Annotated in this window: 42 protein-coding genes, 1 tRNA gene and 4 pseudogenes (1 of these 47 cut by a window edge); 17 read left to right on the top strand and 30 right to left on the bottom strand. The window is 73.5% G+C overall.

Translation table 11 applies throughout. From position 1 onward, the window contains the following. The 3 genes and pseudogenes from K7472_RS22685 to K7472_RS22695 form a co-directional block, all read right to left on the bottom strand. On the bottom strand, positions 1–467 hold the 5' portion of the coding sequence (locus tag K7472_RS22685) for an amidohydrolase family protein (RefSeq protein WP_308014043.1). 436 nt of this gene lie to the left of the window's left edge; only the first 467 of its 903 coding nucleotides appear in the window; its start codon is at positions 465–467; its stop codon lies off the left edge, out of view. A gap of 89 nt (positions 468–556) precedes the next feature. After that, positions 557–1,352, bottom strand: a pseudogene (locus K7472_RS22690) (SDR family NAD(P)-dependent oxidoreductase). A 101-nt stretch (positions 1,353–1,453) separates the two neighbouring features. Beyond that, on the bottom strand, positions 1,454–1,771 hold the full coding sequence (locus K7472_RS22695) for a hypothetical protein (protein WP_222980367.1): 318 nt from the start codon (positions 1,769–1,771) through the stop codon (positions 1,454–1,456). A 70-nt stretch (positions 1,772–1,841) separates the two neighbouring features. On the opposite strand from K7472_RS22695, the gene K7472_RS22700 reads away from it, so the two are divergent. After that, positions 1,842–2,699 (top strand): LysR family transcriptional regulator, encoded by an 858-nt coding sequence (locus K7472_RS22700; protein ID WP_222980368.1) that lies wholly within the window; start codon positions 1,842–1,844, stop codon positions 2,697–2,699. Positions 2,700–2,722: 23 nt separating this feature from the next. Here K7472_RS22700 and K7472_RS22705 read toward each other — a convergent pair whose 3' ends face one another. Further along, positions 2,723–3,793: a protein kinase family protein gene (locus tag K7472_RS22705; RefSeq protein WP_308014036.1), complete on the bottom strand. Its 1,071-nt coding sequence runs from the start codon at positions 3,791–3,793 to the stop codon at positions 2,723–2,725. 135 nt (positions 3,794–3,928) lie between these two features. Between K7472_RS22705 and K7472_RS22710 the strand changes: the two genes are divergently transcribed. Then, on the top strand, positions 3,929–4,411 hold the full coding sequence (locus tag K7472_RS22710) for a hypothetical protein (protein ID WP_222980370.1): 483 nt from the start codon (positions 3,929–3,931) through the stop codon (positions 4,409–4,411). Between the two features lie 57 nt (positions 4,412–4,468). Here the strand turns inward: K7472_RS22710 and K7472_RS22715 are convergent. After that, positions 4,469–4,553 (bottom strand) — tRNA-Leu (locus K7472_RS22715). Positions 4,554–4,679: 126 nt separating this feature from the next. On the opposite strand from K7472_RS22715, the gene K7472_RS22720 reads away from it, so the two are divergent. Both K7472_RS22720 and fdhD read left to right on the top strand, forming a co-directional pair. After that, a complete protein-coding gene (locus K7472_RS22720) occupies positions 4,680–6,011 on the top strand; it encodes a DUF2254 domain-containing protein (protein WP_222980414.1) in 1,332 nt (443 codons plus the stop codon). Between the two features lie 218 nt (positions 6,012–6,229). After that, entirely contained in the window at positions 6,230–7,069 is an 840-nt protein-coding gene (gene fdhD / locus K7472_RS22725; protein ID WP_222980371.1) for a formate dehydrogenase accessory sulfurtransferase FdhD, read from the top strand. A gap of 35 nt (positions 7,070–7,104) precedes the next feature. Here the strand turns inward: fdhD and tatA are convergent, their stop codons facing one another. Together tatA and K7472_RS22735 are read right to left on the bottom strand one after the other, a co-directional pair. Then, a complete protein-coding gene (gene tatA / locus K7472_RS22730) occupies positions 7,105–7,338 on the bottom strand; it encodes a Sec-independent protein translocase subunit TatA (RefSeq protein WP_222980372.1) in 234 nt (77 codons plus the stop codon). 10 nt (positions 7,339–7,348) lie between these two features. Further along, entirely contained in the window at positions 7,349–8,413 is a 1,065-nt protein-coding gene (locus K7472_RS22735) for a bile acid:sodium symporter family protein (RefSeq protein WP_222980373.1), read from the bottom strand. Between the two features lie 140 nt (positions 8,414–8,553). On the opposite strand from K7472_RS22735, the gene K7472_RS22740 reads away from it, so the two are divergent. Next, a complete protein-coding gene (locus K7472_RS22740) occupies positions 8,554–9,438 on the top strand; it encodes a LysR substrate-binding domain-containing protein (protein WP_222980374.1) in 885 nt (294 codons plus the stop codon). Positions 9,439–9,489: 51 nt separating this feature from the next. On the opposite strand, the gene K7472_RS22745 is transcribed toward K7472_RS22740, so the two are convergent. After that, the gene (locus K7472_RS22745; RefSeq protein ID WP_222980375.1) at positions 9,490–10,461 is read right to left on the bottom strand and encodes an Lrp/AsnC family transcriptional regulator; all 972 of its coding nucleotides are present in this window, start codon (positions 10,459–10,461) and stop codon (positions 9,490–9,492) included. A 118-nt stretch (positions 10,462–10,579) separates the two neighbouring features. Between K7472_RS22745 and K7472_RS22750 the strand changes: the two genes are divergently transcribed. The 3 genes and pseudogenes from K7472_RS22750 (at position 10,580) to K7472_RS22760 (ending at position 15,312) form a co-directional block, all read left to right on the top strand. Then, a complete protein-coding gene (locus K7472_RS22750) occupies positions 10,580–12,106 on the top strand; it encodes an MFS transporter (protein ID WP_222980376.1) in 1,527 nt (508 codons plus the stop codon). A gap of 453 nt (positions 12,107–12,559) precedes the next feature. Next, the gene (locus K7472_RS22755; RefSeq protein ID WP_222980377.1) at positions 12,560–14,383 is read left to right on the top strand and encodes an AMP-dependent synthetase/ligase; all 1,824 of its coding nucleotides are present in this window, start codon (positions 12,560–12,562) and stop codon (positions 14,381–14,383) included. A 95-nt stretch (positions 14,384–14,478) separates the two neighbouring features. Continuing rightward, positions 14,479–15,312: pseudogene (locus tag K7472_RS22760) on the top strand (aldo/keto reductase). Positions 15,313–15,493: 181 nt separating this feature from the next. Here K7472_RS22760 and K7472_RS22765 read toward each other — a convergent pair. Then, on the bottom strand, positions 15,494–15,937 hold the full coding sequence (locus K7472_RS22765; protein WP_222980378.1) for a hypothetical protein: 444 nt from the start codon (positions 15,935–15,937) through the stop codon (positions 15,494–15,496). A gap of 315 nt (positions 15,938–16,252) precedes the next feature. Between K7472_RS22765 and K7472_RS22770 the strand changes: the two genes are divergently transcribed. Beyond that, on the top strand, positions 16,253–17,098 hold the full coding sequence (locus tag K7472_RS22770) for a hypothetical protein (RefSeq protein ID WP_222980379.1): 846 nt from the start codon (positions 16,253–16,255) through the stop codon (positions 17,096–17,098). Between the two features lie 156 nt (positions 17,099–17,254). Next, on the top strand, positions 17,255–18,067 hold the full coding sequence (locus K7472_RS22775; RefSeq protein WP_222980380.1) for a methyltransferase domain-containing protein: 813 nt from the start codon (positions 17,255–17,257) through the stop codon (positions 18,065–18,067). Positions 18,068–18,110: 43 nt separating this feature from the next. Here the strand turns inward: K7472_RS22775 and K7472_RS22780 are convergent, their stop codons facing one another. Then, positions 18,111–19,505: an amino acid permease gene (locus K7472_RS22780; RefSeq protein WP_222980381.1), complete on the bottom strand. Its 1,395-nt coding sequence runs from the start codon at positions 19,503–19,505 to the stop codon at positions 18,111–18,113. A gap of 126 nt (positions 19,506–19,631) precedes the next feature. Next, positions 19,632–21,968 carry a phage holin family protein gene (locus tag K7472_RS22785; RefSeq protein ID WP_222980382.1) on the bottom strand — a complete coding sequence of 779 codons (2,337 nt, stop codon included), beginning with the start codon at positions 21,966–21,968 and terminating at the stop codon, positions 19,632–19,634. Positions 21,969–22,175: 207 nt separating this feature from the next. Here K7472_RS22785 and K7472_RS22790 point away from each other — a divergent pair, with 207 nt between their 5' ends. Then, the gene (locus K7472_RS22790) at positions 22,176–22,952 is read left to right on the top strand and encodes an MBL fold metallo-hydrolase (protein WP_222980383.1); all 777 of its coding nucleotides are present in this window, start codon (positions 22,176–22,178) and stop codon (positions 22,950–22,952) included. Then, positions 22,949–23,635, top strand: a complete 687-nt coding sequence (locus K7472_RS22795) for a DedA family protein (RefSeq protein WP_308014037.1) — start codon at positions 22,949–22,951, stop codon at positions 23,633–23,635. Before K7472_RS22790 ends, K7472_RS22795 begins: the two co-directional genes overlap by 4 nt. Before the next feature lie 111 nt (positions 23,636–23,746). Here K7472_RS22795 and K7472_RS22800 read toward each other — a convergent pair whose 3' ends face one another. From K7472_RS22800 to K7472_RS22830, 7 genes are all read right to left on the bottom strand, one after another. Beyond that, entirely contained in the window at positions 23,747–25,609 is a 1,863-nt protein-coding gene (locus tag K7472_RS22800) for a phospholipase C (protein WP_222980384.1), read from the bottom strand. A gap of 103 nt (positions 25,610–25,712) precedes the next feature. Beyond that, positions 25,713–26,942: an iron uptake transporter deferrochelatase/peroxidase subunit gene (gene efeB, locus K7472_RS22805; protein WP_222980385.1), complete on the bottom strand. Its 1,230-nt coding sequence runs from the start codon at positions 26,940–26,942 to the stop codon at positions 25,713–25,715. Then, entirely contained in the window at positions 26,939–28,147 is a 1,209-nt protein-coding gene (locus K7472_RS22810) for an EfeM/EfeO family lipoprotein (RefSeq protein WP_308014038.1), read from the bottom strand. The genes efeB and K7472_RS22810 overlap by 4 nt, the downstream gene beginning before the upstream one ends. Before the next feature lie 176 nt (positions 28,148–28,323). Next, positions 28,324–29,424 carry an MBL fold metallo-hydrolase gene (locus K7472_RS22815; protein WP_222980386.1) on the bottom strand — a complete coding sequence of 367 codons (1,101 nt, stop codon included), beginning with the start codon at positions 29,422–29,424 and terminating at the stop codon, positions 28,324–28,326. Between the two features lie 173 nt (positions 29,425–29,597). Next, positions 29,598–30,785 carry an aminotransferase class I/II-fold pyridoxal phosphate-dependent enzyme gene (locus K7472_RS22820; RefSeq protein ID WP_222980387.1) on the bottom strand — a complete coding sequence of 396 codons (1,188 nt, stop codon included), beginning with the start codon at positions 30,783–30,785 and terminating at the stop codon, positions 29,598–29,600. A gap of 285 nt (positions 30,786–31,070) precedes the next feature. Beyond that, the gene (locus K7472_RS22825; protein WP_109453589.1) at positions 31,071–31,319 is read right to left on the bottom strand and encodes a DUF6158 family protein; all 249 of its coding nucleotides are present in this window, start codon (positions 31,317–31,319) and stop codon (positions 31,071–31,073) included. A gap of 113 nt (positions 31,320–31,432) precedes the next feature. Continuing rightward, complete coding sequence (locus K7472_RS22830; protein WP_222980388.1) at positions 31,433–31,972, bottom strand: GNAT family N-acetyltransferase; 540 nt, start codon at positions 31,970–31,972, stop codon at positions 31,433–31,435. 113 nt (positions 31,973–32,085) lie between these two features. Between K7472_RS22830 and K7472_RS22835 the strand changes: the two genes are divergently transcribed. Then, positions 32,086–32,463, top strand: coding sequence for a DUF2795 domain-containing protein (locus K7472_RS22835; protein ID WP_222980389.1), 378 nt, complete (start codon positions 32,086–32,088; stop codon positions 32,461–32,463). A gap of 107 nt (positions 32,464–32,570) precedes the next feature. Here K7472_RS22835 and K7472_RS22840 read toward each other — a convergent pair whose 3' ends face one another. Next, a complete protein-coding gene (locus tag K7472_RS22840) occupies positions 32,571–32,990 on the bottom strand; it encodes an SseB family protein (protein ID WP_222980390.1) in 420 nt (139 codons plus the stop codon). A 219-nt stretch (positions 32,991–33,209) separates the two neighbouring features. On the opposite strand from K7472_RS22840, the gene K7472_RS22845 reads away from it, so the two are divergent. Beyond that, positions 33,210–34,229: a ketopantoate reductase family protein gene (locus K7472_RS22845; RefSeq protein WP_222980391.1), complete on the top strand. Its 1,020-nt coding sequence runs from the start codon at positions 33,210–33,212 to the stop codon at positions 34,227–34,229. Between the two features lie 25 nt (positions 34,230–34,254). Here K7472_RS22845 and K7472_RS22850 read toward each other — a convergent pair whose 3' ends face one another. The 10 genes and pseudogenes from K7472_RS22850 to K7472_RS22890 all read right to left on the bottom strand — a co-directional run bounded on the left by K7472_RS22850 (position 34,255) and on the right by K7472_RS22890 (position 48,614). Continuing rightward, complete coding sequence (locus tag K7472_RS22850; RefSeq protein WP_222980392.1) at positions 34,255–35,043, bottom strand: SGNH/GDSL hydrolase family protein; 789 nt, start codon at positions 35,041–35,043, stop codon at positions 34,255–34,257. Between the two features lie 254 nt (positions 35,044–35,297). After that, entirely contained in the window at positions 35,298–38,609 is a 3,312-nt protein-coding gene (locus K7472_RS22855) for a GH92 family glycosyl hydrolase (protein ID WP_308014039.1), read from the bottom strand. 355 nt (positions 38,610–38,964) lie between these two features. Continuing rightward, complete coding sequence (locus K7472_RS22860) at positions 38,965–40,968, bottom strand: DUF5107 domain-containing protein (RefSeq protein WP_222980394.1); 2,004 nt, start codon at positions 40,966–40,968, stop codon at positions 38,965–38,967. A 180-nt stretch (positions 40,969–41,148) separates the two neighbouring features. Next, a complete protein-coding gene (locus tag K7472_RS22865; RefSeq protein WP_222980395.1) occupies positions 41,149–42,633 on the bottom strand; it encodes a glycoside hydrolase family 47 protein in 1,485 nt (494 codons plus the stop codon). A 186-nt stretch (positions 42,634–42,819) separates the two neighbouring features. After that, positions 42,820–43,470 (bottom strand): 4'-phosphopantetheinyl transferase family protein, encoded by a 651-nt coding sequence (locus K7472_RS22870; RefSeq protein ID WP_308014040.1) that lies wholly within the window; start codon positions 43,468–43,470, stop codon positions 42,820–42,822. A gap of 236 nt (positions 43,471–43,706) precedes the next feature. Next, positions 43,707–43,988, bottom strand: coding sequence for a phosphopantetheine-binding protein (locus K7472_RS32910; RefSeq protein ID WP_308014044.1), 282 nt, complete (start codon positions 43,986–43,988; stop codon positions 43,707–43,709). Next, a pseudogene (locus K7472_RS22875) lies at positions 43,980–44,603 on the bottom strand (isochorismatase family protein); the annotation flags it as partial. The pseudogene K7472_RS22875 and the gene K7472_RS32910, both read right to left, overlap by 9 nt. A gap of 89 nt (positions 44,604–44,692) precedes the next feature. Then, positions 44,693–46,441 carry a (2,3-dihydroxybenzoyl)adenylate synthase gene (locus K7472_RS22880; RefSeq protein WP_222980397.1) on the bottom strand — a complete coding sequence of 583 codons (1,749 nt, stop codon included), beginning with the start codon at positions 46,439–46,441 and terminating at the stop codon, positions 44,693–44,695. Beyond that, a complete protein-coding gene (locus K7472_RS22885) occupies positions 46,438–47,586 on the bottom strand; it encodes an isochorismate synthase (RefSeq protein WP_222980418.1) in 1,149 nt (382 codons plus the stop codon). The genes K7472_RS22880 and K7472_RS22885 overlap by 4 nt, the downstream gene beginning before the upstream one ends. A 221-nt stretch (positions 47,587–47,807) precedes the next feature. Beyond that, positions 47,808–48,614, bottom strand: a complete 807-nt coding sequence (locus tag K7472_RS22890; protein WP_222980398.1) for a 2,3-dihydro-2,3-dihydroxybenzoate dehydrogenase — start codon at positions 48,612–48,614, stop codon at positions 47,808–47,810. Positions 48,615–48,783: 169 nt separating this feature from the next. On the opposite strand from K7472_RS22890, the gene K7472_RS22895 reads away from it, so the two are divergent. Continuing rightward, positions 48,784–49,326, top strand: coding sequence for a GNAT family N-acetyltransferase (locus K7472_RS22895; RefSeq protein ID WP_222980399.1), 543 nt, complete (start codon positions 48,784–48,786; stop codon positions 49,324–49,326). A gap of 112 nt (positions 49,327–49,438) precedes the next feature. Then, a complete protein-coding gene (locus K7472_RS22900; protein ID WP_308014041.1) occupies positions 49,439–50,440 on the top strand; it encodes a tellurite resistance/C4-dicarboxylate transporter family protein in 1,002 nt (333 codons plus the stop codon). 2 nt (positions 50,441–50,442) lie between these two features. Here the strand turns inward: K7472_RS22900 and K7472_RS22905 are convergent, their stop codons facing one another. Continuing rightward, a complete protein-coding gene (locus tag K7472_RS22905; protein ID WP_308014042.1) occupies positions 50,443–51,882 on the bottom strand; it encodes a glycosyltransferase 87 family protein in 1,440 nt (479 codons plus the stop codon). A 284-nt stretch (positions 51,883–52,166) separates the two neighbouring features. On the opposite strand from K7472_RS22905, the pseudogene K7472_RS22910 reads away from it, so the two are divergent. Further along, positions 52,167–52,846, top strand: a pseudogene (locus K7472_RS22910) (molybdopterin-dependent oxidoreductase); the annotation flags it as partial.

The following is a 52,846-nucleotide window of genomic DNA, read 5'->3' on the forward strand; positions in this document are numbered from 1 at the left end:
ATCGCCCCGGGCATCCCGTAGTCACGGTAGGCCGCGAGCATGCTCGGTGCCCGCGGGTGGAGGTAGACCGGTGCCCGGTGGGCCTCGGCCGCCTCCAGCAGCGGGGTGAACTCCGGTTCGTCCAGGTACCGTCCGCCGGTGTGCGAGTTGATCATGATGCCGTTGAGTCCGAGCGGGCCCATGGCCCGTTCGATCTCGGCGGCCGCGGCGGCCGGGTCCTGCGGTGCCACGGTGGCCAGCCCGCCGAACCGGTCCGGGTGCCGCCGCACGATCGCGGACAGCGCGTCGTTGAACTCCCGGGCCAGCGGCACCGCGTCGGCCGCCGGATACGGCTGGACGCCGGGCGGGTTGAGGCTGAGCACCGCCATGTCCTGCCCGAGCGCGTCCATCTCCCGCAGCCGGGCGTCGAGGCCGGTGAGCCGGGCACGCAGGCCGGAAGGGCTCTCCACCGTGCGCATCAGGGCCATCTCGGTCTCGTCGCCCGGCAGGACGTCCAGGCCGTGCGCGACGTTCAGGAACGCCTCGGTGGCGATGTGCTCCTCGACGGCGACGATCCTCACGCGCGCCTCCCGCCGTCGACGGACATCGCGATCCCGGTGACGTAGGACGCGGCGTCCGAGCAGAGCCAGACCGCCGCGGCGGCGGCCTCCTCCGGCGTGGCGAGTCGTCCGAGCGGGGTGACCGCCGACTGCCGCGCGACCATGTCGGTGCCTGCCGCCACCTCCTCGAATCCGGGGGTGAGGGTCGGGCCCGGGCAGACGGCGTTGACCCTGATGTCGTGCGGTGCGTAGTCGACCGCGGCGACCTTGGTGAGGCCGACGACGCCGTGCTTGGCGGCCACGTAGGCGGGGGCGGTCGGGATCGCGTACAGGCCGCCGTTGGAGGCCACGTTTGACGATCGCGCCGCCGCCGCGCAGCCGCAGCGCGGGCAGTTCGTACTTCATGCACAGGAAGGTGCCGGTGAGGTTGACGCGCACCACGCGTTCGAACTCGTCGGAGGTCATCAGGTCGAGCCTGCGGTGGTGCGAGGCCATCCCGGCGTTGTTCACGGCGAAGTCGAGACCGCCGTACGTCGCGACGACGCGCTCGACGGCCGCCCGGACGGAGTCCTCGTCGGCGATGTCGACGGTGACGGCCAGCGCCTGGCCGCCGTCCTTCCTGATCGTCTCGGCGGTCTCGGCCGCCGAGTCCGCGTCGATGTCGAGGACGGCCACGGCGGCGCCGCCCCGGGCGAACTCCAGGGCCGCCGCCCGGCCGATCCCGCTACCGGCGCCGGTGACGAGCCCGGCCTTCGGGAAGGCGGCGCGTATGTCCTGGGAGTCGTCACCCGTGTCCTGGGGCTCGTCGCTCATGTCCCGGGAGTCGTCGCTCATGTCCTGGGAGTCGTCGCTCATGTCCTGGGAGTCGTCACCCATGTCCTGGGATTTTTCGCTCGCGTTGCGAGGTCCGTCGTTCATGCCAGCGGCTCGTGGTTCGCCCAGCCGACCTTGTACGGGTGCCGCGCCTGCCAGCGGTCGATGACCTCGTGCATGCCGGGGGCGGTGAACGCCTTCGCCAGTGCCTCGGTGTCGGCCACGGCCACCCGCACGATCGCGGTGGCGATCAGCGCCGGGATGGCCTCCTCGCCGGGGACGGGGAGGTGGCGCCGGGTCGCCACGGACTGGACGAAGCCGCTGTCGAGCATGACGCGTTCGATATCCGCGAGGTATTGATCGAGCGCGGTAGAAGGCAGGGGCTGATCGAAGGAGACGATCATCGTGTGGTGGATCATGTGTCGATTCTCGACCGACGACGCCGCCGGTGTCCAAGACCTGTTCGGCAGGTGGCGATAACCTGGAGGCATGACTGATCTGGAGACGCGCGAGCTGGAGTACTTCATCACGCTCGCCGACGAGCTGCACTTCGGCCGGGCCGCGGCCCGGCTCTCGATCGCCCAGCCCGCGCTGTCGAAGGCCATCCGGCGCGTCGAGACGCGGCTCGGCGTGCCGCTGTTCGTCCGCTCCAGCCGGCACGTCGAACTCACCCCCGCCGGGGAGGCGTTGCGGGAGCACGGCAGGCACGCGCTCAACGCGGTCGGCGCCGCCGTACGGCACGCGCAACGCGCGGGGGACGCCCGGTCCCGCCTGCGGCTCGTCCTCAAGCCCGGTGGCGACGCGGGGCTGCTGTCCGGAATCCTGGCACGGTACGCCCAGCAGCCCGACGCCCGGCAGGTGGACATCCTCTTCAGCGGCCCCGCCGACCGCGCCGACTTCCTGCGCGACGGACGAGCCGACGTCGGCCTGCTCTACGCGCCCTTCGACGACCTGGGCGGCCTGGCCCACGAGACCCTGCACACCGAGGACCGCGTGGCGATCCTCCCGTCCGGACACCGGCTGGCCGGGCGCGCGTCCGTGCTCATGTCCGACCTGGAGGGCGAGACGCTGCCCCGCTGGAAGGGGATCCCCGGCGGCGGAGGCGACGGCGACGGACCCGAGGTCGCCGACGTGGTGCAGCTGCTCCAGATGATCACGGTGGGCCGGATGATCGGCGTACTCCCCCGCTCCCTGGTGGAGCCTCTACCGCCCGGCCTGCGCGGCGTCCCGGTGACCGACACCCCGCCCAGCCGCCTCGTACTGGCCTGGCCCGAACACGAACGGCGGCCGCTGGTTGCGTCGTTCGTGACGGCGGCACTGGGTCGGGATGAGGCACCGCATGATTGACGAGCTGTCAATTCATCGTCGAATCAAGGCAGTTGAGGAAGAGCCTCACGGATCGCCGCCAATGGGTACGCGGTCTCCCGGCTCTCGCGCTCCAGCCTTCCGATGAAGTCCGTCACGACTGCCGCGAGCGGCGCGTGGCGGGCGAGCACCGCCTGGACCTCCGGCGGCCCGGCGGGAAGGGGCGCGCCGGCGACACATTCGCGGATCAACGCCTCGCGTTCCGCCCGCTCGTGGCCATGCAAGCCCTTGATCAGCCAGTTGACCAGGTAGCTGAGTGCGTAGGCGCGATCGTAGGTCCGGTGCCTCGCCAGGAAGTCGGTCTCGGCCGGGCTCAGGTCGAACCGGGAGGACAGGGACAGGCCGTAGTCGGCGAAGTAGAGGCGGCGGCCGTCCGTCAGGATGTTCTCGAAGTGGGCGTCGAGGTGCAGCAGGCCGCGGTCGTTCATGAAGGAGGTACCGGCTTCGAGTTCCCTCTCGACCAGGACGCAGGCCCGGTCGACGGCCTCGTCGCCGAGGTGCACCTGTTCGGTGAGCCAGTCGTGCAGCGTCCGCGGGATGTACTCCAGGAACAGCACGAGGCTCGCCGGGGCCTGCGCGAGCGCCTCGATGCGGCGGCGCACTTCCGCCCCGCCGCCCCAGTAGGCGACGGCCCGTTCCACGTCGGCGAGTTCCTCCGCGAGGGGCGCTGGTGTGTCCGGCAGGACGCGCCAGTGGTACATCAACGGGAATCCCTGATGTTGCCCGGAGAGCACCCAGTTGGTGGTCATCGTGTGGACGGCGGCCTCCCGCCACGCCCCGCCGCCCGGCCCGCCGATGTTGTAGTGGCAGAAGACGGGCAGGCCGAACACGTTGGCCGTGGACCGGACGTGTTCCGGGCGGAGTTCCACCTCGGTGAGCGGAACCCGCTTGACGAAGACCGGCGTCCCCGCGACCTCCAGAAGCGCCGACCTGCCACCGATGCCGGAGCCGAGTGGTGTGGCGTTCTCCACGAGTTCGCGCAGCGCCCGGTCGCTGCGCAGGGCCAGGGCCGTGGCGACGTCCCCGTAAGCGGTCAGGCGCTCACCGGGCGGGGGCCCGGCGCTATCGGGCGTCACCGGCATCCGCGTCCCCACCCCGTTCCAGGAGAAAGCCCCACGGCACTGTACGTGAACGGTGCGGCCTCATGGCGTCGAGTCGCCCTCAAGGGACCCGGGGCAGGGTCGCGGCCTCGACGACCACGAGGAGGAACCATGACGAGTCGATGGCCGGCACTGGCGGGCGCGGTGGCGATGGCCGCACTGGCACTCGGCACGGGCGCGAGCAACGCCGTCGCGGCGACGGGCACGGGAGGGTACGAGGACCTCGCCGTCGTGTGCGCGCCGGGCGCGGTGAACGTGTGCGCGCACGTCCAGGAGCAGCCGGGCGACTCCACCACCGCGCCGCAGATCCGCGGTCAGGGCACGGCGGACACCGGGAACGGGGTCACCATCGTCCAGGTGACCCTGACGAAGAACATGAGTGGCGCGGGGGGCAGTTCCAGCACGGTCGTGGCAAGCACTACGCAGGCGGTCACCTCCGGCACCCAGCTGACGGCCACCACAGCGGCCGCGGACGAGCAGTGCAGCTACAAGATCACCAGCGTCTCGTACGCGACCGCCGTCCAGTACCGGGTCGGCACAGGCCCGGTGCAGACGGTCACCGCGACCGGAGGCGGCAACTGCTTCCCGTTCTGACCACGGCCGGACACAGAAAGCGCCTGGTCGGTATACCGACCAGGCGCTCTCGCACAGTGTCCGAGGGGGGACTTGAACCCCCACGCCCGATAAAGGGCACTAGCACCTCAAGCTAGCGCGTCTGCCATTCCGCCACCCGGACCAGGTGTCGTCGCGCGGCGTGGCCGCGGCGACTGGGTCAACGATACCAAGGATTCGGAGTGCGTTTCACCTGCGCTTCCGCCGGGGTGGGGCGGGGGTGGCGGCCTAAGCTTCGCGCATGGGTGTTATGGGTGGTGCGCCTGGTTCATCCCGTATCCGTCCCTCCGGTGCGACGAGGCGGCGGGCGCCCGCGCCCGTGCGGGAGTACCTGCGGGACACCTTCTGGTTCGCGCCCGCCGCCGGGCTCGTCGGGGCCGCGCTGCTGGCGTGGCTGTCGACAGCCGCCGACGCCTGGCTGGTCTCGGCGCTGCGGCACGAAGGCGACCTGGACGCCGTCAAGCGGCTGATCTCCGTCGCCGACGACTCACGATCGATCGTGACCACCGTCGGCGCGGCGATGCTGACCTTCATCGGCGTCGTCTTCTCCATCAGCCTCGTCGCCCTCCAGATGGCCGGGCAGCAGTTCTCACCCCGGGTCGTGCGGCTGTACGTGCGCAGCCGGATCACCAAGTGCACCTTCTCGGTGTTCCTGGCGACGTTCCTGTTCTGCCTGCTGGTGCAGAGCTCGTACGACAGCGACACCGACCCGGCGACGGTCGGCACGGTGCCGTTCCTGTCCAGCCTGTGCGCGGTGCTGCTGGTCATGGTGAGCCTCGTGCTGTTCGTCGCCTACGTGAATTCCACGCTGCGCCTGACCCGCGTCAGCCACATCATCGACCGCATCGCCCGCGAGTCCTTCCGGGCCGCCCGCGCACACGCCTTCGGGCGTCCCGGCGACGCGCCGCTCCCGGAGGCGGTCGGGGTGATCGCGTACCGGGGCCGCGCCGGTGTCGTGCGGGACGTCAACGCCGCTCGCCTGGTCCGCGTCGCCCGGCGGTACGGCACCGTCCTGCGCCTCGAGCCGCGCGCCGGGGACTTCGTGGTGCCGGGCACACCGCTGCTCACGGCGCACGGCGGCACGGTCCCGCCCGCGCGGTCGCTGCGCCGCGCCGTCTTCGTGGGCGTCGAGCGGACCTACCGCGAGGACCTCGGCTTCGGCCTGCGCCAGCTCGCCGACATCGCGCTGCGGGCCTCCTCCCCCGCGATCCAGGACCCGACGACCGCCGTGCAGGCCGTCGACCGCATCACGCACGTCCTGGCCACGCTCGCGGAGCGGCCGCTCGGCGCGGTGCACCACCGGGACCGCACCGGCGTCGTGCGGCTGGTGCGCAACGTGCCGGACTGGCCGGACCTGGTCGACCTCGGGCTCGCGGAGGTGCGGATCGCGGCCGTGGGCAACCCCCAGGTGACCCGGCGGCTGGTCGCGGCGCTGGACGACCTGACGCGGCTGGCGCCGGCCGGGCGCAAAACACCGCTGGAGCGGCACCGCGCGCTGCTGGCCCGGGCGGTGGAACGCGCGGTGCCGGAGCCCGCGGAACGCGACTTCGCGCTGCGGCCCGACCGGCAGGGCATCGGCTGAGCGGCCGTCGCCCACCAGGAGAGCCACCACCACGGGGGCCGCCCACCACGGGAGCCACCACCCGCCGCGAGAGCCGCCCGCCGCTAGGGCCGCCCGTCCCGGGACCGGTCGCCCCACTCCGCCCGCCCGGATCCGCCGCGCCCGAAGGGTGTCATGATCGGGCTGTGCGCCGAACGGGCGCACGTCGTCCACACTGCCGGGAAGCGGGACTGATCACCATGGGACGGGTCACCGAGCGCCGCCGCGTACTGCGCATCCGGGACGGTTCCGTCGGTCACCGGGCCGACACGCTGGTCGCCGAGGAACCGCTGGAGATCCGGCTCGGCGGCAAGCCCCTGGCCATCACCATGCGCACCCCCGGCGACGACTTCGCGCTGGCCGCCGGATTCCTGGTCAGCGAGGGCGTGCTCGGCGACGCGGGCGACCTGGCGAACGTCGTCTACTGCGCCGGGGCGACGTCCGACGGGGGCAACACCTACAACGTGGTGGACGTGACGCTCGCGCCCGGCGTGCCGCTGCCCGACATCACGCTGGAGCGCAACGTCTACACGACGTCCTCGTGCGGGCTGTGCGGCAAGGCGAGTCTGGACGCGGTGCGCACCACCGCGCGGTGGCCGGTCGCGGACGATCCCGAGGTGCGGATCACGCCGGAGACGCTGGCCGCCCTGCCGGACCGGTTGCGCGCCGCCCAGCAGGTGTTCGAACGCACCGGTGGGCTGCACGCCGCGGCGCTGTTCACCCCTGAGGGGGAACTGCTGGACGTGCGGGAGGACGTGGGACGGCACAACGCCGTGGACAAGCTGATCGGCCGGGCGTACCAGCAGGGGCTGCTGCCGCTGTCGCGGGCCGTGCTGCTGGTGTCGGGGCGCGCCTCGTTCGAGCTGGCGCAGAAGGCCGTGATGGCCGGGATCCCGGTGCTGGCGGCGGTCTCCGCGCCGTCCTCGCTGGCGGTGGACCTGGCGGCGGAGACCGGTCTGACGCTGGTGGGCTTCCTGCGCGGGCCGTCGATGAACGTCTACGCGGGCGAGCACCGGGTGCCGGTGGAAGTCGAGGCGTAGAGGACGCGGCCCTCTGCCGTGAGGCCCCGCCCGGGTCAGCGGGCGGCGCGGGCTTCCTGGGCCGGAGTGCCGTCGACGACCTGGCCGGCGACGGTGCGCTGCTCGCCCGCCGGGGTCTCGTCCCGCAGCGCCTTGGTCTCCGCCTTCAGGATCCGCAGCGACTTGCCCAGCGAACGGGCGGTGTCGGGCAGGCGCTTGGCACCGAAGAGGACGATCGCGACGAGGGCGACGATCAGCAGGTGGGTCGGGGTGAACAGGTCGCGGATCACGCGGGGCTCCTCAGGCTGGGACAGGACGGGCCGGGGCGGCGCCACCGGGGGCGGACCCGGTGTCGGCCGACGACGGCCCTTCAGGCAGGCTACCTTCCCCGTCGGCGTGGCCGTCATTTGACCACCGCTTTGCGATCACCGCGCAAACCATGAGTTGCATCTGGTGGAACAACATGAGCGGCAGGATCATCAGCCCGGCTTGCCCGCCGAACAGCACACTGGCCATCGGCAGCCCGTTGGCCAGGCTCTTCTTGGAGCCGCAGAAGACGATCGCGATCCGGTCGCCGCGCCCGAAGCCGAGCCGCCGGGAGGTGAACGCGGTCAGGCTCAGCACGACGGCGAGCAGCACCGCCTCGACGCCGAGCAGGGCCAGCAGCCGCACCGCGGTCACCTGGTGCCAGATGCCGCGGACCATGCCCTCGCTGAACGCGGTGTAGACGACCAGCAGGATCGAGCCGCGGTCCACCAGGCCGAGGACCTTCTTGTGCCGGGCCACGAAGCCGCCGATCCACCGCCGCAGCAGTTGTCCGGCGAGGAACGGCGCCAGCAGCTGCGCGCCGATGTCCAGCAGCCCGTGCGCGGAGAACCCGGCGCCGCTGGAGTGCATCAGCAGCGCGGCCAGCGCCGGGGTGCCGACCATGCCCAGCAGGCTGGAGTAGGTGCCCGCGCAGATCGCCGCCGGGACGTTGCCGCGGGCGATGGAGGTGAAGGCGATGGAGGACTGGATGGTGGACGGCAGGACGCACAGGTAGAGCAGCCCGGTGTACAGCTGCGGGGTCAGCACGTACGGCACCAGCCCCCGGGCGGCGAGCCCCAGCAGGGGGAAGACCGCGAAGGTGCTGAGCACGACGGTGAGGTGGAGCCGCCAGTGGCTGAGCCCCTGCGTCGCCTCGCGGGTCGACAGCCGGGTGCCGTAGAGGAAGAACAGCAGCCCGATGGCGACGGACGAGGCCCAGCCCACGCCGGTCGCCGCGCCGCCCCTGGCGGGCAGCAGCGCGGCCAGGCCCACCGTCGCGACCAGCAGCGCGATGTACGGATCGACGGGCAACCAGGACGGCTTGGTCAGGCGGCGCATGGCTTCTCTCGGGAGGGGCGGCGGTGGCGCGGACGACAGGGGAGCCGACGGGCTCGTGGTCCAGCCTGCGGCCTGCCGCGATCATTGTGAAGTACGTTCGCCGCGCTGACTGTCATCACGGAGCGCGATAGCTTGGGGGAATGTTCGATCCCGCGCAGTTGCGCACGTTCCTCGCGGTCGCCCAGTCGCTGAGCTTCACGCGGGCCGGGCAGCGCCTGGACCTGCGGCAGTCCACGGTGAGCCAGCACGTGCGGAAGCTGGAGGAGGCGGCCGGGCGGCAGCTGTTCCTGCGCGACACCCACGGGGTCGAGCTGACGGAGGACGGCGAGGCGATGCTCGGGTTCGCGCGCACGATCCTGGACGCCAACGAGCGCGCTGCGGCGTTCTTCACCGGTACGCGGCTGCGCGGCAGGCTGCGGTTCGGGGCGTCGGAGGACTTCGTGCTCACCCGGCTGCCGGAGATCCTGGAGCGCTTCCGCAGCGACCACCCGGAGGTCGACCTGGAGCTGACCGTGGAGCTGTCCGGCACGCTGCACGAGCAACTGGCCGACGGGCGGCTCGATCTGGTGCTGGGCAAGCGCGGCGCCGGGGAGACGCACGGACGGCTGGTGTGGCGCGACCGGCTGGTGTGGATCGCGGGACCAGGACTGCGGCTGACGGAGGACCCGCGCGAGACGGTGCCGTTGATCGTCTACCCGCCGCCCAGCATCACCCGGGCCCGGGCGCTGGACGTCCTGGAACGGGCCGGGCGCGGCTGGCACATCACCTGCACCAGCGGCAGCCTGAGCGGCGTGCGGGCCGCCGCGCTGGCCGGGCTCGGCGTGGTGCCGCACGCGCAGGGCCTCGTCCCGCCGGGGCTGCGCCGCCTGCCGCCGCACGCGTACGGCCTGCCGGAGCTGGGCGACGTCGACTTCGTGCTGCTGCGCGGGCCGCGCGACGACCGGCGGCGCGGCGGCCACGAGCCGGCGGACGCGCTGGCCCGCGCGATCCTGGCGGCGGGCGACCGGCTGCACCGCGCGCTGTGACGGGACGGCGGCGGCGCCCAGGGCACGGGCTCCGGAGGCCCAGGGCAGCCCTCAGCGGCGGCCCTCGTACGTCAGCTGCTTGACCTGCCGCAGGATCGGCGCCGTCTCGACCTGCTGGACACCGGACAGGACGCCGATCTTCTCGCTGAGATACCGGTACAGCTCGCCGTTGTCGCGGAAGAGGGCGACCGCGACCACGTTGGCCTGCCCGGTGACCGCCGAGGCGAACGCGACCTCGCGGTGCCCGGCCAGCGCCTCGCCGACCGACGCCAGCGCGGAGGGCGCCACCGTCAGCCACAGCACCGCGCGCACCTCGTAGCCGTACAGCGCCGAGTCGAACTGCACGTCGACGTAGAGCGCCCCGATCCGGCGCAGGTGCTCCAGCCTGCGCTTGACCGCGGACTCCGACTGATGGGTGGCCGCCTGGAGTTCGGCGAGGGTGGCCCGCCCGTCCCGGCCGAGCGCCTCCAGCAGCGACTCGTCGACCAGGTCGAGGGTGATGGTGCCGGACGCCGGTTCGACCGGGGGCGGGGCGAGCGCCTTCGCCTGGGCGGGTTCGAGGGCGTCGGACTTGCTGAACCAGCCGAGCGGGCCGCCGTAGAAAGTGTGCAGCAGGCTGTGCGCGCTGAGCGACACGATCCTGGGGGTGCGCTGGAGCTTGCCGAACAGCAGCTCGTCGCGTTCGCCCCGGTCGCGGGCGCGCATGGTGCACATCACCTCGGTGCCGCCGGAGGTCAGGCCGATCCAGGAGGTGTCGGGGCGGCGGGCCAGCGCGTCGGCGAGCGGTTCGGCCGCGTCGGGGGTGCAGCGCAGCCGCGCGTACCAGCGGGTCTGCCCGAGGCGTTCCTCGTCGCCGACGCCGATCACCCGCAGGCCCGCCTCGCACAGCCTGCGGTAGCGGCGGGCGACGGTCTGGTCGGAGACACCGAGGACCGCGGCGAACCTGCTGAACGGCGCCCGCCCGTCGATCTGGAGGGCCTGGAGCAGCTGGAGGTCCAGTGTGTCGAGCGCGTGGGATTTCATGCGCACCGGTCCTCAGGGTGTCGGTTTCCGCCGCATACTCGGCGCTGATTGTCAGCTTTCCATGCCTTGAGGTCATCGTATCGACGTACGACGAACCAAGGGGAACGAGGAACATCCCATGCGCAAGTGGGGACCGCTGACCGCGGTCTGTCTTGGCACCTTCATGCTGCTGCTGGACGTCACGATCGTGACCGTGGCGCTGCCCGACATGGCGAAGGCGCTGCACGCCTCGCTGTCCGACCTCCAGTGGGTCATCGACATCTACGCGCTGGCGCTGGCCGCGCTGCTGCTGGGCGCGGGCTCGGCGGCGGACGCCTGGGGGCGCCGCAGGGTCTACGTGATCGGCACCGTGCTGTTCGCGGGCGCCTCGCTGGCCTGCGGGCTCAGCTCCGGGGCCACGATGCTGGTGGCGATGCGGTGCGTGCAGGGGATCGGCGGCGCCGCGATGTTCGCCACCACGCTGTCCCTGCTGGGCGCCAACTACTCCGGCCGCGACCGGGGCCTGGCGTTCGGCGTGTGGGGCGCGGTCTCCGGCGCCGCGGCGGCGCTCGGGCCGGTGCTGGGCGGCCTGCTCACCCAGAGCCTGGACTGGCGCTGGATCTTCTTCGTCAACCTGCCGGTGTCCGTGCTGGCGGTGGCGCTCACGCTGCGCGTGGTCAAGGAGTCGCGCGGCCACGCCGGGCAGCGCCTCGACATCGGCGGCACCCTGACCTGGACCGCCTTCGCGGGCGCCGCGACGTACGCGGTGATCAGGGCGGACTCGGTGGGCTGGCTGTCGGCGCGCACCCTGGGCACCCTTGCGGTGGCGGCCGTGGCGCTGCTGGCGTTCCTGCTGGCCGAGCGGAACGCGGCGCACCCGATGCTGGACCCCCGGCTGTTTCGCAGCGGGTCCTTCGTGGCGGTGATGGCAGCGGCGTTCGCGCTGAACGCGGCGGCCTTCGGTGTGCTGCCGTACACCTCGATATGGCTGCAGACGGTGCTCGGTTTCAGTCCGCTCAAGGGTGGTCTGGTCATCGTGCCGCTGGCGACCTGCGCGTTCGTGGTGGCGCTGGTCGGCGGGCGACTGCTGCACGGCGTGCCCGCCCGGTACACGGTCGGCGTCGGCCTGCTGCTGATCGGCGCGGGCTCGATGGCGCAGGCGGTCCTGGGCGCGGGCTCGGGCTGGGCCGCGCTCACCCCGGGGCTGGCGATCGCGGGCTTCGGCGTCGGGCTCGCCACCCCGGCGATGTCGCAGGCCGCACTGGCCTCGGTGCCGCCGCACCGGGCGGGCATGGCGGGCGGCGCGGTCAACACCTTCCGGCAGCTCGGCTACGCGCTCGGCGTGGCGCTGTTCGGCACGCTGGCCGCCTCCCGCATGACGCACTCGCTCACCGGGCACGTCGCCGACCCGCACGGCGCCGCGAGCGCGCTGGCCGGTGGCGCGGCGCCGGAGTTGCTGGCGCACACCCCGCCGGCCGCCCGCCCGGCGGCCACGCACGCGGTGCACGCGGCCTTCGCCTCCGGGCTGGACGCGGCGGCGCTGACCGCGGGCGCGGTGGGCGTCGTGGCGGGCGTGCTGGTCCTGCTGATGGTGCGCAACGCGCCGCAGCGGCACCCGGCCGCCCCCGCTCCGGCCGAACGGCAGGCGGCGCCCAGCGGGGTGTGAGGCAGCCGAGGGCGTGACGAAGCCCAGGGTGCGACGGAATCGAGAGTGTGACGGAGCGCGGTACGGGCGCACGCGTGGTGCGATGCGCCCCATTCGGCCCGGACGACAGGCGGTGGTCCCTTTCGCCCCGCTGTCGTCCGGGTCGCCCGCTGTAATGCGGGGGTGAGCGCGTGGAGCAGATTCGGTGCAGATCCACGGTGCGTGACAACTGCGTAGCCGCACGGCAGTTCACGCGATTGCGTCGCGATCACCGCACAACGGGCGTAAGCCGACGGGAGAATCCGGACGTCTCGGGATGCGGCGGGCCCCTCCCCCGCGCGCGCGGGATCAGGTAGCTTACGGGCCCCGCCCGGCGCACCCGCCAGTTCCGGCCCTCGACCAGCCGGTCACGGATCCGCGTCGGCACAGCACCACCATCGAGGCGCCGTGCGGAGCGCCGCCGAGGAGCGTTCAGTGCGCGAGTTCACCGTGCCGCCGTGGGAGACGGCGCCCCAGGCCGGAGGGCTGGCGGATTCCGTGTTCACGCACGCCGACGAGGCGCCGGACGCGGTCGTGCTCGGGCGCAAGGTGGACGGCGAGTGGCGGGACGTGTCGGCGGCGCGGTTCCGCGACGAGGTGCTGGCGCTGGCCAAGGGCCTGCTGGCCGACGGCGTACGGTTCGGTGACCGGGTGGGCATCATGTCCCGTACGCGCTACGAGTGGACGTTGTTCGACTACGCGCTGTGGGCGATCGGCGCGCAGCCGGTGCCGGTTTACCCGACGTCCTCCTCCGACCAGGTGCGCTGGATGCTGCACGACTCCGGTGCGGTGGCCTGCGTGGTCGAGCACGAGGACCAAGCGATGACGATCGGCGCCGTCGTCGACCAGCTGCCGCAGCTGGAGCGCCTGTGGCAACTGGACGCGGGCGCGGTGCCGGACCTGATGGCGGCCGGGGAGGACATCGACGACGAGGTGGTGGCCCGCCATCGGCTCGCCGTCACCCCCGACGCGACCGCCACCGTCATCTACACCTCCGGCACCACCGGCCGCCCCAAGGGGTGCGTGCTCACCCACGCCAACTTCATGGCCGAGGCCGACAACGTCGTCGGGCGCTGGGAGCCGGTCTTCCACTCCAAGGCGGGCGACGAGGCCTCCACGCTGCTGTTCCTGCCGTTGGCGCACGTCTTCGGCCGCATGGTGGAGGTCGCCGCGATCCGGGCCCGGGTCCGGCTGGGCCACCAGCCGAGCCTGGCCGCGGACGACCTGATGCCCGACCTGGCCGCGTTCCGGCCGACGTTCATGCTGGCGGTGCCGTACGTCTTCGAGAAGGTCTTCGGCGCCGCCCGCCGCAAGGCCGAACTCGGCGGCAAACTGGGCCCGTTCGACAAGGCGGTCGAGGTCGCGGTGCGCTACGCCGAGGCGCTGGAGGCGAAGGCCTTCGGCACGGGCCCGGGACCCGGCGCCTCGTTGCGCGTGCAGCACCAGCTCTACGACAAGCTGGTCTACGCGAAGATGCGCGACGCGCTGGGCGGACGCCTGCGGCACGCGATGTCCGGCGGCTCGGCGATGGAACGCGACCTCGGGCTGTTCTTCGCCGGTGCCGGGGTGACGGTCTACGAGGGCTACGGGCTGACCGAGACCACGGCCGCCGCGACCGCCAACCCTCCGGAACGCACCCGCTACGGCACCGTCGGTCAGCCCGTTCCGGGGACCACGGTGCACATCGCGGATGACGGCGAGGTGTGGCTGCGCGGCGGCCAGGTCTTCGCCGGATACCTGAACAACCCCAAGGCCACCGACGAGGTGCTGCACGACGGCTGGCTGGCCACCGGGGACCTGGGCGCGCTGGACGACGAGGGCTACCTGACCATCACCGGGCGCAAGAAGGAGATCCTGGTGACCAGCGGCGGCAAGAGCGTCTCGCCGGTGCCGCTGGAGGACCGGGTGCGCGCCCATCCGCTGGTCGCGCAGTGCGTGGTGGTCGGCAACGACCGGCCGTTCGTGGCGGCCCTGGTCACGCTGGACCCGGAGGCGGTGGAGCACTGGCTGTCGATGCGCGGCAAGCCGTCGATGCCGCCCGAGCAGCTGGTGCGCGACCCGGACGTGGAGACCGAGGTACGGCGTGCCGTGGTGGCCGCCAACACGCTGGTGTCCAAGGCCGAGTCCATCCGCACGTTCCGCATCCTGGCGGCGCGGTTCAGCGAGGAGAAGGGCCTGCTCACGCCGTCGCTGAAGCTGAAGCGCAAGGCGATCGAGAAGGCGTACGAGGCGGAGATCGAGGCGCTTTACCACGCGTGAGACGGCCGGGCGCGGGAATGCGAGTGGGGTCGAGAAGTGTTGTGAGCTGCGGAAAGCAGTCACGATGACGAGACGAGACAAGGAAGCCACTGCTCGTGAGCAAGGTCCCCTTCATCACCCTGAACAACGGCGTGAAGATGCCGCAGCTCGGTCTCGGCGTCTGGCAGGTGCCGGACGACGAGGCGACCCGCGCGGTCACCACCGCGCTGGAGGCGGGCTACCGCAGCATCGACACCGCCGCCGCGTACCAGAACGAGGAAGGCACCGGAAAGGCCCTGACGTCCTCCGGCATCCCCCGCGAGGACCTGTTCGTCACGACGAAACTGTGGAACGCCGAGCACGGCCACGACTCGACGCTGCGCGCGTTCGACGACTCGCTGAAGCGGCTCGGCGTGGAACGGGTGGACCTGTTCCTGATCCACTGGCCGCTGCCCTCGCGTGACCTGTACCTGGACACCTGGCGTGCGTAGGAGAAGGTCTACGCGGACGGCCGGGCCCGCGCGATCGGCGTGTCCAACTTCCAGATCCCGCACCTGCGGCGGCTGCTGGACGAGGCCACCGTCGTCCCGGCGGTCAACCAGATCGAGCTGCACCCGTACTTCCAGCAGGCCGAGGCCCGCGCCTTCCACGCCGAGCACGGCATCGCCACCGAGGCGTGGTCCCCGCTCGGCCAGGGCAAGGACCTGCTGACCGACCCGGTGATCGAGTCCGTCGCGGCCAAGCACGGTGTCACCCCGGCCCAGGCGGTGCTGCGCTGGCACCTTCAGACCGGCAACGTGGTCATCCCCAAGTCGGTGACGCCTTCGCGCATCGCGGAGAACATCGACGTGTTCGGCTTCGAGCTGGACACCGACGACCTGGCGGCCTTCGCGGGCCTGGACCGGGGCGAGCGGCTGGGCCCGGACCCGGCCACCTTCGACATGGCCTGAGCCTGTCGCCTCCGACGCGGCTTCAGCCCGCCTTCGACGTGGCCCGGAGCCCGTCGCGCGAACGGCGGCCCCGGGCGCTCCCGTGAAAATGGGGAGGCGCCCGAGGCCGCCGTCGCCACAATGAGCCCGACGAGCCCATGGGCGACGATGACGGAACACCCTCCGGCTGATGGGGCGGGCGTCAGCCGTGGGTGGTGACCGTCTTGCCGGTCGTGGCGTCCACCACCTGGCGGTGGTCGAGCGGGGCCTTCAGCGTGGTGCTGACGGGGGCGTCCTTGACGAAGTCGGGGCACATCTGGCCCGGCTTCTGGGTGTTGACCACTTCGAGCGTGAGGGTGACCTTGCCGGCGGTCTCCTGGGACAGCAGTTGCGCGTGCTTGCAGCCGCCCACGGAGGTCGTGACGGTCAGCTTGCGGTCCTGCCCCGAGACGGCGACCGGCGCGGCGATGGCCTGCTTGACGGTCTTGCCGGTGCCCCCGGAGGGAGCGGAGCTCGCACTATGGGACGGGCCGGGGCTCATCGGCGCGGAGCCGGTGCCGGTGGAGACGGTCTTGGTGCCGCAGCCGGTCAGGACGGCGCCGGCGACGAGGGCCGCCGCGCCCAGGGAGAGAAGTCGTCCGTTCATGTGGTTGTGACGGACGAGGTGCCGATCCGGTTCCGTTCCCTGGTGGCGGCAGTGTGATGCCGTGTGAATTCCTCCGGCGGCACCGCTGCCGTCCCGTGTGGATTCCCCCGGCGGCACCGCTGCCGTCCCGTGTGGATTCCCCCGGCGGCACCGCTGCGTTCCCGTGCGGCTTCCCGCGGCCGCACCCCGCCGTCCCGTGCGGATCACGGTGAATTCAGGCCGAGTTGGTTACCGGGGCGTAGTCGCGCGGTTCGGGCGCGGTCTACGCTTCGTGCCGCTCGTGACCCGACCGTCACCCGAATCCCTGGGGGAACCGTGACCTCGTCCACCCTGCGCGCCCGTGCCGCCGCCCTCCTGCTCGCCACCGCGGCCCTGACCGCCGCCGGTACCGCGACGGCGCACGCCGACTCCCCCGGCGGCTGGGTGGAGACCGGCACCTCGACCGTCAACTCGCTCACCGGCGGTGAGGGCATCGCCACCCAGGCGGACGGATCGCTGCTGACCAGGGGCCTGGGCTCGATCCCGCTGTCGCTGCGCATCGCGGGCTGGAACCACGTCGGCGACCCCGACATCGCCGACGGCTACGTCTTCGACGCGTACCAGGGCGGCGACTCGGCGACCTCCAAGATGTACGCGGTCACCACGCCGGGCGGTCAGCGCTACGAGTACACACATCCGCTGGACGCGGGCGAGGAGCTGAACAACTCCTTCGACACCGTCTCGCCCGACGGGCAGTGGATGGTCTCCGGCGAGTGGGGCGACATGAACCGCCTGGAGGTCTTCCCCGCCCCGCTGCTCAACCCCTCGACGCCGCGCACCGGCGGCACCCTCGCGCAGGCCGGACAGATCTCGCTGGACCGCACGGTCAGCGACATCCAGGGCTGCGACTTCGTCTCCGGCACCCGGCTGGTGTGCAGCTCCGACGACGCGGCGAAGGACGTCATCCAGGTCGACCTGCCGCACGCGCTGGACGGCTCGGCGGTGACCGGTCACGTCACCACGCTCTTCCAGGTGCCGCATCAGAGCATCTGCTCGGGCACTTTCGAGGCCGAGGGCATCGACTACGACCCGAACGCCCGCGTGCTGCGCGTGGAGATCGTCCCGCCGAGCGTCTGCGAGGTCGCGACGACCGTCTACTCCTACCGTCCCACCACCGGCTGACCGCAGCGCCCCGCTCGCACGCGGGACCGGTCATCGCTCACGGGATCTGCTCCAGCGGGCCGTCGCGTCCATGATGTGAAACGCCGTTCCTGGATAGTGAGACCTCGTCCTAGGGTGACGTACGTCAGACGTCACCTCGGCGAAGGGGCGGGTCCCATGAGCGACCACCACGGCACGTACACCTACGGGCACCACGAGTCGGTGCTCCGCTCGCACCGCTGGCGCACCGCGGAGAACTCCGCCGCGTACCTGATCCCGCGCCTGCGGCCGGGCCTGCGGGTGCTGGACGTCGGCTGCGGGCCGGGGACCATCACCGCGGACCTGGCGGAACTGGTCTCCCCCGGCGGGCGGGTCACCGCGGCGGACGCGGCGGACGACGTGCTGCGGGCCGCGGCCCGCCTCGCGGCCGAACGCGGGCTGGACAACGTGGAGTTCGCGACCGCCGACGTCCACGCGCTGGACCACCCGGACGACAGCTTCGACGTCGTCCACGCCCACCAGGTGCTCCAGCACGTGGCCGATCCGGTGCTGGCGCTGCGCGAGATGCGGCGGGTGTGCAGGCCGGGCGGGATCGTCGCGGCGCGGGACGGGGACTACCACGGCTTCGTCTGGTACCCGCGGCTGCCGGAGCTGGACGAGTGGATGGCGCTGTACCAGCGGTGCGCCCGCGCCAACGGCGGCGAACCGGACGCGGGGCGGCGGCTGTTGTCGTGGGCGAGGCAGGCGGGCTTCACGGACGTCACGGCGACGTCCACCACGTGGTGTCACGCGGACGACGCGGAACGGGCGTACTGGGGCGGCATGTGGGCGGACCGGGTCGTGAAGTCCGCGATGGCCGAGCAGGCGGTGCGCGACGGCTACGCCACCGCGGACGACCTGCGGCGCCTGTCGGACGGCTGGCGCAGTTGGGCCGCCTCGCCCGACGGCTGGTTCTCGCTGCTGCACGGCGAGATCGTCTGCGTGGCGTGAGCGGCGGGCCGGCCCCGGGCGGACCGGGGCCGGCCCGGCGTCGTCACGCCCGCGTGCGCCGGGCCGCGAGCCAGGCGTAGACCAGGACGCCCACGAAGAGGAACAGGACACCCTGGTAGACGGCCGCGTACCCGGCACCCGCGACCAGCCACACCGAGAAGGCGAACGCGCCCAGCGCGAGCACCAGATCGCGGGCGAGGGCGCCCGGCCGCACCCGGTCGCGTTCGCCGGACAGCAGCCAGTACACCTGCGCTGCCGCCGCCAGCAGGTAGGGCACGGTGGCGGAGAACGTGGTGATCAGCACGAGCGTGTTGAAGACCGCGGAGGAACCGCAAGCGTAGTTGACGACCGTCAGCAGCGAGGCGAGGACCACCCCGGCCAGCACGCCGAACGTCGGCACCCCGCGCGCCTTGCGGGCGAAGACCGCAGGGAACAGCCCGTCGCGCGCGGCGGCGTAGGGGGCCTGCGCGCTCATCAGGGTCCAGCCGTTGAGCGCGCCGAGGATGGAGACGACCGCGGCGGCGGCGATGAGGGTGCCGCCCCAGTGACCGCCGAACATGGTGTCCACCGCGTCGGAGAACGGCGCCCCCGACTTCACCAGAGCCGCGTGCGGCACGGTGCCGAAGACGGCGACGGTGCCCAGCAGGTAGACGAAGGCCGCGCCGATGGTGCCCAGCACGCTGGCCCGGCCGACGTTGCGCTCCGGATCGCGCACCTCCTCCGCGCTCATCGCGGCGGACTCCACGCCCACGTAGGAGTAGAGCAGCAGCGCCGCCGACGCCGACAGCCCGCCGACCCAGCTCCCGCCGCCGGGGTGGAACGGCCCGAGGTCGCGCGGGTCGAAGAAGAACAGCCCGGCCACCGCGACGAACAGCAGCGGCAGGAACTTCAGCACGGTCGAGACGATCTGCACCGCGCCCACCCAGCGGGTCCCGGCGAGGTTGGCCAGCGCGGGCAGCCACAGCGAGGCCAGCGCCACGGCCAGCCGCTCGGGCGTCGAGAAGTGACCGGGGACCACCACGTCCACGTAGCCGACCGCGCCGACCGCGAGCGCCGCGTTGCTGACCCAGGTCATCACCCAGTACGACCACGCCGACAGGAATCCCGCGAAGTCCCCGAACGCCTCGCGCGCGTAGACGTACGGGCCACCGGTGCGCGGGTGCCGTCGCGCGAGCCGCCCGAAGACCAGCGCCAGCGCGATCGCGCCGACGGTCAGCACCACGAACGCCAGCAGGCTCACCGTGCCGTACGGCGCCACCGACGCGGGCAGCAGGAAGATGCCGCCGCCGATGATGTTGCCCATGACCAGCGCGGTCGCGGTGGGCAGCCCGAAGCGCCGCGAATGACCCGCGCCGCCGCCGTGTGCGGCGTGCCCCGCGGCGGCGGGAGCCTGCGCCGGGGCGGTGGGAGCCGGGGCCTCGGTGGCGGTGTCGTGCATGGGGTGGTGCGCCTTCCTCTCCTCCCCGGGCACGCCGTTGCCACCGGTGTCCGCGCAAGGGTGGGCACGGCCCGGCGGGGCGAAAAGGAGGATCATCCTCCGGATGGGGAGGCCCCCATGCTCCCCTCAGGCGTCACCTTGCACCAAATCACCGCCTTTTATGCCGTACGCGTCCCGCTGACCGGGAAAAGCTGCGGTCGGCGCGGCGTCGGACCGCAGGTCCTCCAGGGCGATCCAGTCCCGCAGCACGGCGTGCACCGACTCGGCGCCGACCAGCGGCGACGGCGGCGCGGACAGCTCGCGCGGGTACAGCAGGAACGGCCGGGACTGCTCCCCGCCCAGCCCGCCGTGCGACCCCACCTGCTCCTCGAACGCGTGCACCTCACCGGTGCGCGGGTCGTACGCGGAGTTGACCATGATGTCGGCGGCGTGCGGGAAGCCGTCGGTGCGCAGCACGGCCCGCGCCGCGCCCTCCCCGAACGGCGCCAGCGGGTCGGCCCCGGTGATCCGCCCGGTGGCCAGTTCGTGTTCGGCGCCGTCCGCCCCCAGCACGACCGGTCCGCACCGGGCGTCCCGGACCAGGACGAAGCCGATACCGGGGTGGTCGGCCAGCCTCCGCAGCAGCCCGGGGTGCAGGCGGTCGATCTGCTGCCGGGTGAGCCGGCCGGGAGCCTCGGGGAAGGAGATCAGGCCCAGGTTGCCGGAGCCCAGCACCACCGGCCCGGCGTCCCGCCCACGAACCCGGTGCTCCCGACGCCCGGCCTCCCCGTCGCGCCGACCCGCCTCCTCCTCGCGCCCGCCCACCTCCCCGTCGCGCCCGGGTCGGCGCGACTCCCCGCCTCCGTGGCCACGTATCTCCCCACCTCCGGTCCCGCGCGATTCCCCGCGTTCGGGGCGGCGCAGGGCGGCACGCGCGGCGGTGCTCGACTCGCGCTCCTCCTCCGCCGCGCCCCGCACCCGCCCGCCGCCGGGCAGTCGGCACCCGGAGCGCACCAGGTCGCGCAGCGAGATCCCGTACGCGGCGGCGAACGGCGTGCCCGGGCTCTGGCCGTGGTCGGACAGCAGCACGAACCGGTAGGGGCGCGGCGCGTACCGCGCGGTCCCGGCGATCAGGCCGATCGTCCGGTCCAGCCGCCGCAGCACCTGGTCGGTGTCCCGCTCGCGCGGCCCCGAGTGGTGGGCCACCTCGTCGTAGGCGACCAGGTCGGCGTAGACCGTGCGGCGGCCGGCGAGGATGTCGCCGATGACGGCGGCCACCACGACGTCCCGCTCGACCACGGTGGCGAACGCCCGCAGCACCGGGTAGAGCCCGCCCCGGCCGACCGGGGACCGCCGTTCGCGTATCCGCGCTCGCAGCGACTGCCCGATCTCGCGGGCGACCTCGGCGGCGAAGGAGATCGCGGTGCGCGCGGCGTGCGCCGGGTCGGAGAAGTAGGCGAAGTACCCGGATCTGCTGCGGTGCCCGCGATCGCGGCGGACGGCCACCGACAGCACCAGCGCCAACTGGTCCGCGCCGCCGGTGAACAGGTTGCCCCGGCTGGCCGCGTCGACGGCGAGCAGGCCCGGGCCGCCGGTGCGGTGGACGGCACGGCGCTGCAACTCGGCGGCGGACGAAGGCCGGTTGCAGACCATGACCTGCCCGGTCTCCTTCTCGTACCAGCGGAACGCGGGCACGTCCTCGTTGCTGCCGTGCAGGATGCCCAGTTGGCTGGCGCCGGTCTGACTGCTCCAGTCGGTGTGCCAGGGCGTCAGCGTGTGCGTCGTGGCCGTCCAGCGGGTCAGCGTCTCCATCAGCGGCGGCTTGAGCGCGTTGCCCCGGCTCCCGCCCTGGCGCACGCGCATCGCGTCGCGCAGCACGTCGTGGCCGACGCCGTCGAGCTGGATGATCACCGTGCCGGGCGTGGTCGTGGTGTGCGCGCGGTCGGCGCGGCGGCGTCCGGCGAGCCGGGCCAGGCGTCTGCGGTGGGCGTCGTCGTCCCGCACCGCGAGCCAGGTGCTGGCGGCGGACGAGGTCGCCGACATCACGGCGGCCACGACGACGGCGGTCTCCGGGGTGGACGCGGCGGTGTCGCCGTACGGCACGACGCTGAGCGCGATCAGGAACAACAGGCCGTTGAGCATGAAGGTCGACAGGCCCAGGACGTAGGCGGGCACCAGCAGCAGGGCGCGCACCAACAGCGGCCAGACCAGGGCGTTGAGCAGGCCGAAGGTGCCCGCGCCCGCGGTGGCGGCGAGCACGATGTCGGTCGGGCTGCCGCCGCGCGGGGACTCCAAGGTCAGGTCGGGCAGCAGTCCGGCGAGGACGGCCAGGGTCGCGCTGCCCACCGCCCACACCGCGAGCACCCGCAGCAGCGCGCGGGCCACGCCGCGCCAGGTGAACGACGGCGCCGCCGCCCCGGCCCGGTACCACGCCCGTCTCCACCACACCGGCCGCCCGGCCCGCCCGGTCCGTCCGTCATCCATCGCCGCTCACCTCCCGCGATCGCTCCCCCTCAGACTGTCACAGGAGCGACGGGGGGCCGGAGTTATCCACAGGGCAAAGCTTCCGCGGCCCGCTCGCCTCCTCCGCACCCGCAGCGCCTACCCTCGGGCCATGGGTCGGCGTCGCGCGGTCGCCAGGGCGTGGGGCGGGCGGCCCGGACCTTCGTCGACCCGGTGGAGCGGACACGCATGGAGATCACGTGGTGGGGACATGCCAGCGCCACCCTGAGCGATTCCGGGACGCGGGTGCTGACCGACCCGCTCTTCGCCTCGCGCCTGGCACACCTGCGCAGGCGGCGCGGTGCCCTGCCGCCCGCCTCCGCGACCCTGGCCGACGTGGTGGTCGTCTCCCATCTGCACGCCGATCATCTGCACCTGCCCTCGCTGGCCCGGCTCGCGCCGGGCACCCTCGTCGTCGTCCCGCGCGGCGCCCTCGCCGCGGTGCCGAAGCTGCGCGGACTGCGGGGACTGCGGGAACTGGACGTGGTCGAGGTCGGGCCGGGCGACGAAGTCCACGCCGGGGCGTTGCGCGTCCGCGCGGTCGAGGCCGCGCACGACGGTCGGCGGCTCCCGTTCGGTTCGCACACGGTGCCCGCGCTGGGCTACGTGGTGCACGGTGAGGCGGTCACCTACTTCGCCGGTGACACCGGGCTGTTCGCGGGCATGGCCGAGCAGGTCGGACGGTGCGACGTCGCGTTGCTGCCGGTCGGCGGCTGGGGGCCGTTCCTCGGCCACGGCCACCTCGACCCGGGCCGGGCCGCCCGGGCGCTGGCCGGGCTGGCGCCGAGCCTCGCGGTGCCGGTGCACTACGGCACGTACTGGCCGATCGGTCTCGACGCGGTGCGCCCGCACGAATTCCACTCCCCCGGCACGGAGTTCGCCCGGCTCGCCGCCCGTGAGGCGCCCGGTGTCACGGTGCGCACCCCGGCGCACGGCGAGAGCGTCCAGTGGGAGGCGAAGCGGTGACCGGGTGGCTCGCGCAGGCGGTGACCGCCGGGGCGCCGGCCGCCTCCACGGGACGGGCGATCGGGTATCCGTCGCTGTTCCTGCTGGTGGCGCTCGGTTCGCTGGTGCCCGTGGTGCCGACCGGCGCGCTGGTCAGCGGCGCGGCGGTGGTCGCGTTCCAGCAGACGACGCACGGCACCGACCCGTTGGCCTTGTTGTTCGTCTTCCTGACGGCCGCCCTCGCGGCGTTCGTGGGCGACGTCGCGCTGTACTGGCTCGGACAGCGCGGCGCCCGTTCCGCGGGCGGGTCGCGGGGGCTGGAGCGGCTGCGGCAACGGGCCGACCCGGACCACCTGGAGACGGCGCGGCGCAGGCTGGAACAGCACGGCACCGTGGTCCTGGTGCTGTCCCGGCTGGTCCCGGCTGGCCGGATACCGGTGATGGTCGCCTGCCTGCTGGCGCGGGTGCCGCTGCGGTCGTTCGTGCGTGGTGACGTGGCGGCGGTGGTGGCGTGGGCCGTCGCGTACCAGGCGATCGGGATACTGGGCGGTTCGCTCTTCGCCCGGCCGTGGGAGGGCGTGGCGCTGGCGGTCGGCCTGACGCTGCTGATCAGCGTGGCCCCGTACGCGTGGCGCCTGATACGCGGCCGGGCCCGCCGCGCGGCGCCACACCGGGAAGACGAAGGGGCGCACGGCACCGGGTGAGTGCCGTGCGCCCCAAGCGAGTTGACGCTACGTCAGGAGTTCAGCCGCCGCCGTCGACACCGGCCGTCCCGCCGCCGCCAACCCCGGCCGTCCCTCCGGCGTGACGCTGCGTCAGTTCACGCCCTTGCGTACCCGCATGGTGATCGCGACGCCCGCGCCGAGGGCGACGACCACGGCCGCCCCGATGCCGATCGGCAGCGTCGGGAAGGAGGATCCGGTGTCGGCGAGCGCCTGGGTCGACAGGTCGTCGGTGCTGACCGGGTTGCCGGTCGTGCGGTCACCGGCGTCCGGGTCGGCGACCGGGTGGATCGGCTTGACCGAGGCGACCGAGCCGTCGGAGTTCAGCAGCACCTGCCGGTCGTTGGGGCGGCGGAAGTCGAACATGCCCGACAGCGAGCCCGCGCGCTGGTCGAAGGAGGCGTCGCCGATGCGGCCGGTGCTCCAGTTGTCCTCGATGAACTTGGTGATCGAGGCCTGCTCGGTCTGCGCGTGGTCGATGGAGTTGACCCTGCTGTAGGGCGAGATCACCAGCAGCGGCAGGCGCGGGCCGGGGCCGCAGCGGTCCTGGTAGCCACCGACGGCCTTCGGGCCGGACTGGCAGGCCGGGCTGTCGGTGGCCTTGCCGTTGGAGCCGACCGTGCTGTCCTTCGAGCCGTTCTTCGGCGCGGCGTAGACGTGGTCGTACCAGCCGTCGGAGTCGTCGTAGGCGACGACGACGGCGGTGTCCTGCCACTGGCGGGACTTCTGCAGCTCGTTGATCTCCTTGACCAGGAAGTGCTGCTCGTCGGTCGGGTCGGAGTAGCCCGCGTGACCGTCCTGGTACTCGCCCGCCTTCAGGAAGCTGACCGCGGGCAGCTTGCCGGCCTTCACGACCGCGTCGAAGTCGGTCAGGTCGTAGTTGTGGTTGGCGCGGCCCGCGTGCCCGATCTCGTTCACGGACTTGGGCGCGAGGTGGTGCGGGTTGGAGGTGGAGGCGTAGTACTGGAACGGGTCGTGGTGCGGGCTGTAGTCCTCGGAGGCGTCACCGCCGACGTTGGCGTGCGTGGTGCCCGCGCACTTGGCGTAGTCGCCCTGCTTGCCGTCCCACGCGGTGCTCGGCCGGAAGCCGCCCTGGAACCAGCCCCAGCTGACGCCCTTGGCGTTCAGCAGGTCGCCGATGTTCTTGCCGGTCATCTCGCCCAGGGCGTTCTTCGCCGTGTGGTCGGTGTCCGAGCAGTCGTCGTAGGCGGGGTCCGGGTCGTTGATGACGGTGCCGACGCCCTTGGCGTTCGGCGAGGCCACCGTGTACGAGTCCGGGGTCTTGGTCTGCTTCGGGTGCGTGGTGCTCGACGTCGGGTCGGTGGAGATGACGCCGTGCGTCTGGCCGGAGGCCAGCTCCAGCGCGCCCGGGGTGGACGGGCCGTACGCCGACCCGAAGAAGTTGTCGCCCAGCGAGTAGTGCTGCGCGTAGTTCCACAGCGCGGTGACCGTGTTGCCGTCGTAGTAGTCCGTCGACAGGCCCGGCTCGCCGTACAGGTTGCCCGAGCACTTGCTGGTCTCGGTGTTCTGCACGAACTGGTCGGCCTTGCCGCCGTCGTACGCGTACTGCTCGGGGCCGTACGAGTGGTTCTGGTCGCAGGTCAGGGCCTGCGAGGGGCTCAGCCGCTGCGGGGCGTACTCGTTCGGGTTGGTCTTCAGCAGCCCGGCGTTGAGCAGGTTGTTCGCCTTCGGGGTGTGCGCCGCGGCGGTGAACTTCGTACCGTCGGTGTTCGCGGCCTGCGGGTACGTGGCGAAGTAGTGGTCGAACGAGACGTTCTCGTCGTAGATCACCACCAGGTGCTTGATCGGGGTGGCGGTGGATCCGCCGTGCCCCGGGTGATGGTGCGCGGGAGCCGCCACCGCGGTGGCGCCGCCGCCCGCCACCGCGAGCGCGGCGGCCGCGACCACCGTTGCCCAACGGCGCGTGGCGCCCGGTGCCTTGCCTCTGCCGACCATGCCTAGTCCTCCGTATGCTGCGGTGTTGCCGCGTTTCGAGCGGTGATGCTCGTGCTTCGGTGCGCCTGGCGGAAAGAGCCTCGATGATCTCCAGGTGAACAGTTCACGTCAATAGCGTGCGCCCGAGCCAGTCGTGAGTGTCGCGCGCGCCGGGCAGCGCGTAGAAGTACCCGCCGCCGAACGGCGAGATGTAGTCCACCAACGGCTCATCCAGCAGTCGTTTCTGAACGGCCGTGAACTGCCGGTCCAGGTCCTGCTGGTAGCAGAGGAAGACCAGGCCCATGTTGAGGTTGCCGTTGGAGTCCATGCCGTTGTCGTAGTTGTAGGCACGGCGCAGGATGCGCTGGTCGGCGGTGGCGGCGGTGCGCGGGTTGGCCAGCCGGATGTGGCTGTCGAGCGGGATGACGTCGCCCTTGGGGTCCTTGGCGTACTGCGGCACGTCGGTCTCGCGGTCACCGTCGAGCGGGGCTCCGGTGTCGCGGTCGCGGCCGAACATCCGCTCCTGCTCGACGATGGAGACCCGGTCCCAGAACTCCACCAGCATCCGGATCAGCCGGACCACCTGGTAGCTGCCGCCGGTCGCCCACGCGGGCTCGCCGCCGCCCGCGCCGACCCACACCAGCTGGTCCATCGCCCGGGCGTCGGTGATGTCCGGGTTGGCGGTGCCGTCCTTGAACCCCATGTGGTTGCGCGGTGTGCCGCTGGGGCGCGGCGGGCTGACGAAGCCGTCCATCCGCCAGCGCACCTGGGCGGCGCCGCGGGTGGCGCGGGTGATGTCGCGCAGCGCGTGCAGCACGGTGTCGGTGGAGTCGGCGCACAGGTGCAGGCTCAGGTCGCCGCCGCACCAGTCGGGGTCGAGGTCGTCGTTGGGGAACGACTCCATCTGCCGCAGCCTGCTTGGCTTGCGCGCGGCGAGCCCGAAGCGGTCGTCGAAGAGCGAGGCACCGGCGCCCACGGTCACCGTCAGGCCGTCGGCCGGGACGGCGGGCCCGAGGGTGCCGGAGTCGGAGGGCGGTGCGGTGATGCCGAGCGGGGCGGGCGCGCCGCCCGCGGTCAGGAAGCGGGCGCGGTCGGTGATGGTGCGCAGCAGGCCGGTCAGGTCCGCTCGGTCGTCGGCGGTGACGTCGAGCGCGACCAGCGTGGAGGCACGCTGCGCGGGCGTGACGATGCCCGCCTGGTGGACGCCGTGGAACGGGACGGCCCGGGGCGGTCCGTCGTCCGCCGCGGGCGACGGGGACGCGGCGGAGGCGCCGGCCGCGCTCGCCGTGGCCGCCGTCCCGATGCCCGCCGCGGCGGCGCCCCGCAGGAACCACCGGCGTCCGATGCCGCTCACGAAGTCCTCCGTACGTCGAAGATGGCCGCCACGTCGGCGAGTTGCTCGACCGCGCCGCCCGCGGCGGAGTCCAGCTGCTCGCGCTGGTCGCGGCTGAGGCTGTTCAGCGGGGTCCACGATCCGTCGTGGTCGAAGCCGTCCAGGGTGCTCTGCAACCGGTCCAGCGACTTGTCCAGCGCGGGCAGACCCGGGTCGCGGCTGGTCAGCAGCGGGCGGATGTAGCCGAGGACGGTCCGGGTGCCGTCGAGGTTGGCGCGGGCGGTGGCGAGGTTGGAGTGGCTCCCGTAGTCGGTGCGGCCGGTCAGCTCGAACTGCACGGCGTTCTCCAGGATCTCGTGGGCGCGCAGTCCCATCTGGAGCGGATCCATCCGCGCCTGCGGCCAGGACGCCTTCAGCGCGTTCACGTCGCTCACCAACTGGGCTGCCGGTCCCTTGAGCTGGTCGGCACTCTGGCCGTGCCACAGGCCGTACTCGATGCGGTGGAAGCCGGTGAAGTCCGGGTCGTCCAGGCCCTTGACCAGGCCCGCCGTGGTCCCGTTGATCTTGCCGTCGGCGTCGCCGAAGGTGTCGTACGCGGCGCCCATGCGCTCGTAGACCAGGTGCGCGGTGAGCCAGTCGGAGCGCGCCGGGCCGAGGTCGCCGCCGTCGATGTCGTCCTTCAACGTGCCGACATCTTGGGCGAGTTGGCTCATCCGGCCGCCGATCCACTTCTGGTACGCGAGGGTCGGCGGGATCAGGTCCTGCTCGCTGACGGCCGCGGCGGCCGGGCCCGCGGCGGCGTGCCCGGGGACGTGCACGGTCGGTCCGGTCATCGCGTCGGCGTCGTCGGGCAGGCACTTGAACGCGTAGGAGCCGCCGCCGAGCGTCACGTCCAGGGTGCGGGTGGTGTTCGGCGCCAGGCCCTCGATCTCGCCGTAGACCGCGCCGGACTTCGGGTCGACGATGTCCACCTCGGTCGGCCCGTCGGAGGCGTTGGTGACGTCGAAGACCTGCTGCCCCGCGTGCGGACGGGTCCAGCCCTGGCCGCAGACGCCGAGCGAGACGCGTACCGCCGTGTGCGGCAGGCCGTCCGAGGGAGCCGAGGCGGCGGCGGAGGCGCGGTGGCCCGTCCCGCAACCGGTGAGCACCCCGCCGAGGACACCGACCGCGAGCAGCACGGTGGCGGCGGTCAGGGGTGCCCGGGGGGTGCGGGATATGCGGGTCACTGGCGGCTCTCCCAGGGGTCGGCGCGGACGGCGATCAGCTTAGGCTCACCAAAGCTCCACGAACATGTTTCCGGGCCACGGAGCCGCGAATTCCCCGGGAGTTCACCCACCCGGCACTTCGGGGGCGCCGGGGGCGCGCGGATCACACCGCAGTCGCCGGACCGTCGCGCCGCCGGTCACACCGTCCCGGACCCGTCCTCCAGAACGCGGGAGGCTCCGACGGCCAGGTCCCACAGGTCGGCGCGGCGGCGGCCGGTGGCGGCCCACGCCTGCCGGACGCGCAGCAGCGGCTGCAACGGCGGCTCGCAGGAGAGCAGGAACGTGCCCCAGTGCATCGGCGCCATGATCCGGGCGCCGAGGTCGAGGGTGGCGCGCACGGCCTCCTCCGGGTCGGTGTGCACGGGCCGCAGCAGCGCCCGGGGGGCGTACGCGCCGATCGGCATCAGCGCGATGTCGATGCCGGGGAGGCGGCGGCCGATCTCGGTGAACCAGTGGCCGTAGCCGGTGTCCCCGGCGAAGTAGACCCGCCGCCCGCCGCGGTCGGTGAGCACCCAGCCGCCCCACAGGCTGCGGCAGGTGTCGGACAAGGTGCGCTTGCTCCAGTGGTGCGCGGGCACGAAGTCGAAGCGCACGCCGCCGAGTTCGGCCCCCTCCCACCAGTCGAGTTCGGTGACCCGGGTGAAGCCCCGGCGGCGGCACCAGGCAGCGAGCCCGGCCGGCACGAACAGCGGGGTGCGGCGCGGCAGTCGGCGCAGCGTCGGCAGGTCGAGGTGGTCGTAGTGGTTGTGGCTGATGACCACCGCGTCGACCGGCGGCAGGTCCTGCCAGCGCACCCCGACCGGTGTGACGCGCGGCGGGGTCGCGAGGATGCGCCGGGACCACACCGGGTCGGTCAGCACGGTCAGGCCGCCGACGCGCACCACCCAACTGGCGTGCCCGGCCCAGGTGACCGCGATCGTGTCGGCGTCCACCTCGGGCAGCGGTCCCGGGGCGACGGGCAGCGCGGGCAGGTCCGCGACGACGTCGGCGCGGCGCGGGCGCAGGCCGCCGGACCAGCCCGCCCGGACCATCGCCGCGAAGCCCGGCAGCGGGGCGGTCATGCGGTCGGCGAAGGAACGCGGCCAGGTGCGCGTCTCCCCGAGCGGGCGGGTCACGTCGGCGGGTCGCGTCTCGTCGGCGGGGCCCGTCTCGTCGGCGGGGCGTGTCCCGGCGAGCAGGCGATCGCCGGCGGCGGGCACGCGGTCCGGGTGATCCGTCCGGTCGGTCTGATCCGTCATCGGGACTCCAATCGGTGGGGGAACCGGGCGGCCTCGCTGTGGTCGGGGCTGTGGTCGGGCGTGCGGTGGGAGACGGGGGTGCGGTGGCGGACGTGGGGTGCGGTGGGGGCGCGGCGCGGGTGGCGCCGTGCGGACGGACCGTATGACGGTAGTTCAGGCGTCATGACGGTAGTTCAGGCGTCCGTCAGTTCGGTGAAGGCTCTGCCGAGCGCGGCCAACGCCGAGGCGACATGTGGCACGCGCAGCGGATCGGCGGACGCCAGCGCGGCCTCGCGTTGCTCAGGGCTGTCGCCGTACAACACCGGCATCGCGATCCGCACCCGGGGCGCCCGCGGCTCGTCCCCGAAGCGGTGGCCGGGTGAGGCGCCGGGCAGCAGGCGGGCCAGCTCGTCCGGCCCGGTGATCCGGTGCGCGGCGAGCGCGGGGCGCAACGGCGTGAAGTCGGCGTAGAGATGGAACCCGCAGGCGGGCGGCAGGCACAACGCGCCGGCCTCCAGCAGGGCGGCGTGGGCCGCGCGGGCGACGGCCGCGTGCAGCCGGTTGGCGGCGGTGCGCCGCAGCCGCAAGGGGCCGGGTTCGGTGAGGGCGAGCGCGGCCGCCTCGGCGACCGGGGTCGCGGTCGTGGCGCCGAGCCGGGCGAGGGCGTCGCACACCGGAGCGCGCAGGTCGGCGACCGGGCCGTCCGCCGGGAAGCGCGCGACGGCCGCGGGCCAGCCGGACGGCAGGGCGCCGGCGGCCAGGTCGGTCACCACGACGGTCCGCCCCGGCAGCGACTCGGCGGGGCTGAGCACCACGGTCAGCGGGGCGTGCAGCACGTCGCGGAAGGTCTCGTCGGAGACGATCAGCAGGTCGGACTCGGCGGCGGCCTCGCAGACCTCGTGCACCAGCTCGGGCGGGGCGACGGTGCCGGTGGGGTCGTCGGCGACGCTCAGCACCAGCACCCGGGGACCGGGCGAGCCGTCCGCGCGGGCCCGGCGCACCGCTTCGAGCAGCGCGACCGGATCGGGCACGCCGCCGCACTCGGCCGGGGCCGCGACGCGGTGCACCCGGCGCCCGAGCAGTTCGGCCTGCGGCGCGTACCAGGCGGCGGTCGGGCGGGTCAGGACGAGGTCGCCGCCGGTCACCGCGAGCAGGGCGAGCAGCAGCGGCGCGGGACCCGGTGCCATCAGCACCTGCTCCGCGGCCGTGGCCAGACCCCGGCGCTCCCAGTGCCCCGCCGCCGCGGCCCGCACCACGCGGTTGCCGCCGGGCGGCTGGGGCGGGGCGTCGGCGGACAGCGCGAGGCGCTCGGCCGTCTCCGGCGCGACCGGCAGCCCGGCATCGGTGGTCACGTCGGGACGACCGCCCGCGGTCCGCTGCATGCGTCGCCTCCGGCAGGTACGAGCAGGTACGAGATGGGCTCGTGCGCTACGTACCCCGGTGCGCGCCGAAGATCACACCGGCACGGCGACCGGTCCGGCCGGGCCTTCGGGCGGCCGGTCCTCCGGCGACGCCGCCCCTCCACCACGGCAGACCTCAAGCCTCGCCAGTCCTCCGGCGATGCCGGCCCTTCGGCCCCGCCAGGCCCTCCACCACGGTGGCCCTGCGGCCCCGCCAGGCCCTCCACCACGCCGGCCCTGCGGCCGCGCGGGCGCCGGTGACGGGCCTCAGACCATCTCCTCCCCCGCGCGGGCCCGGGCGCCGGCCCGGGTGCGGCCTGCGGCGGGGCGCCGGTCGGGATGGCGGCGCAGGTACTCCGCCTCCAGTGCGGCCATGCGCGAGCTGTGGGTGCGCAGGGCCTCGTCGGAGGCGTACAGCAGCGTCTCGTGCCGGGTGCGGTGGATGGCCTCCAGCTCCCGCAGCAGCAGCCGGTCGTCGAGTTGCTCGGGAGCCACACCGTTGTCGTACTCGGCCATGGGCGCGTTCCTTCCGGATCGGTCCGCGAGGGCCGCGGGGACGTGTCGCGGCCGTCCCCGTACCCGACCAGTATCCCCACCCGCCCCCGGGACCGCACCCGCCCGTCGCGCGGTCAGTCGGCGGACCGCGTCATCTCGGCCGTGATCGCCCAGCGTTCGTGGTCCCGCCAGGCGCCGTCGATGAACAGGAAGTCCGGGGAGACGCCCTCCAGGCGGAAGCCGAGGCGCTCGGCGAGCGCGATGGACGCGGTGTTGCCGGGCTGGACGTTGATCTCCAGCCGGTGCAGGCCCATCGCCGGGCCGAAGGCGTACCGCAGCAGCAGCCCGACGCCTTCGGTGACCAGGCCGCGGCCGCTCAGGAAGGCCCCGTAGCCGATGGCGCCGCACTGGAAGGCGCCGCGCACGATGTTGTTGACGGTGACGTAGCCGGCCAGTTCGCCGGTGTCGGCGAGGCAGATCGCGAAGCCCTCGCGGGACGGCTCGTCCAGCCGCTCCAGGTAGGCCTCGAAGGCGGCCTCGGTGCGGGGCGGGAAGAGCCACGGCTGGTGGAGCCCGGCGTTCTCGCGGGCCTTGCGGGTGTACGCGCCGCGGTCGGCGCGCGTCAGGTGGCGCAGGGCGACGCGCTCACCGCTGATCAGGTAGTCGTCGGGCATCCGGTGATCCTATGAGCGGCGCGCGGCACGTGGCGCGCGGTTTTCCGTGAATGATTCGCCGCATTCCGGGCAGGGCCAGGGGACCAGTGCAAGCGACGCGGGAGGAGCCCGCCATGCAGCGAGGCAGCGACCGGCTGAGCGTCCACAAGGACGAGGAGATGAAGCACGAGCTCCAGGGGCTGATCCGCTCCGGACACCCGACACGGTCCGAGGAGTGGCACGACCCCGAGCCCGCCGCTGACGACGACCCCCAGGTGGCCTCGGGACCGGTGACGCCGGGCACCTCGGGACCGGTGGAGCTGCGGTTCGAGCTGGCCCGCTATCTGGGGCGCGGCGCGTTCCCGGCCAAGCGGCGGGTGCTCGTGCGGCGGATGGCGGCGGAGCACGCCCCGGATCCGCTCACCGACCGGCTGCGCGACCTGCCCGACGGGACGACGTACCGCAACGTCGGCGAGGTCGCGGAGGCGCTGACCGGCCTGTCCGGACGGTAGGCGTCCGGCCGTCGTCCCCACGAGGGCGGCGGCCGTACGACGAGAGCGGGCCCCCGCGATCGCGGGGGCCCGCTCTCACGCCGGGCGTCGGGGAGGCCGCGGTCCCCTCAGGCGCCTCCGGCGAGGGAGGCGAGGGCGCGCACGCCCTGGCCCTGCACGGTGAGGGTGTCCGGCGTCCCGGCGTCGATGGACAGCGACAGGTCGTCGGCGGGCCAGCCCTGGCCCAGCAGCGACAGCCGCACCGTGCGGTAGCTGTGGATCTGCGGCAGGGCCTGGGTCAGCCGGTCCTCGGAGGTGAACACCGGGACCAGGCGGACGCCGTCGCTCTGCTCGTAGACGGGAAGGTGGATGCTGCCGGGCTCACCGTCGCCCTCGGGCCCCGGCAGGTCGTCGGGGACCGGCAGCAGCACGTCGCTGGCGGCGAGCGTGCCGAGGGCCACGACGTCGTCGCGGTCGGAGGCGAGCTGGTGCAGCGCCTGCTGGACGACGGCGGGGTCGCCCTGCGCGCCCGGCGTGTTCTCGGTCATGGTGTCCGTACCCTTCGTCGCGGGTTGGTCCGACGGTGACGCGGGGCGCCGTCCGCCGTGACGGTCGAACCCGCCGCGTACCCGGACGAGCGCGGCTCATGCCACCTGCCGTGTAAAGCTTGACGTGCGTAAAGCTCGACGTGCGGGGCGCCGCGCCCGCGGGCCCCTCGGCCACCGCCCCCTCGCGGCGGGCCGCACCGGCGTGAAAGTCTGCCCCCCATGCGTTACGTGATCATCGGCGCCGGCGCGGTCGGCGCGACCATCGGCGGGCGGCTGTTCGCCGCGGGCCACGAGGCGGTGCTGGTCGCCCGCGGCGCGCACTACGAGGCGCTGCGCGAGGGCGGCCTGCGGCTGACGACGCCCGACTTCGCGGCGACGCTGCCGGTGCCCGCGGCGGACGGCCCCGGGGCGGTCGCGTTGCGGCCGGACGACGTGCTGGTGCTGGCGGTCAAGACGCAGGACAGCGTGGCGGCGCTGGACGCCTGGGCGGCCTGTCCGGTCGAGGGCGGCGGCACGGCGGCGTCCCGGCTTCCGGTGCTGTGCGCGCAGAACGGCGTGGAGAACGAGCGGCTGGCGCTGCGCCGCTTCCGTACCGTCTACGGGGTGTGCGTCTGGCTTCCGGCGACGTTCCTGGAGCCGGGCGTGGTCGTGGCGTCGGCCGGGCCGCTGACCGGGATGCTGCACGTGGGCCGCTTCCCCGCGCCGCAGCCCGGCGCGTCGGACCCGCTCGCCGACCGGATCGCCGCCGACCTGGAGGGCGCGGGCTTCGGCGTGCCGCTGCCCCCGGACGTGATGCCGTGGAAGTACGCCAAACTGCTGGGCAACCTCGGCAACGCCCTGCAGGCGATCTGCGGCGTGTCGGACGATCCGGTGGCCCAGGAGCTGCTGGGGCGGGCGCGCGAGGAGGGGGCGCGGGCGCTGGACGCGGCGGGCATCGCGTACGTGGACGCGGCGGAGCAGCAGCGGGTGCGCGGCGACCTGGTGACCGTGCGGGAGATCGACGGGGTGCGCCGGCAGGGCGGTTCGTCGTGGCAGAGCCTGACGCGCGGCACGGGGTCGATCGAGGCGGACCACCTCAACGGTGAGGTGGTGCTGCTCGGGCGCGCGCATGGCGTGCGCACGCCCGTCAACGAGGTGTTGCAGCGAGTGGCCGGCGACTTCGCGAGGGAACGCCGTCGGCCGGGTGAGCTGACGCCGGGTCAACTCATGGAGCTGGTGGGGCGGTTGCCGGGCGCCTGACCGCCGTCACGCGCACCGGCCGCGATCACACGCCCGACTCGAAGACCGGCAGGTAGGCGCCGGACTGGCCGGAGGCCGTGGGGTGGTAGGAGTCGGAGATCGGCCAGGTCACCGAGTGCAGCCACTCGGAGGAGTCGCACAGTTCGTGGCCGGAGAAGGCGCCGCGCACGTCCTCGAAGGTGAAGTTGGAGTACTTGGCGACCTCCGCCGCGATCACGCTGTCGAGCGTGTCGGAGCCCTGGTCGAGGGCGGTGTGGTCGGCCTGGCTCAGACCGACGCAGCTGGTCTTGGACAGGTCGTAGAACTCCGGGTAGCCGATCACCACGACGTGGGCGTTGGGCGCCTTGGAGCGGATGTCGGAGTACAACGTGTCCAGGATCGCGGGCAGTTGGGTCTTCGCCTCGTTCTCGGCGCCCGCGACCGCGCTCTGACAGGTGCTGGTGGAGTCCAGCACGCAGGTCTCCATGACGTCGGAGAAGCCGACGTCATTGCCGCCGTCGGTGAGGCTGACCAGGGTGGTGCCGGAGTTGAGCGGGCCCATCTGGCTGCTCTCGATGTCGGGCGCGGTGGCCCCGGTGCAGGCCTCGAAGCTGAAGGAGCTGACGCCGGCCGCCTTGCTGTAGAGGTACGGGTAGGCGGCGGTGCTCTGGTCGCAGCTGTTGAGGTAGTCGCTGGTCGACCCGACTCCGGCGGAGTACGAGTCGCCGAGGGCGACGTAGTTGACGCCGCTCGCCTGGGCGGGGGCGCCGCCGAGGGTGATCGCGGCGCCTGCCGCGAGGGAGACGGCGGCGGCGAGCAGGGCGGATCTGCGCACGGTTCCTCCACGTGGGGTGTGCGGAAGAGCTGGGGGGCTGCTACTCGCGGGTAGTCGCGAGCGCTACGCAGAGGTAAGCGCATACCGGTAACCCGGTATAGAGCCGTGCAACAGGATTCGCCTGAAATGGCTAACTGTTTACTTGTCGTGTACGCGTCGGACACTCTTTTCACCGGAGTCCCACAGACAACGGCGGCCGGCCCACGGACCGAAGCCCGCGAACCGGCCGCCGTTCAGGGCGATCGGACGGTGTGTCAGCTACCGAAGCCGAAGGCGAACAGGTGCGCCGTGCCGCCGGTCGTCGTCGGCAGCGTGATGGAGGCGACCTGCTTGCCCGCGGTCAGCGGGACCTCGGTGGAGAAGACGTAGGTCTTCACCGCGTCCTGCCCGCCGGTGTGGGTGTCGCGGTAGGGCGTGGTCACCGCGACGGTGTCCCCCGCGACCGGCTGGTCGGCCCCGGCGCCCAGCGTCCAGTCGGAGAACCCGACCGTCGCCTTGGAGGTGCTGCCGTCGGTGTAGGTGACGGTCAGCGTGCCGGTGGCACCGCTCGCGTCGGCGTTGGTGGCCGCGCCCAGCAGACCCAGCGTGCCGCCCGAGGTGCCGGACGGCGCCGGGATGGTCTGCCCGGCCATCTCGATGTTGTCCAGGCCGCCGTGACCGGAGGCGGGCCAGGTGTACGTGATGCCGTCCACCGTGACCTTCGCGCCCGGGCTCACGCCTTGCGTGGCGAGCGCGTTGGCGCTGTACGCCCAGCCCCCGCCGTCGAAGCCGCCGCTGAACGTGGTGCCGTCCGCGTACACGCCCTGGCCGGTGTAGTACGGCCACAGCTCGGTCGGCTGCGCCACCGACACCCGCAGTACCGCGTTGCCCAGGTCGGCACCGGTGGAGGAGGTCAGGGCGAAGGTCAACGGGTAGACACCCTCGGTGCCGCCCGCGGCCACCTGCACCTGCTGCTGCGCCTTGCCGTCGGCCGGTACGGTCAGCGAGCCGGTGGCGTCCGGCACGGTGATGCCGGAGGGCGTCTGCGCCGACCACTTGACGGTGACCGGGCTGTCACCGATGTTCGCCAGCGTCAGCGTGGCGGTGCCGGTGGTGTCCGGGGCGATCACCAGGCCGGCGCCCGAGGGGCCCGCGGAGGCGAACACACCGTGCTGGCCCGTGGTGTCGGACGGCGGCACGGAGGACGGCGAGGCGGCCCAGGAGGTGTCGGGCTGCGTGCCGAGGGTGTAGTCGAGCGTGGTGGTGCCCCTGGCCCGCGAGCCGGAGCCCTCCAGCTGGGAGTAGGTCAGCCACGAGTCGTTCCACGCCTTGCCGTTGACCGACATCGCCTGCACGTAGGGCGCGCCGGGCGCCGCCTGCGGGGCGTTGATCCGCAGGGTGTGGCCGTTGCCCAGGGTGACCTGCGCGGCGGGGAAGGCGGGGCTGCCCAGCGCCAGGGTGTCGGTGCCCGGGGTCTCCGGGTACATGCCCAGCTCCGACCAGACGTACCAGGAGCTCATCGCGCCGAGGTCGTCGTTGCCGAACGAGCCCACGGGTGCGTTGAAGTACAGCTCCTGCTGCGCCTCCCGGACGACCTCCTGGGTCTTCCACGGCTGCGCGAGGTAGTCGTACTCCCAGGGGATCTCCAGGCTGGGCTCGTTGCTGAGGTTGGCGTTGGTGCTGCCGGGGTCCGTCAGGTTCGACAACAGGCTGTCGAGGTACGAGGAGTACGCCTGCGTGCCGCCGCGTGCGGCGATCAGCGACTTGAGGTTGAACGGCACCATCGGGGTGTACTGCGCCGAGGTGCCCTCCACGAAGCCGTTGGAGGTGCCGGGGGTGAAGCCGGCCGCGAACTCGCCGTCGGAGTCCTTGGCCTGCAGGTAGCCGGTCTGCGGGTTGAAGACGTTCTCCCAGTCCTGCGCACGGGTGGCGAACTGGTCGTAGACGCTCTTCTTGCCCAGCGAGTCGGCGAGCGAGGCGATGGCGTAGTCGGCCGAGTCGTACTCCAGTTGCGTGGAGACCGGGCCGTAGAAGTTGCAGCATCCGTAGGTGGCGTCGATGGGCAGGTAGCCCTTGGCGTCGCGCACCGACTCACCGGGGCGGATGTTGCTCGCCTTGGTGGCCTCGTGGACCATCGCGTCCAGCGCGTGCGAGGCGTTGAAGTTCCGCGCCCCGAAGGCGTAGGCGTCGGCGATGATGCCGTCGGCCGGGTCGCCGACCATCACGTAGCTCTCGCCGTTGTTCTGCGCCCACTTGGGCAACTGGCCGGTCTGGTCGTAGCCGTTGACCATCGAGGTGACGACGTCACCGGCGACGGAGGGGTCGACGGTGGCCATCAGCTGGGTCTGCGAGCGGTAGGTGTCCCAGCCGGAGTAGTTGGCGTACTGGGCGTGCTGACCCTTGGTCAGTTTGTGGATCTGGTCGTCCATCCCCATGTACTGACCGTTCTCGTCCGAGAACACGTTGGGGTGCAGCAGTGCGTGGTACAGGGCGGTGTAGAACTGCACCTGCTGGTCGTGGCTGCCGCCGCCGACCCGGACGCGGTCGAAGAGCTTGTTCCACGCGTCGTGGTTGGCCTGCCGCATCGCGTCGAAGTCGAACCCCCTGACCTCCTTGGAGAGGTTGAGCTTGGCGTTCGCGTCGGAGGTGTACGAGATGCCGACCGCGGCGGTGACGGTCTTGCCCGAGTCGCCGCCGAACGTCAGGTACATCCCGTTGGCGCCGGTGACCGGCGGGCCGGAGGCGGCGTCGCGGTTCTCGCCCTTGCCCTGGCTCTCGCCGTGCACGGTGGGCGACGGCTGGGAGGGCACGGTGAAGTGCTTCTCCTGGTGCGGCGCGGCCGGGCGGGTGCGCAACTGCTGCTGCGGGCGGCCGAGTTGCAGCGACTTGGCGTTCTGGTTGATCGTGCTGCCGGTCCAGGTGCCGCTGGCGGTGATGGGCTGGTTGAACTTGATGTCGAAGTGGAGCGTGTAGGTGTTGTCGGCGCCGCAGAAGTGGCCGCTGTCGACCGCGCCGATCACCTCGTGGTCGTTGACCACCTGGGCGCGGGTGCCGTCGATCTGCGTGGCGCCGCCGCTGAGCTTGAGCAGCAGGTTGGCGTCGCTGCCGGAGGGGAAGGTGAAGCGGCCGAGCCCGGCGCGGGTGGTCGTCGTCAACTCCGTGGTGGTGCCGGAGGAGTCGGTGACGCCGTAGTAGCCGATGCCGGTCTGCTCGTCGTCGTGGCTGAAGCCGACGGAGGTGCTGCCCAGGTCGCCGGTCAGGACGCCCGTCCAGGGCAGGAGCGGGACGTCGCCGCCCGCGCTGCACCCGGGCCCGGACAGGTGGGTGAGGCTGAAGCCGGAGAGCTTGCTGTCCTTGTACTCGTAACCGCCGCCGTACGCGCGGTCCGGTGTGGTGTCGGGGCCCCACTGGAGCATGCCGAAGGGCATGTCGGGGCCGGGGAAGGTGTCCACCGCGCCGGAGGTCCCGATGAGCGGATTGACCAGTGAGGCGGGGTCGTTGACGAACGCGGTGGCCGCGGACGCGCCCGCGGCGCCGAGCGCCTGGAGCGGCAGTACCGCCATGCCCAGCACGGACAGGACGGCCACGCGTCTGCGGAACCGGTTGCGGAAGATTGGCGCGAGACTGCGCCGTTGTCTTGCCATCACGTGCCTCCACGGCGGGTGTTGAGACTTCACGGATGACGTGCGGGGTGTGCGTCGCCGCACAGCACGACCGACAACGTTGTCTTATTATCTGATGGCCTGACAACGTTGCCAGTGCGTACGAGGGAAGAGTCAAACGCCCGCTTGACGCCATGTCAACACCCGCAACACGCCACCCCGCCACCCAGGCCCGCCCCATGCCCCTCAGGGGTGACCCGTCCCGCCGGACCCGTAACCTCGCGATGGGCCCGGGCGTTTGGCACGGGTCCGGCGGTCGCCGCGTTCCTGCCGGGGCCGCTCAGGTGGCCGGACGCATCCTGAAGTCGTACGTCGCGGGCAGCGGATGCTCCCGGCGGGCCCGCTCGCGCACCGACCCGGTCACCGGGCCGCCGTCCGCCACCAGGGCCAGGGCTATCGCGTCCCACGTCTCGTGCAACGACTCCTCGCCCTCCCGCAGGTCCTCCACCTCGAACCCCTCGTCGAACACCGCCCGCGCGTCACGGGCCCGCCCCAGCGCCAGCAGCACCCGGGCCGCGAGCAACCGCATCCGGCCACGCTCCCGGTCGGCGGGCCGCAGCGCCTCCAGCACCCGCTGCGCCTCGTCGGCCCGGCCCGCGGCGAGCAGCGCGGGCACCGCTTCCCGGGCCAGCGCGGCGCCCGCCCGGTCGCCCGCCTCGGCCGCGAGCCGGAACGCGGCGGCGTGGCGGTCGGCGGCGCGGTGCGCGTGACCGGCCTCGGCGTCCGCCACGGCCAGGCAGCGCAGCGTCCACCACGTCTCGGCGTGCCGCAGCGACCGCTCCCAGCTGCGCACCGCCTGGGCGCGGTCGCCCGCGTGCCACTGGGCGACGCCGAGGTGGTACTCGGTCAGCGGTCCGGCCTCGGCCGCCTCCAGCAGCTCGCGCCAGTGCGGGGCGACGAGGGTGGGGCCGGGCGCGGCGGGCCGCCCCGGCGAAGATTCCGGGAAGGTGCCGGTGTGCAGCAGCCGTTCCCACGGCCGCTGTTCCTCGCCCAGCAGGGCCGTCTCGAACGGCGTGCCGGGCAGCTCGAAGCCGTCGTGCAGCACTTCCAGCGCGCCCCAGCCGGATCCGGTGGCCAGGACCTCCTTGGGCTCGACGTCCGCCTGCGGCAGCCAGGCCGCGTGCGCGGCGTCCACCTCGGCGCCCGGCAGCGCGGCCTCCAGCGCGTCCCCGGCCGCCGCGCGCGCCGCCGTCCAGTCGGTGCCGTGCACCGCGGCCGGGTCGGCGGCCAGCGGGCCGTACGCCTCCAGCCAGGACAGTTCGGCGCCGCCCTCCAGGTGGACGTACTCGCGCTGTGTCGGGGCCAGGCCCGCCTGGATCTCCGCGTAGCCGCCGGTGCCGGGCTCGGTCAGCCACTCCTGCCAGCGCCGTCCGCCGGGTCCGGTGCCCCACACGAACAGCTTGCGTCCGCGCAGTGCCGCGGTGGACGTCTGGACGAGGCCGCGCCCGTCGGCGTCGAGGGCGGCGATCCAGGGGCGGGCGGCGGCGGGGACGTCGTAGAAGCAGTCGGCGGCGTGGAGCGAGCGCGTGGGGTACGTGATGTCGGTGCCCCCGTCGCGCGGCAGATCGACGCGGCGGGTGCCGTGGTGGTCGCCGCACCGCAGGGCGTGGTCGGCCGGGGCCAGCACGCGCAGCCCCTCGGTCTCGGGCACGGCGGCGTTGGACCACCAGTAGGCGGGCACGGTGTGCTGGTGCGGATTGCGCACGCGGACGCCGACGTACAGGAAGTCGGAGCCGTCCGGCAGCCACAGGTCCACCTGGAACGGCAGGTCGCGCAGCCGTTCCCACTCCCACAGCCGCAGCATCTCGCCGCCGTCCGGCGCCGGGACCCGGGCGGCGTGGACGGGGGCGCAGGTCAGCGTGGTGTGACCGGTGGCGCCGCTGTTCCACTCGATGCCGCCGGAGCACCAGGCACCGGCCAGGCCGAAGTCGGCGGGCTGCACGACCGGGTTGCGGTGGAGCAGTTCGCGGCCGCTGGGCTTGTGAAGCAGGGAGTGGACGCGTCCGCCGAGAGCGGGCAGCACGGTGACGCGCAGCCGGTCGTTCTCGACCACCAGGGCGTCGAACTCGGTGGCCACCCTGCGCCGCCCGTACGCGTCGAGGCGGCGTACCGGCAGCAGCGTGCGCGGCGCGTCCGGGTCGTGCGGCGTCGTCCGGTCGCCGCTCGCGCCCGGCCCGTCCGGTCCTGACACGTCGTCGGGGGCGAGCAGCGCGGGCAGCGGGTTCTCCGGCCCGATGGGAGCGGCGGGGAGGGTGATGCGCGTGCGTCGCACGGTGGTGGCCAAGGCTGCCCCTCTCTCTGGCGGGTGCGCCGCCCTTCCGCCCGCGGCGGCGCACCCTCCATCGAACCCCCGCGCCCGCCACGGTGACCAGCGCTTTCCACACACCCGCCGAGTCCTTGACGCAATCAGGACGTAACAGGCCGTCGGGTCACCCCATGTGCTCGCGCGGCGCGGGCGGCGGCCTCAGCGGCCCCGGACCAGGCCCCGCAGGATCTTGCCCTCCGTCGACAGCAGCCCGCCGCGGTAGTCGAAGCGGGGGCTGTGGGCGAAGGTCAGGTAGACGTACTTGAGGTTCTCCGCGAACCAGTACGCGGGCGTGAGGTCGCCGAGGGCCATCGGCGCGGTCGTGACATCGTTGGCGATCGTGTAGCCGCCGGCCACCCTCAGGTTGTCCCGCATCCCGGTGAAGTACTGGTAGGCGGTGCGCTTGTAGGACGCGTCGCCGGTGATCCGCCACAGGTCGAACGAGGAGTTGGCGTACTCGGGCCGCAGCTGGTTGCCCTTGTCGGTGACGGCGAGCGTGGTGTAGTCGATGCCCTCGGGGAGCACCGGGTGCTGGTCGAGCACCGCGCTCCAGGAGCGGTAGTAGGCCGCGCCGTCCGCGGTGTCACCGCCCTTGCCCAGCAACCCCGCGTAGAACGCGGCGAGTTCGGACTGCGCGGTGCCGGTCGCCTCGCCGGTCGTGGGGTCGACCTGGCGGAACCACAGGGTGCCGGTGGAGCGGTCGGCCTGGTGGCGCAGGATCGCCGCGGTCAGCAGCCGGTACCAGTCGAGCAGTCGCCGGTCGCCCAGCAGCGCGTAGCCGCCCCACAGGTACTCGTAGAAGGAGTCCACGGGCGGGTTGGGCGCGACCGAGGAGGGGTCGGTCCAGCGGCCGGTCTCCGCGTCCAGCGTGGTGCCCATCAGGTCGAGCGAGCTGCGCTTGCCCATCGCCACCTGGTAGGCGCGCATCGACGCGTCGTGGTAGCGGGAGTCGCCGGTCAGCTTCGACAGCAGGCCGAACTCCATGATGTTGGTGCCCACCTCCGCCAGCGGCACGCTGCTGCCGCTGACCGCACCGGTGCCGAGGTTCACGTAGGTGTACGGGATGCCGGTGGGCGACGCGGTGAACGCGGGCAGCAGGCGGTCGGTCAGCTCGCGGCACAGGGACAGCAGCTTGGGCCTGCCGGTGGCCAGGTATCCGGCGAGCAGGCCGCCGACCATGCGGATGATGGCCTCGAAGACGTGCACGTCCACGTCCTGGGTGGGGTCGAAGTGCGCCTCGATCCAGTCGCAGCCGCGCGCGAGTTCGGCGTCCTCCCCCATCACGTAGAGCGTGTCGAGCGCCTCGACGATGGACAGGCCGAAGGTCGTGCCGGGGGCGAAGAAGTCGTTGTGGGTGCCGCTGACCGGACAGACCTGGTCGTAGCCCCAGGCCTTGGCGGTGTAGCCGTGCCAGCCGTGCAGGAACTCGTCGCGCACCTGGCGCGCGACGGCGGCGTCGGAGGGCAGGGGCTCGGCCGTACGCGACGTCGAGGGGCGGGTGTTCCGGACTGCGGGGGCCGGGGCGGCGAAGGCGGTGGCCGGGGTGAGCGCCGCGCCGATCGCGGTGCCGGCGACGGCGGCGCCCGCCGCGCCGAGGAGGGTGCGCCGGGTGGGCGCGGGACCGGTGTGGGTGAGGGGTCGCATGGCTCCCGGAGCGTACTCGCGGGACGGGACGGGCCCAAGAGGGCGCGCTTGACTGCGTACGCGTCAACATCCGCCGTAGGCGCGGGGTTTGACGGCCGTACGCATGGGCTTTGGCCGCCGTATGCGCGGGCTTCGGCGGCCGCACGTACCGCCTTCAGCGGTGTCGTACGGCGTGGCGCGGCCCCGTCAGACGCTGTCCGCCACGGCGACGGCCGCCGCGTAGCCCTCGTCCACCGTCCAGTCGGCCAGCGACCAGCCGGGCAGGGTGGCCGGTGCGGCGCCGCTGCCCACGTAGTCGCGGGCCGGATCGCCCGCCAGGCCCTCGCCGGTGCCCTTGAGGTAGGCCTCCTTGCGGGTCCAGCAGCGGGCGAAGGCGGCGAGGCGCTCCTGCGCGGGCAGCGCGGCCAGTTCGTCGCGCTCGCGCGGGTGCAGGCTCCTGGCGACGTCGTCGACGAACCTGCCCTCGGGTATGCGTTCCACGTCCGCGCCGACCGGTGTGCCCGCGACCGCGATCAGCACCATGTCGGCGCTGTGCGACAACGAGAAGTGCGGACCGGCGCCGCCCGCCAGCGCGGGCCGGCCGTGCGCCCCCGCGCACACCGGGCACGTCTCGCGCGTGAACTCCAGAGCGGCCGGGTCCGCGTCCGTGTACGCGCCGAGCAGCCGCCGCAGCGCCACGTGGGCGGCGGCGTAGCTCGCCCGGTCGGCGGCGCGCACGAAGGCCTTGTGGCGTTCGCGTTCCGCGGCGTCGAGCAGCACGAGCGAGTTCGGCAGGGCGTCGGCGTAGGAGGAGACGCGCAGCGCCCACACGTGCGGGACTTCGCCGGGCGCGGGCACGGCGAGACCGGACGGGAGCGGCTCCGGACCGAGGGGGCGGGGTGCGGGACTCAGCGGTTCCTCCTGGTGTGCGTGCCCGCGACGCGCCACGGGCCGAACTCGGCGGTGCGGTCCGCCCGGTGGACCGCGCGTACCACCCGCCGCGACTCGGTTCCATCCTCGCACGCGTCTCCCCCGCTCGTCTGCGCCCGTGAACGCGGTCGGGGCGGCCCGGTTGCGGGGCGCGGCACTCCTCCTCAGCGGCGGGCGCCCGCCAGCACGTCGGCCCAGGCCCGTACCGTCACGCGGTCCGCGAAGTCGGTGATCGACACGACCGCGCCCTCCTCGCGCCACCGTTCCACGAGCGTCATCAGCCGGATCGAGTCCAGGCCGTAATCGATCAGGCTCTCGTCCAGCGGCACGTCCTCGGGCGGATCGCCCAGGACGGCGGCGACGTCGGCCCGAACGCGCTCCGCGGTCCACGCCGACGTGTTCCCCGCCGCGCCCGGCGCGGGGTCGTCGCCGAGCGCGTCCAGCACTCGCGAGGCGGTCGTGACGACGGCGCACTTGCCCGCCGCCCACTCCAGGGCCATCCGGTGGTCGCGTTCGCTGAAGTCCGCGACCGCGTCGGCGATCACGAAGGCGCGCAGGTCGCGCATCCACGCGTCGCAGGCGCTCATCAGGACGCCGATGTGCGCGTAGACACCGGTGATCAGCAACTGGTCGCGGCCCTGGTCGCGCATGCGGCGCTCCAGGTCGGTGCGGACGAAGGCGCTGTACTTCCATTTGGTCAGCACGGTGTCGCCCTCGGCCGGGGCGACCGCCTCGTGGACGGCGGCGGCCCTGGCGTCGGCCGGCAGCCCCGGACCCCAGAAGTCCTGCTGGAGACCGCGTTCCGCGGGCGTCTGGCCGCCCGGCTGGGCCGAGTAGACGACCGGGATCCCGGCCCGGCGGCACGCGTCCGTCAACGCCTTCACGTTGCGCAGCAGTTCGCTGACCGGCGAGGCGTCGGGGGTGAAGGCGTCGAGGAAGTAGTTCTGCAGGTCGTGCACGAGCAGCACCGCGCGGTCCGGGTCGACGTCCCACGCCACGCGCCCGGTCGGCAGCGAGGCGGGGGCGGGCATGGAGTAGGGGGCGATGTCGGGCAGGGCCATGGGAAGGCTTCCTCGGGAGTCGGTGGTGGTGAGGGCTCGGGTGTCGTGGGGGCAGTCGACGGACAGCAGCCGCTTTGCGTGACGACTCGTCAGTTACTGTCCCGCTCAAGCTGCTTGAGGTGTTCCGTGATCGCCGCCCGCAGGTCCTTCTTGCTGACCTTGCCGATGCCGGTCACCGGGAAGGCGGTCACGAACTCCACGCGGTCGGGGACCTTGTACTCCGCGAGGCCGCGGGCCCGTACGAACCGCTTGACCTCCACCGCGCGCGGCGGTGCGACGCCCTCGCGCGGGACGACGTAGGCGCAGGTGCGTTCGCCGAGGTAGGGGTCGGGCATGGAGACCACGGCGGCGTCGTGGATCGCGGGGTGCGCCAGCAGGTGGTTCTCGATCTCCTCGGCGGCCACCTTCTCACCGCCCCGGTTGATCTGGTCCTTGGCCCGGCCCTCCACCACCAGGTGGCCGGTGGCGGTGCGGCGCACCACGTCACCGGTGCGGTAGAAGCCGTCGGTGGTGAACGCGGTCGCATTGTGCTCGGGGGCGTTCCAGTAGCCGCGGATGGTGTACGGGCCGCGGGTGAGCAGGTGACCGACCTCGCCGGGCGGCAGATCGCGGTCCTCGTCGTCCACCACGCGGATCTCGTCGTGCGGGGAGATGGGGCGGCCCTGGGTGGTGACGACGAGTTCCTCGGGGTCGTCAAGACGCGTGTAGTTGACCAGGCCCTCGGCCATGCCGAAGACCTGCTGGAGCGCGCAGCCGAGGGTCGGCGTGACCCGGCGGGCGGCCTGCTCGCTGAACCTGGCGCCACCGACGAGCAGGATCTCCAGGCTGCTCAGGTCGTACGAGGTGTGCTCGGCGGCGTCGAGCCACAGCAGCGCGAGCGGCGGCACGAGGCCGGTGAGGGTGACGCCTTCGCGTTCGATCAGCGGGAAGGCGGACTCAGGGGCGGGCCGGGCGGCGAGCACGACGCGCCCGCCCGCGTACAGCGTGCCCAGCGAACCGGGCGAGCTGAGCGGGAAGTTGTGGGCGGCGGGCAGCGCGCACAGGTAGACGCTGTCCTCGTCCAGCGCGCAGATGTCGGCGGAGCCGCGCAGGCTGTAGAGGTAGTCGTCGTGGGTGCGCGGGATCAGTTTCGGCACGCCCGTGCTGCCGCCGGACAGCTGGAGGAACGCGAGGTCGTCCGGGCGTGGTTCGTCGGTGAGCGCGACGGGCTCGGTGGGCAGGTCGGCCAGGCGCAGGTGGCGGCCGGGGTCGTCGCCCGCGACGATGACGTGCCGCAGGGTCGGCACCTCGGCGCGTATCCGGTCGGCGAGTTCGCGGTGGTCGAAGCCGTCGGCGGCGTCCGGGACGACGTAGGCGACGGCCTCGGTGAAGGCGCAGAAGTGGCGGATCTCGCTGTAGCGGTGCGCGGGCAGCGCGAAGACCGGCAGGGCGCCGACGCGGAAGAGCGCGAAGACGACTTCGAAGAACGCGGCGATGTTGGGCAGTTGGACGACGACGCGATCGCCTTTGCGGATGCCGAGGCCGAGCAGTCCCGCGGCGAGGCGGTCGGCGCGTTCGTCCAGTTCGGCGTAGGTCCAGCGGATGTCCGTGGCCGGGTCCACGATCGCGATCCGGTCGCCGTGCCGCACGGCCCGTTCGCGCAGCATCCGCCCGAAGGTCTCGCCCCGCCAGTGCCCGGCGGCGCGATAGCGCTCCGCGAACTCGTCCGGCCAGGTGGGCGCGAGGGCGGCGGGGTCGGCGACGGGGGCGGTGTAGGTGACGCGGGCGGAGGCGGAGGCTGCGGGCGGGACGGGCGCGGAGAGGTTCGGGCCGGAGCCGGGCCGGGTCGGGGTGCTCATTCGGACACCCCCACGGCGTCGAGGAAGGTGCGGAACTTGGCTGCCGTCTCGGCGAGTTCGGCCTCCGGGCGGGATCCGGGGACGACGCCCGCGCCCGCGTAGAGCCGCAGGCTGTGCTCGTCGGCCTCGGCGCAGCGTATGGTCACCACCCATTCGCCGTCGCCGTCCGCGTCCTGCCAGCCGACCATGCCCGCGTACAGGCCGCGGTCGAACGGCTCGACGGCGCCGATGAGTTCGCGGGCCGCCTCGGTGGGGGTGCCGCAGACCGCCGGGGTGGGATGCAGGGCGGACGCCAACTCGATCGCGGTGGGCAGCGGTTGGGCCAGCTCGCCGGTGAGGGTGGTGGACAGGTGCCACATCGCGGCGGTGCGGGCCAGCGTCGGCGCGTCCGGCACGTCCAGCCGGGCGCAGTACGGCGCGAGCGCGGCGCGGACCGCGTCGGCCACGACCGCGTGCTCGCGCCGGTCCTTGGACGAGGCCAGCAGTTCGACCGCGCGCGTGACGTCCTCGGCGAGGTCGGCGCGGCGCGGGGTGGATCCGGCGAGCGGGTTGGCGCGCAAGGAGCTGCCGTGCCGGGAGACCAGGAGTTCGGGGCTGGCGCCGAGCAGGGTGCGGCCCTCTCCCGCGGGCACGGCGAAGGTGTGGCCGCCGGGGTCGCGCCGGGCCAGCCGCCGCAGCATGGCGGTCAGGTCGAACGGCTCGGCCGCGGTGAGCTCCAGGGTGCGGGCCAGCACCGCCTTGTCCAGCCTGCCGTCCGCCATGCGGCGCACCGCCTCGGCGACCGCCGCCTCGTAGACGAGCGGTTCCGGGTGCGGCCGCACCGTCCAGGCGGCGGGTCCGGCGGGCGGGGCGTCCAGCGCGATGAGCGGGTCGCGTTCCAACGGGGGCGTGGTGTGCAGGAGTTCGGGCACGAACAACCGCGCGGGCGCCTCGGCGTCGAACGGCACGGCGCCGATCACCACCGGCCGCTCGACACCCTGCGCCCGGGCGGCACGCAGGGTGTCCGCGACCCGTTCGGCCAGCGGCGCGTCGCCGTGCGGGACGCGGGCGCGGACGCCCCGGGCGAGCAGGGTGCGGGTGGGCGAGCCGAAGAACGCCGTACCGCCGGGCCGGTAGGCGTCGAGCAGCGCCGTGGCCTCGCCCACCGTCTGCCCCTGCTGCCGGGCCGCGGGGACGGCGGGGGCCTGCGGGCGGTCGCCGCGGGCTCCGCCGTGACCCGGGCCGGGGTCTGCGGCGAGGTCGTGTGCTGTGGTCACCTGGTTCTCTCCGATCCGGATCACGGCGGTGCGGGGTGGGTGGCTTACGGGCGGCGTGGGCGTGGCGGAGGCCGGGCCGGTGGGTGTGCGGCCGGGCCGGGTGCCGGGGGTCAGGCGCGCAGGGTGGCGCCGCCGTCCACGTACAGGTCGTGCATGGTGATGTGCCGGGCGCGGTCGGAGACCAGGAAGGCGACGGCCTCGGCGATGTCCCGCGGTTCGGCGAGCCGCCCGAGCGGTATGCCGACGCGGTAGCTGTCCGGGTCGCCGTCCACCACCCGCCGGCGCGAGGCGTCGGGGTCGTCCGTCCACAACTGCCGTTGCATCGCGGTGTCGGTGGAGCCGGGCGAGACGACGTTGCAGCGCACCCCGGAGGCGGCCAGTTCCAGGCCGAGGCACTTGGTGAACATGGTCGCCGCCGCCTTGGACGCGGCGTAGGCGGCCATGTGGGTGCGCGGTACTCCGGCGGCGTTGGAGCCCACGGTGACGACGCAGCCGGAACGGCGGTCGACCATGCGCCGCGCGACGGCCCGGGAGGTGTGGAAGACGCCGCCGGTGTTGACGGCGAAGGTGGCCGCCCAGTCCTCGTCGGTGAGGTCGACCACGGGGGCGGGTCGCAGCACGCCCGCGACGTTCACCAGGATGTCCAGCGGCCCGAGTTCGCGTTCGGCGCGTTCCACGGCGGCCTCGACGGCGGCGCTGTCGGTGACGTCGGCGACGTGCGCGACGAGGACGGCGGGACCGAGTTCGGCTTCCAGCGCTTTGAGGCGTACGGGGTCGCGGTCGAGCGCGGCGACCCGCGCGCCCCGGGCGGCGAGCGTGCGGGCGACGGCTTCGCCGATGCCCTGCCCCGCACCGGTCACGAGGGCGACGCGACCGGTGAGTTCGGCCGCGTCGAGGGTGTGCGTGTCGCCAGTCATGGTCCTCGTGTGTCCTTCGGCCGGGCGCGGTCAGGGGTTTGCCGGGGTACGCCGGACGGGCAGGATCGAACTCCCGACCGCACCGGACGCGCCGCCGGGGGCAGCCTAACTTAGGTTAGGCTAACCTCATAGAGGCGGGCCCCGCAGAGCCATGCGGCAGGATGCCCACATGCCCGAACCGCCCTTCGACGTACCGCGGCTGCCCGCGGGCGACGCCTTCGTCCTGCGCCCCTGGACGCTCGCCGACCTCCCGCTGGTCGAGGAGGCGTCGGCCGATCCGTACATCCCGCTGATCACGACGGTCCCGGCCGCGTACTCCCACGCCGCCGTCGAGCGGCAGTGGGATCGCGCGACGCGGGGCACCGGGTGGCCGTTCGTCGTGGAACGCGTGACGGACGGCCGCGCGGTCGGCACCGTCGGCCTGTGGTCCGCGCCGCACGGCCGTGCCTCGGCCGGTTACTGGATCGCCCCCTCGGCGCGCGGCGGCGGCGTGGCCCTCGCCGGACTGCGCGCGGTCACCGGCTGGGCGTTCGCGGCACTCGGCCTCGCCCGGGTCGAGCTGTACGTCGAGCCGTGGAACACCGCCTCGCGCCGCACCGCCGAGTCCGCTGGATTCCGCGTCGAAGGACTGCTGCGCTCGTGGCAGGAGGTGGGCGGCGTCCGCCGCGACATGCTGATGTACGCGAGACTGCCGGCGGATTCGGAGGGTTGACCGCCTTCCGTGGCTCGGTCCGGCCACCGGCCCGCCTCCGCACGGGTGACGCTCGGGCCCGGTGTATCGGCTACGACCGGTCCCCGGGGCACTGACGCGGGATGCTGGGGCCGTGGCCGAAGCCCACGAATCCCGTTCCCTCCCGCGCGGCCGCTGGGTGCGGTTCCTGCGTGCCGTGCCCCCTGCCGCCGGGGCCGCCGCGATGGCCACCGGCGCGTTGTCGATCGGCTGCGGGCTGCTGGGCGCCGGGCTGTCGTCCGGTGTGTTCCTGGTGCTCGGCTGCCTGATCTGGGCGATGCTGGCGGCGGCCTTCTGCCTGCGGCTGCGGTACGAGGGCGAACGCTGGTGGCGGGAGGCGGCGACCCCGCCCGCGCTGACGTCGGTGGCGGCGACCGCCGTGCTGGGCACGCGGTTCGCCCTGCTGGGCTGGACCGGCGTCGCGGTGGCCCTGCTGTGCCTCGCGGTCGTGGCATGGGTGCCGCTGCTGGCCCGCGTGCTGCGACACCGGGGGCGCAAGGTGCCGGGGGCCGCGTACCTCGTCTGCGTCTCGACGCAGGCGCTGGCCGTCCTCATCGCGTCCGTCGCGCTGGACGCGGGCGCCGCGTGGCTCGCCTGGCCCGCCGCCGGGCTCGTGGCGCTGGGGCTGGCGCTGTACGCGGTGACGCTGGAGCGGTTCGACGCGCGCGAGTTGCGGCACGGCAAGGGGGATCACTGGGTGGCGTGCAGCGCCCTGGCGATCACCGCGCTGGCCGTCTCGCGTCTGGCGGACGCCGCCGCCCCGGCCGGGCCGCTGCACTGGGCGACCGGCGCGCACGACGCGTTGCGGATCGCGGGCTTCGTGCTGCTGGGCCTGGCGCTGGCCGCGTACGCGGTGCTGGTCTGCTGCGAGATCCGCTGGCCGAGGCCGCGGTACGACGTGCGGCGGTGGTCGACGGTCAACCCGATGGCCATGACGGCGCTCGCCACGATCGCGTGGTCGGTGACGGCGGGCGTGGGATGGCTGCGGACGCTGGGCGGCGTGCTGCTGTGGGTCGCCCTGCTGGCCTGGGCGGTGACGGGGGTGGCGGCGGTGCGCAGGGGCGGGCGCCCGGCGGGGCCGCCGCGCGTCGACTGACCTCAGACGGAACCGCGTTGAGCGTGTGCGGCCGCCCTTCTCCTGAGGACGGCACCCGCCGCGACGACCGCAGCGGCCACCCCGAACGGCCAGGCCTGCGGGGCGAGTCCGTGCCAGCGCAGGGCGTTGCCGGTGTACAGCACCATGCCGGCCGCGGGCACCGCCAGCCACTCCCAGCACCCGTCGAGCGCGACGAGCCCGACGACCAGCAGCGCGTACCAGTAGTACGCGGGCGAGGTGACGACGAACGCCGTGCCGAGCACGAGCAGGGCGCCCCGCCAGGGCCGCGCCGGATCGCCGCACCGCAGCACGTACAGCGCCACGCCCACGACGACCGCGATCGCCACCGGGCCCGCCCAGCTGTCCGGCAGCACCAGCCGCAGCAACGCGAACCGCCCGACGTCGCCCGACTCGTACCCCTCCTGCTGGAGGTAGCCGGGCAGGAAGCCGATGACACCGGCGCCGGAGGCGGCCACGTACGGCAGATAGGTGAGCGCGACCGTGCCCACGGCCGCCAGGGTGGTCCACGTCAACTCCCGCCATCGGTGCGGGCGTTCGCGGGCCAGTACGCCGGACAGCGCGCCCGGCAGCGCCAGGCCCGGCAGCAGCTTCACGGCGATGGCACCGCCGAGCGACACACCGCGTCGCACCCCCGCGCCGACCCCGAGCGCCACCACCAGCAACAGCACCCCGAGCGTGTCGACGTGGGCGTCGTTGACCGCCGCGAACGGCACCGCCGGGCACCACGCCCACAGCGCGGCCCGGCGCGGATCACCCCCGCGCCGCCGCAGCACCCACAGCAGCGCACAGACCACGGCGACCACCAGCACCGCGCCCGCCACCTGGAACGGCTTCCACCGGCTGCCGGGCGGTGAGGCCAGGTGGACGACGAAGTACCACGCCTCGGCGACCGGCGGGTAGATGGTGTGCACGGTGGGCCGGTTGATCAGGGTGCAGACCCCGCCGGGCGCGGTGTGCAGGTCCCAGCCCCGGCAGGCGGTCCCGGTCGGGAACAGCCACTGCTCGCGCAACCCGGCGAGCCTCGGGGCGTCGGGCGCGTAGGTGTACGGCGAGATCCCCGCCGCCTGCACCCGGCCGTCCCACACGTACCGGTACATGTCGTCGCTGGTGCGCGGCGGCGCGGCGAGCGCGGCCACCGACAAGGCGACGGCGCCGACCACGACCAGCGGCACCGCGATCCGGCGCGGCACCCCGCGCACCGCCCACGCCGCACCGGCGAACAGCGCCCAGCAGGCGCCGTACCACGGCAGCAGGCGCCCGGGATCGCCGAGCGTGCCGCCGGTCAGGACGGTCGCGAGCGTGGCGGCGGTGAGCGCGGCGAGCAAGGCGACGGTGAGGGCGGTGCGGACGCGGTCGCGGCCATGGCCCTCGACGCGGCGCCGGTTCTGGCCGGGGCTGACGGTGTACGGGGGTGCGGTCACCAGGACACCGTGGCATCGCGGGGCGCGGCAGGGGGCGGCGCCGTGCCCGGTGTCCGCGTTCCGTAAGGAGTCACACCGCCCCATCAGCGGGTTTCCGGGGTGGGATGGACGGCATGCGAGTGAGGAGACCGTCCGGCACGAAGGTGCGACGGACGAGGCGAGCCCTGCCGACCGTCAGGCGATCGGACTCGGGCGCACGGCGACTCGAAATCCGCTGCCGCCTAGGCGAGTTGGGCCGCCGCGCGCGCGAGTCGGCCCGCCGCCTCCCGGATCCGCGGGAACACATGCCGCGGTTCCGTGGCCGCCTGCACGACGCGCGGACCGCCACGGTGGTCGGCCGCCTGCTGGGCGTCGCCGTCGCCGTGTGCTTCGTGACCGGCCTGATCAGCCACTACCTCCAGCAGCCGCCGGGCTGGGCGGCGAACGTGCTGCCCAGCCGCCCGGTCTGGGGCTACCGCCTCACCCAGGGCCTGCACGTGGCGACCGGCATCGCCGCGATCCCCCTGCTGCTGGCCAAGCTGTGGACGGTCTACCCCCGGCTGTTCGGCTGGCCGCCCGTGAAGTCCGTGGCGCACGCGCTGGAACGGCTGTCCATCGCGGTGCTGGTGGCGAGCCTGCTGCTGGAGATCTTCACCGGTCTGCTCGACACCACGCAGTGGTACCCGTGGCCGTTCCCGTTCCGGCAGACGCACTTCGCGCTGGCCTGGGTGGCGACCGGCTCGGTGCTGCTGCACATCGCGGTCAAGGCGCCGGTGATCGCGGCCCATTGGCGGCGCGGGCTGCTCGGGCCGCGTCCGGCCGACCCGGACGCGGCCGACCGCCGATCCTTCGTCGCCGCCGTGCTGACCGCGGCGGGCGGGGGGACGCTGGCGACGGTCGGGCAGGCGTTCACCCCGCTCAAGGTCACCGACCTGCTCGCCCCGCGCCGCCCCGGCGACGGCCCGCAGTCCCTTCCGGTCAACCG

Origin of the sequence: Streptantibioticus parmotrematis (assembly GCF_019890615.1) — a bacterium.
Classification (GTDB): domain Bacteria; phylum Actinomycetota; class Actinomycetes; order Streptomycetales; family Streptomycetaceae; genus Streptantibioticus_D; species Streptantibioticus_D parmotrematis.

Bases quoted from the DNA above. Each gene is read 5' to 3' on its own strand.
- K7472_RS22745 (WP_222980375.1), bottom strand. From the start codon at position 10,461: ATGAAATCCCACGCGCTCGACACACTGGACCTCCAGCTGCTCCAGGCC.
- K7472_RS22710 (WP_222980370.1), top strand. From the start codon at position 3,929: ATGACGAGTCGATGGCCGGCACTGGCGGGCGCGGTGGCGATGGCCGCA.
- K7472_RS22840 (WP_222980390.1), bottom strand. From the start codon at position 32,990: ATGACCGAGAACACGCCGGGCGCGCAGGGCGACCCCGCCGTCGTCCAG.
- K7472_RS22865 (WP_222980395.1), bottom strand. From the start codon at position 42,633: ATGCGACCCCTCACCCACACCGGTCCCGCGCCCACCCGGCGCACCCTC.
- K7472_RS22835 (WP_222980389.1), top strand. From the start codon at position 32,086: ATGCAGCGAGGCAGCGACCGGCTGAGCGTCCACAAGGACGAGGAGATG.
- K7472_RS22785 (WP_222980382.1), bottom strand. From the start codon at position 21,968: ATGGATGACGGACGGACCGGGCGGGCCGGGCGGCCGGTGTGGTGGAGA.
- K7472_RS22700 (WP_222980368.1), top strand. From the start codon at position 1,842: ATGACTGATCTGGAGACGCGCGAGCTGGAGTACTTCATCACGCTCGCC.
- K7472_RS22735 (WP_222980373.1), bottom strand. From the start codon at position 8,413: ATGCGCCGCCTGACCAAGCCGTCCTGGTTGCCCGTCGATCCGTACATC.
- K7472_RS22825 (WP_109453589.1), bottom strand. From the start codon at position 31,319: ATGGCCGAGTACGACAACGGTGTGGCTCCCGAGCAACTCGACGACCGG.
- fdhD (WP_222980371.1), top strand. From the start codon at position 6,230: ATGGGACGGGTCACCGAGCGCCGCCGCGTACTGCGCATCCGGGACGGT.
- K7472_RS22695 (WP_222980367.1), bottom strand. From the start codon at position 1,771: ATGATCCACCACACGATGATCGTCTCCTTCGATCAGCCCCTGCCTTCT.
- K7472_RS22815 (WP_222980386.1), bottom strand. From the start codon at position 29,424: ATGACGGATCAGACCGACCGGACGGATCACCCGGACCGCGTGCCCGCC.
- K7472_RS22720 (WP_222980414.1), top strand. From the start codon at position 4,680: ATGGGTGGTGCGCCTGGTTCATCCCGTATCCGTCCCTCCGGTGCGACG.
- K7472_RS22895 (WP_222980399.1), top strand. From the start codon at position 48,784: ATGCCCGAACCGCCCTTCGACGTACCGCGGCTGCCCGCGGGCGACGCC.
- K7472_RS22740 (WP_222980374.1), top strand. From the start codon at position 8,554: ATGTTCGATCCCGCGCAGTTGCGCACGTTCCTCGCGGTCGCCCAGTCG.
- K7472_RS22890 (WP_222980398.1), bottom strand. From the start codon at position 48,614: ATGACTGGCGACACGCACACCCTCGACGCGGCCGAACTCACCGGTCGC.
- K7472_RS22780 (WP_222980381.1), bottom strand. From the start codon at position 19,505: ATGCACGACACCGCCACCGAGGCCCCGGCTCCCACCGCCCCGGCGCAG.
- K7472_RS22880 (WP_222980397.1), bottom strand. From the start codon at position 46,441: ATGAGCACCCCGACCCGGCCCGGCTCCGGCCCGAACCTCTCCGCGCCC.
- K7472_RS22845 (WP_222980391.1), top strand. From the start codon at position 33,210: ATGCGTTACGTGATCATCGGCGCCGGCGCGGTCGGCGCGACCATCGGC.
- K7472_RS22820 (WP_222980387.1), bottom strand. From the start codon at position 30,785: ATGCAGCGGACCGCGGGCGGTCGTCCCGACGTGACCACCGATGCCGGG.
- K7472_RS22830 (WP_222980388.1), bottom strand. From the start codon at position 31,972: ATGCCCGACGACTACCTGATCAGCGGTGAGCGCGTCGCCCTGCGCCAC.
- K7472_RS22765 (WP_222980378.1), bottom strand. From the start codon at position 15,937: ATGAACGGACGACTTCTCTCCCTGGGCGCGGCGGCCCTCGTCGCCGGC.
- K7472_RS22750 (WP_222980376.1), top strand. From the start codon at position 10,580: ATGCGCAAGTGGGGACCGCTGACCGCGGTCTGTCTTGGCACCTTCATG.
- K7472_RS22775 (WP_222980380.1), top strand. From the start codon at position 17,255: ATGAGCGACCACCACGGCACGTACACCTACGGGCACCACGAGTCGGTG.
- K7472_RS22790 (WP_222980383.1), top strand. From the start codon at position 22,176: ATGGAGATCACGTGGTGGGGACATGCCAGCGCCACCCTGAGCGATTCC.
- K7472_RS22800 (WP_222980384.1), bottom strand. From the start codon at position 25,609: ATGGTCGGCAGAGGCAAGGCACCGGGCGCCACGCGCCGTTGGGCAACG.